Here is a 56,465-nt window from a genome sequence, read left to right as displayed (position 1 = left end):
TCAGGCAGTTCCCCGCTGCACCGCGTAGCGACAGCTCACTGAAGACTTCGGGCTCGGCGCTCCAGGGCGACTCGACCACGTCTTTCAGGATCGGCGCCAGTGGTTGCGCCATGAATGCCTCGAACAGTGGCAGTTGGGCTTGCTGTGATGTGTGTGGGAACTGCATAAAGCCTCCTTTAGCGGCGAATCACGCCAACACTCAAGCCTTCAATCACCAGTTCCTGATCTTTCAGGTTCACTTCGATAGGGGCAAATTCAGGGTTTTCGGCAATCAACCAGACCTTGCTGCCATCACGCTTGAAACGCTTGACCGTCACTTCATCGCCGATACGCGCGACCACGATCTGGCCGTTACGGGCTTCACGCGTGGTGTGTACGGCCAGCAGGTCGCCGTCGAAAATACCGACGTCCTTCATGCTCATGCCATGAACGCGCAGTAAATAGTCGGCGCGCGGATGGAAGAAAGCAGGATTGATGTTGCAGGACTCTTCGATGTGTTGCTGGGCCAGAATGGGAGCGCCGGCAGCCACTCGACCAATGATTGGCAGGGTGGACTCGTCAGTCTTGGCTTCGAAGCCTGGTATGCGAATGCCGCGGGAAGCGCCCGGGGTCATCTCGATGGCGCCTTTGCGGGCCAGCGCCTTAAGGTGTTCTTCCGCTGCGTTGGGTGACTTGAAACCCAGTTCCTGAGCGATCTCCGCGCGGGTCGGTGGGTAGCCGTTGTCTTCGAGGCAGCGTTTGATGAAGGCCAGAATCTCTGCTTGGCGTGGCGTCAGCTTTAGCATTTTGGTCGCTCTGTCTTTTTATACAGTGACTGGGATTATATACAGTGAAAGCGTCTTGGCAATGCCCCTTTTTTTATCGACCGCCGGACGGTCAATCGACCCGCTGATTGAAGCTTCGTCGTTGTATGGTTAAATAGCTGACCGACCATTCCCAAAACGAACGGCCAAGCTTGACAAGACACAGGCTGAAACGTATGTTTCAAACAAGTGTTTGTCAGGCGGAGTAGCCATGGCCCAGTCGGAAACCGTTGAACGCATTCTTGATGCTGCCGAGCAGTTGTTCGCGGAAAAAGGTTTTGCTGAAACCTCATTGCGTCTGATCACCAGCAAGGCCGGTGTCAATCTGGCGGCGGTGAACTATCACTTCGGCTCCAAGAAGGCGCTGATCCAGGCGGTCTTTTCGCGCTTCCTCGGACCGTTCTGCCTGAGCCTTGATAAAGAGCTGGAGCGGCGTCAGGCCAAGCCTGAAAACAAGCCGACCCTCGAAGAGCTGCTGGAAATACTCGTCGAGCAAGCCCTGGTGGTGCAACCACGCAGCGGCAACGATCTCTCTATCTTTATGCGCCTGTTGGGTCTGGCATTCAGTCAGAGCCAAGGCCACTTGCGTCGTTACCTGGAAGATATGTACGGCAAGGTGTTCCGCCGCTACATGATGCTGGTCAACGAAGCCGCACCGCGCATTCCACCGATCGAGCTGTTCTGGCGCGTGCACTTCATGCTCGGCGCTGCGGCGTTCAGCATGTCGGGGATCAAGGCCTTGCGTGCTATTGCCGAGACCGATTTCGGCGTCAACACCTCCATTGAACAAGTGATGCGCCTGATGGTGCCGTTCCTGGCTGCGGGCATGCGTGCCGAAACCGGCGTTACGGACTCGGCCATGGCCACCGCACAACTGCGTCCACGCAGCAAGTCGGCCCCGGCAGCCGCCAAGGTTTAACCGCACACGGGTGGGCGCGGCAGCTGACATCCGCTAAGCTAGCCGCCCATGCCGACTCTCGTTCTGAACCCGCTCCCCATTTGTATCGCCGACCTGCCGGGCATCAACCAGGGCGGCGAATACGTGCGGGCCGGGTTTCTCGTTATCAAGGAATCTCTATGACTGCTGGCCTGCAAGGCTCGTTGATGGTGGACGTCGCCGGTACCTGGCTGACGGCCGAAGATCGCCAATTGTTGCGCCAGCCCGAAGTGGGCGGCCTGATCATTTTTGCCCGCAACATCGAAACCCCGCGCCAGGTGCGCGAGTTGAGCGCCGCGATTCGCGCCATTCGTCCCGATCTACTGCTGGCGGTGGACCAGGAAGGAGGCCGCGTTCAGCGTTTGCGCCAAGGCTTCGTGCGACTGCCAGCCATGCGCGCCATCGCCGACAACCCGAACGCCGAATACCTGGCCGAGCAATGTGGCTGGATCATGGCCACCGAAGTGCTGGCCGTCGGTCTCGACCTGAGTTTTGCCCCGGTGCTGGATCTGGATTACCAGCGCAGCGCCGTCGTCGGTACACGTTCATTCGAAGGTGATCCCGAGCGCGCCGCGTTGCTGGCCGGCGCATTCATCCGCGGCATGAACAGCGCCGGCATGGCGGCCACCGGCAAGCATTTTCCTGGCCATGGCTGGGCCGAAGCTGATTCCCACGTCGCCATTCCGAATGACGAGCGCAGCCTCGACGAGATCCGCGCCAACGATCTGGTGCCGTTCGCCAAACTGAGCAAGCAACTGGCCGCGGTCATGCCGGCTCACGTGATTTACCCACAAGTCGACTCCCAGCCTGCCGGCTTCTCCCGTCGCTGGTTGCAGGACATCCTGCGCGGCGAGTTGCAATTCGATGGCGTAATCTTCAGTGACGACCTGTCGATGGCCGGCGCCCATGTGGTGGGCGATGCCGCCAGTCGTATCGAAGCGGCGTTGACCGCTGGCTGCGACATGGGCCTGGTGTGCAACGACCGCGCCGCTGCGGAATTGGCGCTGAGCGCTGCCCAGCGTCTGAAGGTCAAGCCGTCCGAGCGAATTGCGCGGATGCGCGGCCAGTCCTACGCCAATACCGAATACCGCCAGAACCCGCGCTGGCTGGCGGCTGTCGGTGCGCTCAAAGACGCTCAACTGATTGAATAAGGACTTTACGTTATGACGGTTTACGCGATTATCGGTGGCACCGGCCTGACTCAACTCGAAGGCCTGAGTATTCGTCAGTCATTGGCGGTGGACACTCCTTACGGGCCGCCTTCGGCCGAGGTTCAGATCGGCGAATACGCCGGCAAGGAAGTGCTGTTTCTCGCGCGTCATGGTCATCCGCACCGTTTGCCGCCGCATCAGGTGAACTACCGCGCCAACCTCTGGGCATTGAAGCAGGCGGGCGCCGAAGCGGTCCTCGCGGTCAACGCCGTAGGCGGGATCCACGCAGCGATGGGCACCGGGCACTTTTGCGTGCCGCATCAGCTGATCGATTACACGAGCGGCCGCGAGCACACCTATTTCGCCGATGACCTGGAGCACGTGACCCACATCGACTTCAGTTATCCCTACAGCGAGCCACTGCGTCAGCAGTTGATCGCGGCGCTGGCGGCTGAAGGCGTGGGTTACAGCAGTCATGGCGTGTATGCCTGTACCCAGGGTCCTCGGCTGGAAACCGTTGCTGAAATTGCGCGGCTGGAACGTGATGGCTGCGACATCGTCGGCATGACGGGTATGCCGGAAGCAGCATTGGCGCGTGAGCTGGAACTGGATTACGCGTGCCTGGCGCTGGTGGTGAATCCTGCTGCGGGCAAGTCGACGGCGGTGATCACCATGGCCGAGATCGAGCAGGCGTTGCATGACGGGATGGGGAAGGTGAAGTCGACGCTGACGCGGGTGTTAAGCCGTTGAACTGTGAGCCATCGTCATTAATCCATATTCAAGCGTATTGAATGTATGTCGACAATCATTGAGCAACTTCAAGAGCTGCCGTGGGCGGAGGCGTTCAGCCATCGCGCTCTGGATAAGGCGCGCAGATACGCCCATGAGCATCGGGTAAAAATCCTCGAAGTTGCTAATGTGCTGGTTCGTGCGAGTTGCAAGGGTTCCGAAGGCAACATTTACGAACAGCTCATCGAGCTTGTCGAAGATTTTAATGGTGATTTTGAGCTGGACTGCACCTGCTCCTGCCCCGTGGTGGTCGATTGCAAACACTGCGCGACCGTTATTTATCATCTGCAAGAACTTCCTGTCGTAGTGACTGACAGTTCTGCTCCCATTCATTTGAATCGTGAACTGGAGCGCTGGCTCGACAGCATTCCTTCTGCAAACAACCCTCTCGATGAGTCGGTGCAGGGAGCAGGCACACGCCTGTTTTACAAACTCAGGGCAACGCCCACTGCCGGGAAATGGACGCTGGAGATTTCCAAAGCCCGTCAACTCAAGGACGGTCGTTTGCAAGACATCAAGTCGGTGTATTCGCTGTCGGACACGCTGATACGTCAACCCGGTTACCTGACTGAACTGGATCTTCGGATCGCCAGATTGTTGGTCGCCGTTCACTCCCACCACGCCTACTACGCCGGCTATCCGTTGGAAGGCAGCAGCGGTGCCGAACTCCTCGAGATGCTGTTGCGAACTTCGCGTCTTTTCCTCGATCTCAAACAGCCTCAAGCCCTCACGCCAGGAATGAGTAGAGCAGGCCAGTTTTCCTGGGCCGAACAAGCCAACGGCAGTTTTCGCCCTCAGTGGGGTAGCGACAACGCCCCAGTGGAGACAATCCTGGCCTTGGAGCCCTTGTACTATCTGGATCGAGAACGCCTGCAAGTCGGGCCACTGCTCAGCGAGTTGGATGAAAAACTGGCGTGTCACTTGACGTTGGCCCCGGATATTCCGGCACGACAGGCGATGCAGTTCAGCCATCGGATGAGTTCAGCGACAAAAGTCTCTCCGCCGCACACGCTGACGGAGCGGGTGATCGATGACATTTTGCCCCAGGCCCACCTGACACTCGTCAGCGGCAAGCGTTACACGAACTGGAAGTACGAGCCGGAGCACCGTGCGGCGTTGGCCTTCACCTACAACGGGCATCCGGCGGCGGACAGAAACCCGGAGGTGCTAATCCTCTCGGGTACTGAAACCCAGCGAATCCAGCGCAAACCTGCCGTCGAAAAAGCCCTGCGCCAGTTATTGCAAAAACACGGCTTTAAAAAGGCCACGCGCAAAAGTAGTGTCGATCGCCCGGGCGAGATGTTCGCTCTGCCGGATGATTCGGCCTGGCTCGCCTTCGTTCGGGACGGAATCGGGTCGTTGCGCGAGGCAAACTGGCATGTCGATATCAGCGATGGCTTCCACTTCAACGTGCAGCCCGTAGACGAGTGGTATGCCGAAGTCGAGGAAGAGTCAGGCCATCAGTGGTTCGATCTGCAACTGGGTATCGTCGTCAACGGTACGCGCCACAGTCTTTTGCCGATCCTGTTGCATTTGCTGCGTACCCAGCCACAACTGATGGACCCTGCAAGCCTGGCCCAGCGCGACGATGACGAGCAGTTGTTGATCGAGCTTGGCGCTGGGCGTTTCGGCGCCAAAACCAATGCCAAGGTCGCGCTGCCCTACGGTCGAATCAAGCCGTTGATGGCGACCCTTGGTGAGTTGTATCTGGGCGATCATCCGGGCGATTCATTGCGTTTGAGTGCGCCGGATGCCGCTCGACTGAATGCGCTGGAAGGCATTCCGCTGGTCTGGCAGGGCGGTGAGCGTTTGCGCGGTTTTGCGCAGCGATTACGTGAGTCGACGCATGTTCAGGTCGCGGCGCCCGAGGGCCTGAACGCAACGCTACGGCCCTATCAGCTTGAAGGCCTGAACTGGATGCAAACCCTGCGCGAGTTGGAGGTCGGTGGCATTCTCGGCGACGACATGGGGCTGGGGAAAACCCTGCAAACCCTGGCGCATCTGCTGACAGAAAAACAGGCCGGACGGCTTGATCGTCCGGCACTGGCGGTGATGCCCACCAGTCTGATCCCCAACTGGTTAGACGAAGCGGCGCGCTTCACGCCGCAGCTCAAAGTGTTGGCGCTGCATGGCACCGCACGGCAAAAAGACTTTGTCCGCCTGGCGGAATACGACTTGGTGTTGACCACTTACGCGTTGCTGCCACGGGACTTGGAGGTGTTGCAGGCTCAAGTCTGGAGTGTGCTGATTCTCGATGAGGCACAGAACATCAAGAACCCGCTCAGCAAAGCCGCTCAAGCTGCCCGTGATCTGCAGGCCGGTCAGCGATTGTGTCTGTCTGGTACACCGCTGGAAAACCACCTCGGCGAACTGTGGTCCCAGTTCCACTTCCTGCTGCCGGGTTGGCTGGGCGACAGCAAAACTTTTAATCGCGACTACCGCACGCCGATCGAGAAACATGGCAACGTTCAGCGGATGCAACACCTGACGGCTCGGATAAAACCCTTTCTGCTTCGTCGCAAGAAAGACCAGGTAGCAACCGAATTACCGCCAAAAACCGAGATTGTGCATTGGGTTGATCTCAGCGATGGGCAACGGGATGTGTATGAAACCGTGCGCGTGGCGATGGATAAAAAGGTGCGTGATGAAATTGCCCGCAGCGGCGTTGGGCGCAGTCAAATCATCATCCTCGATGCACTGCTCAAGCTGCGTCAGGTGTGCTGCGATTTGCGTTTGATCAAAATGCCGCTCACCCAAAAAGCCCTTCGTTCCGGCAGCGGGAAATTACTCAGCCTGATGGAAATGCTGGAAGAACTGCTCAGCGAAGGACGCAAAATTCTGCTGTTTTCGCAGTTCACTTCGATGCTCGCCCTGATCGAGGAAGAGTTGCAGCAGCGCGGTCTCGGTTATTCGTTGTTGACCGGTGATACGACGGATCGACGTACGCCGGTCAAGGATTTCCAGGGCGGTAAAGTGCCGCTATTCCTGATCAGTTTGAAGGCTGGCGGCACGGGCCTGAACCTGACGGCGGCAGACACGGTGATCCATTTCGATCCCTGGTGGAACCCGGCGGTGGAAAACCAGGCAACTGACCGTGCCTACAGGATTGGGCAAAACAAACCGGTGTTTGTTTACAAGCTGATTGCCCGCGGCACGGTGGAAGAAAAAATACAGGCACTGCAGAAGGAGAAGGCCGCGTTGGCAGGGGCGGTGCTTGAAGGCGGAGCGACGGGTGGCTGGAAACTTGAGCAGAACGATATAGAGGCACTGTTTGCGCCGCTGCCTAATCTCAAGTCCTGATAGCGGTTTTACTCAGTTAGGGCCACATCGCGAGCAGGCTCACTCCTACATTTGGATGTGTGGTGTTCCCAGTATGATGGGTAAACACAGATCCAAATGTAGGAGTGAGCCTGCTCGCGATGGCAATGTAACTGGCAACGCAAACCTCAGCGCTTTTCGAGCTTGTCCGGCAACGGCGCAAACAACGCTTCAATATCATCACTCTGCAACTTCCAGTCCCCGGTCTTGCGCCCATCCAGTACGCCAGCCGCCAGGTCGGATTTTTCTTTCTGCAGATGCTGAATTTTCTCCTCCACTGTGCCCCGGGCAATCATCTTGTAGACGAACACCGGTTTCTCCTGGCCAATGCGATACGCCCGGTCAGTTGCCTGATTCTCCGTCGCCGGGTTCCACCACGGATCGTAGTGAATCACCGTATCCGCTTCCGTCAGGTTCAAGCCGACACCGCCAGCCTTCAGGCTGATCAGAAAAATCTGACGCTTGCCGCTCTGAAAGTCCTTCACGGGCGCACGTCGGTCGCGGGTTTGTCCCGTCAGTAGCGCATATTCGACGCCACGCTTCTTCAGTTCGACTTCGATCAGCGCCAGCATTGATGTGAACTGCGAGAACAACAGAATCCGTCGCCCTTCTTCAAACAATTCATCAAGCATTTCCATCAGGCTGTCGAGCTTGCCTGATGTGCTGCCACGCGTTGGCAGGACAGCATCGTTGACCAGGCGCAAATCGCAGCACACCTGACGCAGTTTCAGCAGCGCCTCAAGAATGATGATCTGACTGCGCGCCACGCCTTTGCGGGTGATCTCGTCGCGGACTTTCTTGTCCATGGCCAGGCGCATGGTTTCATACACATCGCGCTGGGCTTCGTTGAGCTCGACCCAGTGAATGATCTCGGTCTTCGGCGGTAATTCCGTCGCGACCTGTTCCTTGGTCCTACGCAAAAGGAACGGTTTGATCCGGCCATTGAGGTGCTGAAGCCTGACTTCACTGGCGCGTTTTTCAATCGGCACCCGATAATCGCGGTTGAAGCTTTTCACGTCGCCTAGCCAGCCCGGCAGCAAAAAGTGGAACAGCGACCACAGCTCACCAAGGTGGTTTTCCAGCGGCGTACCGCTCAGGCACAAACGCTGGCGCGCGTTCAGCTCGCGGGCCGCCTGGGCCGCCTTGCTGTTAGGATTCTTGATGTACTGCGCTTCATCCAGCACCAGCACGTGCAATGGCTGCGCGGCGAGTCGCTCGATGTCCTTGGGCAGCAGCGCATAGGTGGTCAGGATCAGGTCGTATTCAGCCAGATTGTCGAAATGTTTTTTGCGACTGGCGCCGTACAGCGCCAGCACTTTGAGTTGCGGCGTGAAGTGCGCTGCTTCGTCGAGCCAGTTCGGAATCAGGCTGGTGGGCATCACCACCATGCACGGCCGGTCGAGGCGCCCAGCCGCTTTTTCAGTGAGCACATGCGCCAGGGTCTGTAGGGTTTTGCCAAGGCCCATGTCGTCCGCGAGAATCCCGCCGACTTCCAGTTGCCGCAACGACTGCATCCAGCTCAGGCCTTCCAGCTGATAAGGACGCAACGTCGCGTTCAAGCCTTCAGGCGCCGTCGCCGTGTAGTCCTTGATGTCGCGCAAACGCTGGGCAAAGGTACGGATCTGTTCGCCGCCTTCCCAGAGTAGTGGCAAGTCTTCCAGCGGATTCAAACGCGTTGCGTCAGCCTTGCTCAGGCGCAGCGTGGTTTCGCCGGGCTCTTGCAGATAGAACTCGCCGAGCGTCGCCAGTACCGGTTTCAAGCGGCCGAAGGGCAGGGCGACTTGCAGCGGACCGTATTCGGAATTCGGCCGATTGGGGATATTCACCAGAATCAGCTCGTCGTCGCGACGTCGTGCAAGGCGTTCCGGGTTGAGGATTTCAGTGTGCGAGCGCATCAGGTTCAACAGGATCGGCAGCAAACTCAGCCGCTCACCGTTAACAATGATCCCCAACTCCAGATCAAACCAGTCGCGCTCCGGTGCTTGCTCGACGGTGGCGTACCAGTCGTCCACGGCAGTCAGGTCGAAACCGAAATCTTCGTCGATCTGCAACTCCCAGCCTTGGGTGCGCAACTTCGGCAGCTCATTCAGGGTGAACGTCAGCCAGGCGCTGTCGTTGACCATTTCGTAGAGCTCGCCGGCGCTTTCCGGCAAGGCCTTGCTTTGCCGGGTGGCGATTTTGAAGCCGAGGATTCGCAACTGTTCCCTGTAGGTTTGTTCCACATCCGGGTGACGTTTTATCCGCAGTGTCTGGGTTTCCTGGCGGATCAGGATATCGGTGTTCTTCTGCCCGGCAACGTATTCATCCAGATAGCTGAAAGACAGTGCGGCGCGATGTTGAATGTAACGCTGCATTTTGCCGTTGCGTGGTTCGAAAGCACTGAACTCGACACTCGCCAGCCACAGGCGAGGCACCGGTTGCACGTTATCCACAAGCACTTGTGGTGGCGCTTTCGGTCCGCGGTTTTCCAGTACGGCTTGCAGTTTTTCCAGCAGTTCGGCGTCTTGGGCTGCCGCAGGGTAGGCCAGTGTTTCCTGGACTTTGAGCAACACCGCCGCGCAATGTTTGCAGTTGCTGTGAACCGGGCAAGTGCAGGTGGCATCGACCATCAACAAGGTGGCTTTGGCTGATTCGCGCAGGCGAATGGTCTGACGGTACACATTGCCGCCAGAGCCTTCGCACGCCGCAGTGATCGTGGCGTCACCGACTTCGACGATCCGCACGCGGTTCTCCAGTGCATAGCGACGGCCGCGCTCCAGGCTCTGTTCTTTGAATCGACTGACCCAGGAGGGTGCCAGGGGTTTGCTCAGGGTCGAAGGCATAGGGACTTCAATCAGTCCGGAATTTCATCGGGGACTGGCCGAGGCGCAGGGGCGGTGAGCGAGGTGATCTTGATCAACAGGCCGAGGTGGCCGTTGTCGAGGAAGTTCAGCTGGCCGTTCTTGGTATGGCTTTCTTGCTTGAGGCTTTCGCTGGCGGTAACCATGCCGTTGCCGTCGATCTGGTTGACCCAGAAGTCGGCGTCGACGTCGGTGAAGCGCCCCAGTTTCAGGTTCAACGTGCCCTCGATCGGGAACTGACCATATTGTTCCTTGCCGTCGCTGATCGCCACTTTGCTGGCTTGTTCGCCGAGCGTTTGTTGCCAGGTTTTGTGCAGCAACACGGTGTAGTCCGCGCTGGCCGTGAGTTTTTCCACTTCGCCATTCAGGCTCGGCGTGCGCAGGCTGTCCTTGCTGATGGGCTGCGCGCCGGCGGCCCAGTCTTCCGGTGCGGCGCGGCTGACGATAGCGGGTACGGCGTTTTGCCGGACCAGGATCATTTCAATCTGATACAGATCATCGGCAAACGCCGTGGGTGCGACCAGGGTTGTCAGCAAGGTCAGTAAACGAAACAGGCGCATGCGGCGTCCTTCAAGCAGTTTTCGGGATAAGGAGCTCAAGCAGCGCCTCTACAGTATTAAAGCGTTCTTCCGAGCGCTCCATCGGCACCATGAATTTAAACATCGTGGCGCCTTCGAATTTGTAGCGTTTGGGCTGGCCCTGAATCAGTTTGATCAGCGTCAGCGGATCGACCGGTGTCTGCGCCGCGAACTCGATTCGGCCACCTTGAGGGCCGCCGTCGACTTTTTTGATGCCCAGCAATTCGGCCTGCAACTTCAGCGCTGTGATACGCATCAGGTTCTTGGTCGGCTCCGGCAACAGGCCGAATCGATCGATCATCTCGACTTGCAAGTCCTTGAGGCCTTCTTCGTCGGTGGCCGAAGCGATGCGTTTGTAGAGAATCAATCGGGCGTGAACGTCCGGCAGATAGTCTTCGGGAATCAATGCCGGTACGCGCAGATTGACTTCCGGACCACCGCCCAACGGCTGATCCAGGTTTGGTTGCTCGCCCTTGCGGATCGACTTCACCGCGCGTTCGAGCATTTCCATGTACAGCGTAAAGCCAACCGCCTGGATCTGCCCGCTCTGACCATCGCCCAACAGCTCGCCGGCGCCACGGATTTCCAGGTCGTTGGTCGCCAGCACGAAGCCTGCGCCAAGGTCCTGGGTGTTGGCGATCGCCTCCAAACGCTTTTCCGCATCCGGGGTGATCTGCTGGCGCGGCGGCGTCAGCAGGTAAGCGTAAGCCTGGTGGTGACTGCGCCCGACGCGGCCGCGCAATTGGTGCAGCTGCGCCAAGCCGAACTTGTCGGCACGCTCGATGATGATGGTGTTGGCACTCGGCACGTCGATGCCGGTCTCGATGATGGTCGAGGCAATCAGCACGTTGAAGCGCTTGTGGTAGAAGTCGCTCATCACTTGTTCGAGATCGCGTTCGCGCATCTGCCCGTGGCCGATGCCGATTCGTGCTTCCGGCACCAGCTCGGCGAGGTCGGCGGCGCATTTCTCGATGGTCTTCACGTCGTTGTGCAGGTAGTAAACCTGGCCGCCACGCAGCAACTCACGGAGCAGGGCCTCTTTGACCGTGCTCTTGTTCTGCTCCATGACGAAGGTCCGCACCGACAGGCGACGCGCGGGTGGCGTGGCAATGATCGACAGATCGCGCATGCCCGACACGGCCATGTTCAGCGTGCGCGGAATCGGCGTGGCGGTCAGGGTCAGGATATCGACTTCGCTGCGCAGTGCCTTGAGCTGTTCCTTCTGGCGCACACCAAAGCGGTGTTCTTCATCGATGATGACCAGCCCGAGGTTTTTGATCTTCACGTCGTCCTGCAGCAGCTTGTGCGTGCCGATCACGATGTCGATCTTGCCTTCGGCCAGGTCCGCGACGGCGGCGTTCACTTCCTTGGTCGACTTGAAGCGGCTCATCACTTCCACAGTCACCGGCCAATCGGCGAAGCGGTCGCGGAAGCTGTTGTAATGCTGTTGGGCGAGCAGGGTGGTCGGCACCAGAATTGCCACCTGACGACCGCCGTGCACCGCGATGAAAGCGGCGCGCATGGCCACTTCAGTCTTGCCGAAACCCACGTCGCCGCAGACCAGACGATCCATCGGCTTGGGCGCGAGCATGTCGGCACGCACCGCGTCGATGGTGGTTTGCTGGTCGGGTGTTTCTTCGAACGGGAAGCCAGCACTGAACGTTGCGTAATCGGCTTTCGGGTCTTCGAACGCATAACCTTCGCGAGCGGCGCGACGGGCATAAATGTCCAGCAACTCGGCGGCAACATCGCGTACCTGTTCGGCCGCTTTGCGCTTGGCTTTCTGCCAGGTTTCCGAGCCGAGACGGTGCAGCGGGGCCAAGGCATCATCGCTGCCGGTGTAGCGAGCGATCAGGTGCAGGTTGGCCACCGGCACGTACAGCTTGGCGCCTTCGGCATATTGCAGCGTGAGGAATTCGGCGGCCTGATCGTCGATTTCCAGCGTGGCCAGCCCGAGGTAGCGGCCGACGCCGTGATCGATATGCACCACCGGCGCGCCTTCGCGCAGTTCGGTGAGGTTCTTGATGACCGCATCGTTATTGGCGTCGGCGCGTTTTTCGCGGCGACGGCGCTGCATCACGCGCTGACCGAACAACGGACTTTCGGCCACCAGAGCCAGGGCCGGGTTGTCGAGCACAAGGCCTTCGTCGAGCGGGGCGATGGTGATTGCCAAACGCTCTTTGCTCGCGACGAAGTCCGGCCAGCTGTCGACGGTTTTCGGTCGCAGCTTCAGGCGCTCTAGCAATTCCAGCAGCACTTCACGACGGCCCGCCGATTCGGCGGTGAACAGCACGCGTCCGGGGAATTCGTCAAGGAAACCCGCCAGCGCCGCCAATGGCTGAGTGGCTTTGGCTTCGATGGCCAGGTTCGGCAGTTCGCGCGCCGGGAAGCGCTCGCGACCGACACCGGTTTCCACGTCCTGTTGACTGGCCACCACACGGGGCCAGCTCTTCAGGCGGGCAAAACAATCTTCCACCGGCAGGAACAGCTCGGCCGGTGGTAATAAAGGACGGGACGGATCGACGCGGCGCTCTTCATAGCGGTTGCGCACGTCGTTCCAGAAATTCTCCGCCGCTTGCTCGATGCCGGGTAGGGAAAACACTTGCGTGTCCTGTGGCAAGTAATCGAACAAGGTGGAGGTTTCGTCGAAGAACAGCGGCAGGTAGTACTCGATACCCGCCGGTGTAATCCCGCTGCTCAGGTCCTGGAAGATCGGGCAGCGGCGGAAGTCGACATCAAAGCGCTCGCGGAAGCGTGCTTTGAAGCGAGTGACCGCATCTTTTTGCAGCGGAAATTCACGCGCAGGCAGCAGACGGACGGTGTCGACTTTATCGATGGAGCGCTGGTTTTCCGGATCGAACGTGCGCAGCGTCTCGATTTCGTCATCGAACAGGTCGATTCGGAAGGGCAGTTTGCTGCCCATCGGAAACAGGTCGATCAGCGAGCCGCGCACCGTGAACTCGCCATGCTCGTACACCGTGTCGACGTAGCGATAGCCGCTGGCTTCAAGCCGCGTACGCATTTGTTCGACATCGAGCTTCTGGCCGACGTCCAGCACCAGGCTGCTGCCGAGCAGGAACTTGGTCGGCGCCAGGCGATGCAGGGCGGTGGTGATCGGCACCACCAGCACGCCATGGCTCAGCTCCGGCAGCCTGTAAAGGGCGGCGATGCGCTGGGAAATAATGTCCTGGTGCGGCGAAAACAGATCGTAGGGCAGGGTTTCCCAGTCCGGGAAATGCAGTACGGGCAAATCCGGGGCGAAGAAACTCAGCTCCTGCTCCAGCCGTTCGGCACTTTGGCTGTCGGCGGTCAGCAGCAGGGTAAAGCGCTTGGCAGCGCTGGCAGCCTCGGCGATGGCCAGGCTGAGGGCGGCACCGGGCAGGTTGCCCCAGTGCTGTTTACCTGCCGCGGCAGGGAGAAGCGGTAGACGCAGAACGGGCACGGAAGGTTGAGCTCCAAGCGTTGCGACAAAGTCGGTAATTGTAGCGGCCCCGGGTGCCGCCTGTCAGTTGCAGACTGTGTCTATTACGCAGGTTTGGCGAAATGTAGTGGTAAAGACAAAATCTGCCGGTTTTTTACTGATATTTGCTGATTATGTAGTGGCAAAACCAACCAGTGTTACGGAGGGTTACGGACAAGGTAGCGTTGTCTCCAAAAATTTGACTGCGCTGGAAGCCCCGGTTTTATTGGGCTTCGGCGCGGCGTGATTTTTTTGAACAGGAAAATGTTACTGATCGCACGACAAGCACGCATTGCTACGGGAGGGAGTCGGCGGCATAATGTAGCCCCTTTTTTCTGCCCCTACATGTGGAAGGTTCCCGTGACTCAGAAGCCCGACCAGTGTCTTGGTGAATGGATCGACCGTGAAGCACTCGCAGAAGCGATGATTCCGCTTATCGGTCAGCTCTACCGCAATAACAACGTGGTGAGCTCGATCTATGGCCGCAGCCTGATCAACCGTTCAGTCATTGCGATTCTCAAAGCTCACCGCTTTGCCCGTCATCGTCAGTCCGATGACAGCGAATTGTCCGTCCACGAAACATTCCCGCTGCTGAAGGCGATGAGCGAGCTCAAGCTCGGCGCCGCTTCGGTAGACCTGGGCAAGCTTGCGGTCAAGTTCAAGGCCGAAGGTAAAGGTCGCACTGCCGAGCAGTTCGTCCGTGAAGAACTGGCTGACGTTGTTGGGCAGCAGAACGTTGCCGCTCGCAAAGGCACCGACGTTGTCCTGTACGGCTTCGGTCGTATCGGTCGTCTGCTGGCGCGTATCCTGATCGAGAAAACCGGTGGTGGCGACGGCCTGCGTCTGCGCGCCATCGTTGTCCGCAAGGGCGCCGAGAACGATCTGGTCAAGCGTGCAAGCCTGCTGCGTCGCGATTCGGTTCATGGTCCGTTCGACGGCACCATTACCATCGATGAAGCCAACAGCACCATCACCGCCAACGGCAACCTGATCCAGGTTATCTACGCGAAGAATCCGACTGAAGTGGATTACACCCAGTACGGCATCAAAGACGCGCTGCTGGTGGACAACACCGGTGTATGGCGTGACGCCGAGGGCCTGGGTCAACACCTGGCGTGCCCGGGTATCGACCGCGTTGTTCTGACCGCGCCGGGTAAAGGCAAGCTGAAGAACATCGTTCACGGCATCAACCACGGTGAAATCACCGCTGACGACAAGATCGTTTCCGCCGCTTCCTGCACCACCAACGCCATCGTGCCGGTGCTGAAAGCTGTTAACGACAAGTTCGGCATCGTGAATGGTCACGTTGAAACGGTTCACTCGTACACCAACGACCAGAACCTGATCGACAACTTCCACAAGGGCGATCGCCGTGGCCGTAGCGCCGCGCTGAACATGGTGATCACCGAGACCGGCGCTGCCACTGCTGCTGCCAAGGCACTGCCTGAGCTGGCCGGCAAGCTGACCGGTAACGCGATCCGCGTTCCGACGCCAAACGTGTCGATGGCCATTCTCAACCTGAACCTTGAGAAAGCCGCCACCCGCGAAGAGATGAACGAGTACCTGCGCTACATGGCGCTGCACTCCGATCTGCATAAGCAAATCGATTACGTCAACTCGCAGGAAGTGGTGTCCACCGACTTCGTTGGCTCGCGCCACGCAGGCGTTGTGGACGCTGAAGCAACCATCACCCAAGACAACCGCGTTGTTCTGTACGTTTGGTACGACAACGAATTCGGTTACAGCTGCCAGGTAGTACGCGTGATGGAAGACATGGCCGGTGTAAACCCGCCTGCGTTCCCGCGCTAAGCTTAGCTACACATGAAAACGCCCCGGCCTAGGTCGGGGCGTTTTTGTTTGTGTGGTTTGGTCCGTTGGGTGTGTTGTCGGTGCCGGCCTCTTCGCGAGCAAGCCCGCTCCCACATTTGACCGTGTCCGCCTGGACAACTCGGTCAAATGTGGGAGCGGGCTTGCTCGCGAAGGCGATGGATCAGGCGCCGCCGACTACTGCTGCCTGCGCCGTCCGCAGTTCATGCTTGTTCCCCCGGAACAACACCAGCGTCGCGATCAACCCCAGCACCGCCGCACCACTGAGCCAGATCCCCGGCGCAGCCTTGTTGTCCAGCACATGAATCAGATACGTACACGCCGCCGGTGTAAACCCACCGAACGTCGCGGTCGCCAGGCTGTAGGCCAAAGAGAACCCCGTCGTACGAACCTCAACCGGCATGATCTCGGTCAGCGCCACGACCATGGCGCCGTTGTACGAGCCATACAGGAACGACAGCCACAACTCGACAATCAGCAAATGGCTGAAGCTCGGGTTCGCCACCAGCCACGACAGGGCCGGGTAAGCAGTGAGGATTGCCAGAATCGTCGCCGCCAGCAGTAGGGGTTTGCGCCCGATCTTGTCAGACACGGTACCCATCACCGGCAGCCAGAAGAAGTTCGACAGGCCGATACACACCGTTACCAGCAACGCATCCAGGTCGGACAAGTGCAACTCGGCTTTGCCGAAAGTCGGGGTATAAGCGGTGATCAGGTAGAACGACACGGTGGTCATCACCACCAGCGCCATACCAGCGATAACAATGCCGAAGTTCTGGCCGATGGATCGGACGATTTCGCGCAGGGTAGGGCGGTGTATACGCGCCTGAAACTCCGGTGTTTCTTCCAGCGAACGGCGAATCACGAAAATCACCGGCACGATCATGCAGCCAATCAGGAACGGCACGCGCCAGCCCCAGTCACCCATTTGTTCCGGGCTGAGCCAGTGGTTCAAACCGACGCCCAGCAGGCCAGCGAACACCACCGCGGCTTGTTGGCTGGCGGACTGCCAACTGACGAAAAAGCCCTTGCGACCCGGCGTCGAAATCTCGGCGAGATACACCGACACGCCGCCCAATTCCACACCGGCCGAGAAGCCTTGCAACAGGCGACCGAACAAAACAATCAGCGGCGCCGCGACGCCCAGCGTGGCGTAACCCGGCACGCAGGCAATCAGCACTGTGCCGGCGGCCATCATGGCCAGGGTGATGATCAAACCTTTGCGACGACCATGACGGTCGATATAGGCACCGAGGAAAATCGCCCCCAGTGGACGCATCAGGAAGCCGGCACCGAAAGTGGCCAGGGACAACATCAGGGAAGCGAAAGCGCTGTCGGCAGGGAAGAAGGTTTTAGCGATGGCCGTGGCGTAAAAGCCGTAGACCATAAAGTCGAACATCTCCAGGAAGTTTCCACTGACGACGCGAAAAATTGCTTTGCCGTTGCTCGTATTGGAAGACATTTTTAGGTACTCACGCTGGATCTTGTTTGAAAACGCTGCACCTGTGTGTGGCGGTCGTAAGTCCGGTCACCGCTATCGCGTTCAGGCTCGCTCCCACAGGTTTTACGTTTGACTGACGGGCGCAGGCAGACCTCGCGCTCATGCGCTCTGATGCCCATAATGGCGGGCGCGGTTTTGAGGGGAGATGAAGATTTGTTAACTGGACGATGGGGTGGGCTTGTGGTGCTGGCCGGCGTTTTGTGCGGTTGTGGCAACGGCGACAACCTGGAAAGCTTCGGCGGCCCGACCATGGGCAGCACGTATTCGATCAAGTACCTGCGCCATCCCGGGCTTCCCGCCCCGTCAGAGGTTCGTGTTCAGGTCGAAAAAATCCTCGCTGAAGTCGATCAACAAATGTCGACCTACCGCAGCGACTCCGACATCGAACGCTTCAATGATCTCCCGGCCAATCGCTGTCAGAAAATGCCGGCGTCGATCCTCAAATTGATTCGCGTCGGTGAACAACTGTCGGAGCAAAGCGAAGGCTCCTACGACCTGACCGTAGAACCACTACTCAATCTCTGGGGATTTGGCCCGCAGGCCCGTGAGGAAAAAGTCCCGAGCGCTCAGGCGCTGGCCGAAGTGAGGCAACGAGTCGGTTACCAGCACCTGCGCATCGACCGCGATCAGTTGTGCAAGGATGCCGCTGTCGAAGTCGACTTCAATAGCATCGCCGCCGGTTATGCCGTCGACACCATTGCCGCAAGGCTCGAAGCCATGGGGATCCACGATTACCTCGCCGAAGCCACGGGCGAGCTCAAGGCCGCGGGCAAGAAACTCGACGGTTCACCCTGGCGAATAGCCCTCGAAGAGCCCCGGGATGATCAGCAGGTGGCGCAAAAAGTGATCGCGGTGGATGGCTTTGGCGTTTCAACCTCTGGCGATTACCGCCACTATTTTCAACAGGACGGAAGGCGTTATTCCCACACCTTCGATGCACGCACCGGTGCACCGATCCTACACACCCTGGCGTCAGTCACTGTGATTCATCCTTCAGCGTTGATGGCCGATGGACTATCGACGCTGTTGCTGATTCTCGGCCCTGAACGGGGTTGGGACTATGCCCAGGCACATGACATTGGTGCATTCTTTGTGATTCGTGCCGATACAGGATTCGTCACACGCACCAATCAGGCTTTTGAACGCCTCAGTGGCGGCAAAACCGAGTGATGGCAATGATTCAAGCAGTGAAGACTGGCGTTGTAGTGCAGGCAAAACTAGCCTACGACGCGACCAAGGGTTAATGTGCGCGGCGTTGACGCTTCTATAGACTGTGTCCGGGTTCTGCACTGGCCCCAAATTGTTCCTTCACGCCGCAGATCGGCGTGATTTAGCCGCAGGGTGCCGATGGCGCCGCGGCCTGTTCTGAGGAGTACGCATGGCTGTCTACAACTACGACGTGGTGGTGCTGGGTTCCGGCCCTGCGGGAGAAGGCGCGGCAATGAACGCCGCCAAAGCAGGGCGCAAGGTGGCGATGGTCGATAGCCGTCGCCAGGTCGGCGGCAACTGCACCCACCTGGGTACCATCCCGTCCAAGGCACTGCGTCACTCGGTCCGGCAGATCATGCAGTTCAACACCAACCCGATGTTCCGGGCCATTGGTGAACCGCGCTGGTTCTCGTTTCCGGACGTGCTGAAAAGCGCCGAGAAAGTCATTTCCAAACAAGTCGCTTCGCGCACCGGCTACTACGCCCGTAACCGCGTCGACGTGTTCTTCGGCACCGGCAGCTTCGCCGACGAACAAACCATCGAAGTGGTTTGCGCCAACGGCGTGGTCGAAAAACTGGTGGCCAAGCACATCATCATCGCCACCGGCTCGCGTCCTTATCGCCCGGCGGACATCGATTTCCACCACCCGCGTATCTACGATAGCGACACCATCCTCAGCCTCGGTCACACCCCGCGCAAACTCATCGTTTACGGCGCTGGCGTAATCGGTTGCGAATACGCGTCGATCTTCAGCGGTCTGGGTGTACTGGTTGAGCTGGTGGATAACCGCGGTCAGTTGCTGAGCTTCCTCGACTCGGAAATTTCCCAGGCGTTGAGCTACCACTTCAGCAACAACAACATCACGGTTCGCCACAACGAAGACTACGACCGCGTCGAAGGCGTGGACAACGGTGTGATCCTGCACCTCAAGTCCGGCAAGAAGATCAAGGCCGATGCCTTGCTCTGGTGCAACGGCCGTACCGGCAACACCGACCAGTTGGGTCTGGAAAACATCGGCGTGAAGGTCAACAGCCGTGGTCAGATCGAAGTCGACGAAGCCTACCGCACCTGCGTGCCGAACATTTACGGTGCCGGTGACGTGATCGGCTGGCCGAGCCTGGCGAGTGCTGCCCACGACCAAGGCCGTTCGGCCGCTGGGAGCATCGTCGATAACAACAGCTGGCGCTTCGTTAATGACGTGCCGACCGGCATCTACACCATTCCGGAGATCAGCTCGATCGGCAAGAACGAGCAGGAGCTGACCCAGGCCAAGGTGCCGTACGAAGTGGGCAAGGCGTTCTTCAAGAGCATGGCGCGTGCACAGATCGCGGGCGAGCCTCAGGGCATGTTGAAGATCCTGTTCCACCGCGAAACCCTGGAAGTGCTGGGCGTTCACTGCTTCGGTTATCAGGCGTCGGAGATCGTGCACATCGGTCAGGCGATCATGAGCCAGCCGGGCGAACTGAACACCCTGAAGTATTTCGTCAACACGACGTTCAACTACCCGACCATGGCTGAAGCCTATCGGGTAGCGGCGTACGATGGCCTCAACCGGCTTTTTTGAGTGGCTCCGGCCGGTGGCCTGAGCCGGCCGGGGAGACCGATTTCAGCAATTCTCGAGCGTGGCGCTGGCCAAACCGGGAAAGTCTGTAATCAGGCTGTCAACGCCGAAGTCGGCGAGTCTGCGCATCAGCGCGGGCTCGTTGACTGTCCAAACCGACACATGCAGCCCTTGACGCTGCGCCTTCTGCAGGCGTTCCGGCGTACACAGGGTCCAGTTCAACGCCAGAATTTCACAGCCGTAGCTTTGCGCGACCTTGAGCGGGTCGAGCCAGGCGTATTCGGCCACCAAACCGCGAGACACGTCCGGCACCAGATCCAGCGCAGCTTTCAACACTTCGCGTGAACTCGAGGTGATCGTGACCTTTTCGAGCAAGCCGAAACGCTGAGCCATTTCGCGAATCGCCAGCACCGTAGTCGCTGCGCGGGTGCGTGAAGCGCTTTTGACTTCCAGCTGCCAGTGATCGAAGTCGCACTTTTCGAACAATTCTTCCAGCGTCGGAATCGGGCAGGGTTTGATCCAGCCCGGGCCACCTTTGCGTGCGTCGTAAGTCACCAGTTCGGCCGCCGTGTGTTCGACGACTTTGCCGCGACGGTCAGTGGTGCGCTTGAGTGTCGGGTCGTGGATGACCATCAACTCGTTGTCCATGGACAGGTGCAGGTCCAGTTCGCAACGGCGCACGCCGTGTTTGAGGCATTCCTGAAAGCTGGTCAGGGTGTTTTCCGGTGCTTCGCCCTTGGCGCCGCGATGGCCGTAGATGAGGGTCACGGTTCTTCCTTAAATTAAATGCCTGATTCGTTTTCGCGGGCCAGTCGTCGTTCCTGGGCCTGCTTCTGCAAGATGTAGCGGGCCAGCAACTGCCGCTGGGCATCGGTCGGGCGTTCGAACTCGGTGCCGACGTCAAAGGCTCCCGCCTTGCGGTCGCAATGGGTGACGCGGGCTCGCAGCAACAGGCCGAGGGCTTGCGGCATCAGCACCAGTTTGACCGACAGGTGCGCGCCCACGGCGATAGGTGTCGGAAACTGAAAGTCGATGCCACCTTCGGAAATGATCACCGGCTGCGGCTCGCCAATCTGCCCGAGCACGGTGATTGCGATCACCTGGCTGAGTAAATCGATGCGTTTGTTCTGGGATTTCAGGAACGCCGCGAGGTTGCGGTCACGTTCACTGATCTGGCGTAGCAGGTGTTGCGACTCGAATTCGCTCAGGTGCAGTTCGCTGAGCAAGTTGAACAGTGGGGAAGCATCCTGCAACACTTCCAGGCCTGCGGCCTCGGGAGCGGACAGGGTCCGAATTTCCAGTGCGATCGTGTCCTCGATACGGTAGTATTCGCGGCGATCTTCTTCATCTAATGTCGACATGGCGAACCCATGGTAGCGGCGGTGGTCTGAGTGTAAAGCTGGTTATCGACCCCCGCCACAAGGACGTTCCTTTTCCCTCCGAACAAGCCCCGACATGTTCAGACCTCTCTTCGTATTTATTGGCACGCGTTATACCCGTGCAAAGCGTCGCAATCATTTTGTGTCGTTCATTTCCCTGACTTCAATGATCGGTCTCGCCCTCGGCGTGGTGGTGATGATTGTGGTGCTGTCGGTCATGAACGGCTTCGATCATGAGATGCGCACCCGCGTGCTGGGCATGGTGCCCCACGCGACCATCGAGTCCGGTGAGCCAATCAGCGACTGGCAAAGCCTGGCCGCCAAGGTCAAGCAGAACCCGCAGGTGACGGCCGTGGCGCCGTTTACCCAGATGCAGGGGTTGCTGACCAACAACGGCAAAGTCTCCAAAGTCCTGCTCAATGCCATCGATCCTGCGCTAGAGCGCAATGTCTCGATCATTGATAACTTCATGCAGCAGGGCAAACTCGACGATCTCGTGCCGGGTGAATTCGGCATCGTCATCGGCGACAAGGCCGCGGCCAAGCTCGGTGCGGCCCTCGGCGACAAGCTGACGTTTGTCGCGCCGGAAGTCACCGTGACCCCGGCCGGCATGTTCCCGCGCATGAAGCGCTTTACCGTGGTCGGCATCTTCCATGTCGGCGCCGGTGAGCTGGACGGTTACCTGGGCATCACCAGCTTGCAGGATCTGGCCCGGCTGCACCGCTGGAAGCCGGATCAGGTGCAGGGCATCCGCCTGAAGTTCGACGACCTGTTCCAGGCGCCGCGCACCGCGTGGAGCATCGCTCAACAACTGGGCGAAGACCGTTATTACGCCCGCGACTGGACCCGTACCCACGGCAACCTGTATCAGGCGATCCGCATGGAAAAAGCCATGATCGGCCTGCTGTTGTTGCTGATCGTCGCCGTTGCCGCGTTCAACATCATTTCCACGCTGGTGATGGTGGTAAATGACAAGAAGGGCGACATCGCGATTCTGCGCACCCTGGGCGCCACGCCGCGCACGATCATGGCGATCTTCATGGTGCAGGGCACCGTCATTGGTGTAGTCGGTACGCTGATCGGCGCCGTGGTCGGGATCTTCGCCGCGCTGAACGTCAGCGCCGCGATCTCGGCTCTCGAAGGCGTGATCGGCCATAAATTCCTCAACGCCGACGTGTACTTCATCGATTACCTGCCGTCGCAAGTGCAGAGCCAGGACGTCTTGATGGTCTGCGGCGCCGCGTTGGTCCTGAGTTTCCTCGCCACCCTGTATCCAGCCTGGCGTGCCGCGCGCACCCAGCCTGCGGAGGCGCTACGTTATGAGTGAGTCGGGCATGAGTGATAAAGCAATCTTGAGCTGCCGTAACCTGGGCAAATCCTACGAGGAAGGCCCGGAGTCGGTGCAAGTGCTGGCCGGTCTGCAACTGGAGTTGCACCCGGGCGAGCGTGTGGCGATTGTCGGCACCTCGGGTTCGGGCAAAAGTACCTTGCTCAACCTGTTGGGTGGTCTTGATACGCCGACCAAGGGCAGCGTCTGGCTCGATGGTGAAGAACTGTCGGCACTGAGCGAGAAGAATCGCGGCCTGCTGCGTAACCGCTCCCTCGGCTTCGTGTACCAGTTCCACCATTTGCTGCCGGAATTCACCGCGCTGGAAAACGTCTGCATGCCGTTGCTGATCGGCAAGACTGCGATCCCGGAGGCACGCCAGCGCGCCACGGCATTGCTGGAGCGGGTTGGGCTCGGCCATCGCCTTGAGCACAAACCGTCCGAATTGTCCGGCGGCGAACGTCAGCGCGTGGCCATCGCCCGCGCCTTGGTGAACAAGCCAGGCCTGGTGATGCTCGACGAGCCGACCGGCAACCTCGACTCCCACACCGCCCAGGGCATTCAGGATTTGATGCTGGAACTCAGCACCTCGATGCGCACCGCGTTCCTGGTGGTGACTCATGACATGAACCTGGCTCGCCAGATGGATCGCGTCCTGCATTTGCAGGAAGGTTGCCTGACGCCCATCTGATTGACCGAAACCCGGCGTCTTGAAAGACGTCGGGTCTTTTATTTTTATACGGTGCCCAGCGAATGTTCAGACCGTTATCGATCTTCATCGGCGCGCGCTATACCCGCGCCAAGCGCCGCAATCGCTTTGTTTCCTTCATCTCGATGACCTCGATGATCGGCCTCGCCCTGGGCGTGTTGGCGATGATTGTGGTGTTGTCGGTGATGAACGGCTTCCAGCGCGAAATGAGCTCGCGGATCCTCGGCATGGTGCCGCACGCGACCATCGTCGGCGTGAACCCGATTGACGATTGGCAGCCGGTTGCAGCGGCCGCGATGAAAAATCCGGAAGTCACGGCCGCCGTGCCGTTCACCGAGATGGAAGGCATGCTGTCCTACAAGGGCTCAATGCAGCCGATCCAGGTCAGCGGCGTCGATCCGGCCCAGGAAGGCAAGGTGTCGATCGTTGCCCAGCACATTGTTCAGGGGCGTCTGGATGCCCTGAAGCCGGGTGAGTTCGGCGTGGTGATTGGCGAGATCACGGCGCGGCGTTTCCGTTTGAACGTCGGCGACAAGATCACCCTGATCGTGCCTGAAGTCAGCACCGCCCCGGGCGGGATTACCCCACGCATGCAGCGCCTGAACGTGGTTGGCGTGTTCAAGGTTGGGGCCGAACTGGACGGTTCGATGGCGCTGATCCATGTCGCCGATGCCGCGCAGATGCAACATTGGGAGCCGAATCAGGTGCAGAGCGTGCGCCTGGCGGTGAAGGATCTGTACGCCGCGCCGCAAGTGTCGAGCGACATCGCCAGCGGTTTGGGTGCTGCCTACAAGGCTGACGACTGGACCCACACCCAGGGCAGTCTGTTCAGCGCGATGAAAATGGAAAAAACCATGATCGGCCTGCTGTTGCTGATGATTGTCGCGGTGGCGGCGTTCAACATCATCGCGACCCTGATCATGGTGGTGAACGACAAGGGCGCGGACATTGCGATCCTGCGCACCATCGGCGCCACGCCGGGGCAGATCATGGCGATCTTCATGGTCCAGGGCACCGTGATCGGGATTGTCGGGACCTTGATCGGCGGCGTGTTGGGCGTGATAGCGGCGTTGAACGTCAGTGAACTGGTGGGCTGGATCGAGCGGGTGAGTGGGCAGCACATTTTCAGTTCTGATGTGTATTTCGTCAGTAACCTGCCTTCGGAACTGCAGGGCGGGGATGTGCTGTTGATTTGCTCGGCGGGTTTCATCTTGAGCTTCCTGGCCACCGTTTACCCAGCGTGGCGTGCGGCGAAGATCGAGCCGGCTCACGCGCTAAGGTATTCGTAAGCCGTAACATCCCTTCGCGAGCAAGCCCGCTCCCACTTTAGATCTGAGTTGACTCGGTCAAATGTGGGAGCGGGCTTGCTCGCGAAGGGGCCAGACCTGCTGGCCTCAATCCCCCTTCGGCAACTCAATCACAAACCGCGTCCATCCATTCCCCGATTCGCATCGAATCTGCCCGCCATGGGCGCGAATGATCGACTGCGTAATCGCCAAACCCAACCCAGCATGTTCACTGCTGCCTTCCTGGCGCGCCGGATCGGCCCGATAAAACCGGTCAAACAATCGCGCAAGCAACGCCCCATCAATCCCATCGCCACTGTTCTCAACCGTCAGGCTCAACCCTTTAGCCTGCTCGACAATCCGCACCCGAACCTCACCCTCGGCCGGTGTGAACCGCGGCGCATTGTCCAGTAAATTGGACAGCGCCCGCCGCAACATGCTGCGGTCACCCTCCATGTGAGCGTTGCCTTCCCGCGTGAGCGCTACCCGAGCGTCTTCCGCCAGCGGCGCAAAAAACTCCAGCAACAGATCCACTTCCTGCGCCAGCTCCAGCGGTTCGCGCTTGGGCGTCAGCAATCCGTGATCCGCCTTGGCCAGGTACAACATGTCGTTGACCAGTTGCGCCATCCATTGCAGTTCTTCGAGGTTGCTGTGCAGCGCTTCGCGGTAATCCTCGATGGGCCGGGGGCGGGTGAGGGTCACCTGTGTGTGGGTCAGAAGGTTCGAAAGCGGCGTGCGCAGTTCATGCGCAATGTCAGCGGAGAACGCCGAGAGCCGTTGAAAAGAGTCATCAAGACGTCCGAGCATGGCGTTGAAGCTGTGGGCCAATTCCGCGAGTTCTGGCGGCATATTCGCTTCTGGCAGGCGCGCGTTCAGTGATTGCGCCGAAACGCCACGGGCAACCGCACTCATACGCCGCAACGGGCGCAACCCGCTGCGCGCCGCCCAGGCACCGAGCAGGGCGGTGGCCAGGGCTGACAACCCCACGGTCAGCCAGATCAGATGCTGCATGCGTTGCAGAAAGTGCTGGTGATGGGTGATGTCCAGCAACAAGGTCAGTTGTGGAGAGTGAGGTTTATCGACAAACAACGGCGCATTCAGCACGCGGTAGTCGGTGCCGCCGTCGTTCAGCGTCGACAAACCGGGTGTTTGCGGCAGCTTGTCCGGCAGCGTCGAGCTGTCATACCAGCGCTGGCCTTCGCTGCCAGTGATACGCAGCGACAAATCGGCCTGGCGGCTCAATTCATCCGCGAGTCTGATTTCGCTCTCGCTGGATTGAATGTCGTGAAGCGCCCGGCGCAATCCAATCAGCTTGCCGTCCAGCAATTGCTGATCAAGCTCGACGAAGTGCGCCTCGCTGGCGCGGCTGAACAACACCCCGGCGAACAGCGAAACCACCGCCGTGCAGGCCGCAAACAGCAACGCCAGACGGCTGCTCAACGAAAGACGCCGCATCAGGCAATACGCTCTTCAAGGACGTAACCCATGCCGCGCACGGTGTGGATCAGCTTGTTGGGGAATTCATCGTCGATCTTCAGGCGCAAACGACGGATCGCGACTTCGATCACATTGGTGTCGCTGTCGAAATTCATGTCCCAGACCTGAGAGGCAATCAGCGATTTGGGCAGGACTTCGCCTTGACGGCGCAGGAGCATTTCCAGCAAGGCGAACTCTTTGGCCGTGAGGTCGATGCGCTGGCCGCTGCGCTCAACGCGACGGCGGATCAAGTCCAGGCGCAAATCGGCCAGTTGCAAGCTGGTTTCCTGTGGCGAGGTGCCGCCGCGACGCAACAGGCTGCGGACCCGGGCCAGCAGTTCGGAGAAGGCGAATGGTTTGACCAGGTAATCGTCGGCACCCAGTTCAAGTCCGTGGACTCTGTCTTCCACCGCGTCACGCGCCGTCAGAAAAAGCACGGGTGTGTCGAGGCCGGCACCGCGTACCGCTTGCAGAATCTGCCAGCCATCGCGACCAGGCAACATCACGTCGAGAATCAACAGTGCGTAGTCGCCGCTCAGCGCCAGTTGTTGCCCGGTGCTGCCATCGGCCACCAGTTCCGCATTGAAACCGGCCTCGGTCAGGCCCTGGCGCAGGTAGTGGCCGGTTTTCGGTTGGTCTTCGACGATCAGCAATTTCATGGGCGACTCTGGGCAAATGGAACGAACGCTTTATACCGTGGGCAGCGTTATGACAGGTCAACCTGACAAAGTTGTAATCTGGCTGTCAGGTTGCGGGCAGTGTGGGCAGTTTAGAGTTTTCCACAGGCAGAACCTTATCTTGTTGGAGTACGACGATGTTTTTGCGCAAATCTTTGCTGCGGGTGGCGTGTTTGTTGGCGTTGAGTTCGCCGGTGTGGGCTGGCCCGGCGCAGTCCTACGACTTCGGCCAGCCCGCTGCGGCGGCCCAGGCGTCTCGCAGTGTTGAAGTGGTGATGGGCGACATGTCGTTCACCCCCAAGGCGATCGATATCAAGGCCGGTGAGACCATTCGTTTTGTGTTGGTGAATAAAGGCCAGTTGCTGCACGAATTCAACCTCGGTGACGCGGCGATGCATGCCAAACACCAGCAGGAAATGTTGCAGATGCAGCAGAGCGGCATGTTGACGCCTACAAGCATGAAGGAAATGGACCACGGTTCGATGGCGGGCATGGATCATGGAATGATGAAGCACGACGACCCGAACAGCGTCCTCGTCGAGCCGGGTAAAACCGCCGAGCTGACCTGGACCTTCACCAAGGCCACCAGCCTGGAATTTGCCTGCAACATTCCAGGCCATTACCAGGCGGGCATGGTCGGCAAGTTGACTGTCAGTCAGTAAGCACTCAATGGCGGGCGCAAAGGCTGGTAGAATCCGCTGATTCTTCAGTCAGGTTTCCGCCATGCATCCCGCAGCCGAACACTCGCCGCTGGGCAAATCCAGCGAATACATCGCCACTTACACGCCGTCCCTGCTGTTCCCGATCCCGCGTACCGCGAAATGGGCCGAGCTGGGCCTGACGGCTGAAACCCTGCCATATAAAGGCGTGGATTTCTGGAACTGCTTTGAGCTGTCGTGGCTGTTGCCGTCCGGCAAGCCCGTGGTGGCGATTGGCGAGTTCAGCATCCCGGCGGATTCGCCGAACATCATCGAATCGAAGTCGTTCAAGCTGTACCTGAACTCGCTGAACCAGACGCCGTTTGCCGACACGGCGAGCCTCGAAGCGACGCTGGCGAAAGACTTGTCGGCGGCTGCCGGCAAACCGGTTGGCGTGCGCATTCGCAGCCTCAAGGACGTTGAAGCCGAAGGCGTCGTCGCCTTGCCCGGTGTGTGCATTGATGACTTGGACATCAGCGTCAGCAACTACGAGCATCCGCGTCCGGAACTGCTGCGTTGCGATGAGTCGCGCATCGTAGAGGAGAGCGTGCACAGCCATTTGCTCAAATCCAACTGCCCGGTCACCAGTCAGCCGGATTGGGGTAGCGTGGCGGTGGAGTACCGTGGCGCGGCGCTGGACCACGCGAGCTTGCTGGAATACATCGTGAGCTTCCGTCAGCACTCGGACTTTCATGAGCAGTGCGTGGAGCGGATTTTCCTCGACCTGCAGCGCTTGCTGAAACCGGAGAAATTGACGGTGTATGCACGGTATGTGCGCCGTGGCGGGCTGGATATCAACCCGTACCGCAGCACCGAAACCGTTCAACTGCCGAACCACCGCCTGGTCCGCCAGTGAAGATCTAATGTGGGAGCGGGCTTGCTCGCGAATGCGGTGAATCATTCAATATAGATGTCGACTGGCACGCCGCCTTCGCGAGCAAGCCCGCTCCCACAGGGGATTGCATTGCAAATCCTGGATATTAAAAAGCCCCGCTATCGCTAGCGGGGCTTTTTTGTATCCGGCGGGTTCAGATCCCGATGCTGACCAGGGTTTGCGCGATGTTGCGCAAGGTGCCGGCAATCAGCGGGTGTTCAAGTTCAAATCGATCGACGGCCAGGTTGACGCCATCGGCGAGGCTGGTGTCTTGAGTTGAGCTTTCCAGTTTGATCTCGGCTTCAATCTGGGCCATTAACTCATGGAGATTTTTGCGCTCATCTTCGTTGAGCGGTGGATTCTGGTCCAATTGCTCGCGCAGAGTATTGAGTTGTTCTTGCAGTTCGCGGGCAGGCATGGCGTTCTTCCTTTTATCGATAGGCACTGGCATAGACCGCAGCCTCGCGCCAAAGGTCTATGGCTGACCTTTAGATTAATCCACTTGCGCACAACCTGCATGATCTCGGTCAGGGCTTTTCGCCCTTGAGCCGGCGCAGGCTGATATCGGCCAGGCAGGTGTCGAGGTCGCCGAGATGATCGATCACCGAATGCACACCCAGCCCGAATAGCTGCATCGTCGCCTTGCCGCGCAAGTGCTCGCGTTCCTTTTGGGTCAATGCGTGCCATTCGCCGGGTGCGAGGCCGCAGAGTGATCCGCAGGACGCCAGGCCAATCGTCCACAGCCCGGCATTCAAGCCCGATTGCAGCAACCGTGGTTCGCCACTGACCAGCACGCAGCCATCCAGGCGTTCGACATTCAGCGCCATCAGGGCTTGCCAGCAAGCGTTCGGAGCGGGCCATGGGTTGATTGTTGCGGGATGTTGCGACGAGGTGATCCAAGAGGGCAGGCTGACGGCCAGGGAATGGCTGAGGGCGGGGGGTAATTCATCAAGCCAGGCGCAGGGGATTTGCTGGCGCTGCAAACTGCGCAGGCTGTCCAGCGCGCCGGGAGTGGCCTCGGCGTGCTCGGCAGAATAAGCTCCGTGTTGGCGCGTGCGGGCGCCGAAATCCACCAGGCAACCACTGAGGCCGAACAGAACGGCGGTCAAGCTGGGTGCTGCAACGGGCAAGGTTTCGGCGTGCGGCATAGGAACGTCCCTGAAATAGTGACAAGGCTATGCGGCGTCGGTGACAGTTGAGTGACATTGATGTGAGGCGCTCTCCATCAGGACGATTCATCTGTAGGTGAATGCGCACGATGCTGCCTAAATCGGCTTTTCCGTCTTATACTTGCCAGCTTAACGCCCGGGACAAGTGCCCGCGCCAGTAAAAATCCAAGGAGTTTTTCTATGCGCTGGAGCAATCATCTCGCTCAGCTTTTTGTGTGTGCCAGTGTGTTGCTGGTTCCGTTTGGGGCTCAGGCTGCTACGGAAGACGATCCTTGGGAAAGCGTTAACCGTCCGATCTACAAGTTCAACGATGTGATCGACACGTATGCACTCAAGCCTGTGGCCCAGGGCTATGAGTTCATAACGCCGCAGTTTCTGGAAGACGGCATCCACAACATGTTCCGCAACGTCGGTGACGTCACCAACCTGGTGAACAACATTCTGCAGGCCAAACCGGCCGCCGCAGGTGTCGATACCGCACGTATCATCTTCAACACCACGTTCGGCTTGCTGGGCTTTTTCGATGTGGGCACCAAGATGGGCCTGAATCGCAACGACGAAGACTTCGGTCAAACCCTCGGCTACTGGGGTATGGGCAGCGGCCCCTACGTGATGTTGCCGCTGTTGGGCCCAAGCACTTTGCGTGATGCGCCATCCAAGTTCGTCGACAGCTACACCGGACCGTATCCGTACATCAACGACGTGCCGGTGCGTAACTCGGTCTTCGGCCTGAACATCGTCGACACGCGCGCCAGCTTGCTGTCGAGCGAGAAGCTGATCACCGGCGACAAGTACACCTTCATCCGTAATGCGTACTTGCAGAACCGCGAATTCAAAGTCAAAGACGGCAAGGTTGAAGACGATTTTTAACCTCGACCGGTAAAACGAAGAAGGCGGCCCATGGGACGCCTTCTTTCGTTTGGATCCGGCTTATTTCATCTTCAAGATTGTAAGCCCGAGTTTCTGACCTTCACCGTCCAAAGACTTCACCCATACCACTTCGGTGTCGGCCTCAAGTCCTTTTAGTGCGGCGTGATCGGAATCAATGCGCACGTTGAGTCGGTCGCCCACTTTGAATTCACGTCTCGCTTCAACCTGCATACCACTGCTGGAAAGGTCGATGCAGACGGCTGGCACCTCATCACCTTCATGAATCAACGACACATCGGCATCGACTCGCATGCGGATGAAATCGCGCTTTTCGCTGTAGTCCCGACCGGTTTGACTCATGGGCTCGATCCTTCCATTGGGTTACGGATTTGCCTGTTCTTATAACTCCCGGTGATTTGACAAGTAAAGACGCCAAGCGACCATCGGCGTGAGCTTGAAACGCCTCTCGGATGGGAGTACCGTCTGCGCCTTAGAAGGGCACCTCTGGTGTACAGGTGAGTAGGGCAAACGCTCGAAAACGGTGCAATAGAGAGGCTAGATAGCGAATCCAGTAGTGTGAGCCGGGCTAAAACCCGTGCCTGCTACGCCAACCTAATTCTGGCGCCGTTTGCCCACATGCCAAAAACCAGTGCCACGCTGCTGATAATCGATGATGACGAAGTAGTGCGCGCGAGTCTCGCGGCCTATTTGGAAGACAGTGGTTTCAGTGTCCTGCAGGCCAGCAATGGCCAGCAGGGTCTTCAGGTATTCGAGCAAGACAAGCCCGACTTGGTCATCTGCGATCTGCGCATGCCGCAGATGGGCGGACTCGAACTCATTCGCCAGGTCACCGAACGGTCCCCGCAAACGCCGGTGATTGTTGTTTCGGGTGCCGGCGTGATGAACGACGCGGTCGAGGCACTGCGCTTGGGCGCGGCGGATTACCTGATCAAGCCTCTCGAAGATCTGGCCGTGCTCGAGCACTCTGTGCGCCGGGCCCTGGATCGTGCGCGCCTGCTGCTGGAAAACCAGCGCTACCGCGAGAAGCTGGAAAAGGCCAACCGTGAGCTCGCCGCCAGCCTGAACCTGCTCCAGGAAGACCAGAACGCCGGTCGCCAGGTGCAGATGAACATGCTGCCGGTCAGCCCTTGGACCATCAACGAGTTCCAGTTTGCGCACCAGATCATCCCGTCGCTGTACCTGTCGGGTGATTTCGTTGACTACTTTCGGGTCGATGAGCGTAGGGTAGCCTTCTACCTGGCAGACGTTTCCGGGCATGGTGCTTCTTCAGCGTTCGTTACCGTGCTGCTGAAGTTCATGACCACGCGCTTGCTGTTCGAATCCAAGCGCAGCGGTACATTGCCGGAATTCAAGCCTTCAGAGGTCCTTGGTCATATCAACCGAGGCCTGATCAGTTGTAAGCTGGGAAAACACGTCACAATGGTCGGTGGAGTCATCGACGAGGAGACAGGTTTGTTGACCTATAGCATCGGTGGTCATTTGCCGTTGCCTGTGTTGTACACGCCAGACAGTGTTCGTTATCTGGAAGGGCGCGGTCTGCCGGTGGGCCTCTTTAATGAAGCCACCTACGAAGACCACGTGCTGGAACTGCCGCCGACGTTCAGCCTGACGCTGATGTCTGATGGCATTCTGGACCTTTTGCCAGAACCCACACTTAAAGAAAAAGAAGCGGCGTTGCCCCAACGGGTCAAGGCTGCGGGCGGCACCCTGGATGGGCTGCGGCAGGTTTTTGGATTGGCCACGCTTGGGGAGATGCCGGATGATATCGCCCTGTTGGTGTTGAGCAGGAATCTTTAATGAGTACCGGTAGAATCCAGTTCGCCGAGCAGGACGGCACCTTCGTCCTGAAATTCGTCGGTGAAGTTCGCCTGACCCTGTGTTCGGCGTTGGATGCGACTATTGATCGGATCTTCACCGCGTTGAATTTCAACGCGATCGTGATCGACCTGACCGAAACCCGCAGCATCGACAGCACCACCCTTGGCCTGCTGGCCAAATTGTCGATCCTGTCGCGGCAGAAAGTCGGCCTGCTGCCGACTGTCGTCACCACCCACGAAGACATCACCCGATTGCTGGAGTCCATGGGCTTCGAGCAAGTGTTCAACATTGTTGACCAGCCTGTGCCGTGCCCGGAATGCCTGGACGACCTGCCAGACCAGGACCAGTCCGAGGAAGTGGTGAGGATCAAGGTTCTTGAAGCCCACAAAATCCTCATGGGGCTCAATGACCATAATCGCGAAGCGTTCCATGACCTGGTGAATGCGCTAGAGCGTCACTGATCACTTAACGTAATTGGCACAAAAAAGGGCGAACCCACCAAGGTTCGCCCTTTTTGCATCGCGCTAACTCAAATCACAGCTTGGCTTGCAGCAGAGCTTCAAGCTTCTCCTGATCCCGAGCAAACTGACGAATGCCCTCGGCCAGTTTCTCAGTCGCCATCGCATCCTCGTTGGACAACCAACGGAACTGCGCTTCATTCAAGCTCAGACGCGCCTCACCGGCATGCCCAGGCGCCAACTTGCGCTCAAGCTTGCCAGTGTCCGCTGCCAACTTCTCCAGCAGGTCCGGGCTGATGGTCAGACGATCACAACCGGCCAATTGCTCAATCTGGCTCAGGTTGCGGAAGCTCGCGCCCATCACCACAGTCTTGTAGTCATTGGCTTTGTAGTAGTTGTAGATGCGGGTCACCGACTGCACGCCCGGATCATCCGCGCCGGTGTAGTCGTTGCCGTTGGCTTTCTTGTACCAGTCGTAAATCCGGCCCACGAACGGCGAGATCAGGAACACACCTGCATCGGCACACGCGGCCGCCTGAGCAAACGAGAACAACAGTGTCAGGTTAGTCTGAATGCCTTCTTTTTCCAGTGTCTCTGCAGCGCGAATGCCTTCCCAGGTGGAGGCAATTTTGATCAGCACGCGGTCACGGCCAATGCCGGCCTTGTCGTACAGTTCGATCAGACGGTGCGCGCGCTTTAATACGGCGTCAGTGTCGAACGACAGGCGTGCATCCACTTCGGTGGAAATGCGGCCCGGGACAACCTTCAGAATCTCTTGCCCGACAGCAACGCCAAAACGGTCGCTGGCCAGGCCCACATCGCCTTTGCAGTCGTGAACGCAGGCGTTCAGCAATTCGGCATAGGCAGGAATCGCCGCGGCTTTGAGCAGCAGGGAAGGGTTAGTGGTGGCGTCCACCGGTTTAACGCGAGCGATAGCTTCGAAGTCACCAGTGTCGGCAACCACGGTGGTCATTTGTTTCAGTTGTTCCAGCTTGGAAGTCATGGGCGTGCTCTGTCCTGTGGGTCTAATGACATTACCCGAGCGCTGACAGCCACTCAAGGGCGCATGTACGTATCAATGGCCCGAGCGGCAACAACCTGAAAACGGCTGTTTGAATGGCGGGGCACGGTATCGGTTAATACGATGCCAAAACCGGGCACAGGTTCAAGGTAACTGACCGCTGACGCCTTATCTTGAGAAGGGGCGCCGTTAAAAAGAGTCGGGGCCCGCCGTTATAATATGTCAAATAGTGAGGCCCGGATGCCGTGTAACGTGCTGCTGATAAATGGATGTGTCGGACGGGAAGATGACCTTACAGGGGAAGCAGGTGTCTGGAAATGTGGAGGCCTTCGATGACCTTATCCTGGGTTATGTCCTGAAGAAACTCACCGAAGTATTTGAAGAGTTGTTGACGGTTTCAAAAGATAACCACCCGGATAATTTGCAGGGCGTGGTTGAAATGGGCAGGGTTAAAGCCGCAAAAAATATCCCCGGCTGGCTGCAGCGAGTGAAACACAGCACGCCCTCTCAGGTCACCCGCGTAATGATGGAGCAAATGAACGACGCGCAACAGCGTCAGCAAGCCCTGCGCATTGAAGCGCAAGTCGTATTGTTGGAAGTGCTGGTGGAAGCCTCACTGGCGGTTGACGCGACGAGTTTTTCCGAATGTACGAACAAGAGCCCCCATTAACCGCGGAGGCCGTTATTCGCTATTGTGCCTTTAATAGCGTCTTGACAGCCGCTTCCGCTGGTTTTGAGTTGCCATCAGAAGACTTTAATCCAAAACTACGTTCACGATCATTGCTGCCCGAGTCACTGTTTTTCCATTCATAAAGAGAGGTCAGCGGTATGTTCAGTTGTTTGACGTCTGTAATGAACTTGGTGATGCGTGTGGCTTGTCCGGTTGTTCCTCCGATGGAGCTGAGCGATGGCACTCCCCATTCGGTAATCACCCCGGGTACATGAAAGTTGTTGAGAATAAATGCCTGAGCATTGCTGATCTCAGTATCCGACATACCATACGGATGATAGGAGACAGCACTCAGGCATTTTGGATGCTCAGTAATGATTTTAGCCAGTGCTACGCTCGACTTGGTACCTGTAGTGGGTGCCCGTGCGAATCCAAACCCGATCAGCGGTGTCGAATGCTCGCGCTTTTGTAACCCGTTGCACACCGCGCTCATAAACGGCACAAAGGTTACTTCAAAATTCTGTGTGGGCCAGTATTTTGGCAAGTCCGGTTCATTCCAGATTTCAATGGCCACGAGCTGCGTGCTGTATGTGTTTTCCAGGCCAATGACTGAATTTGCGAATGCCGCACCTGCGCTGGCGAGTTCATCGCCGCTGCTTTTAGTTTTGCCGGTTAACGCTTTGGTTGAGCGAACGGTCATCAATACCGGCAGGTTGGCGGAGTTGGCGGCAGCGAAAGCTTCATTGATCTGATTCTGGTACGCCGGGCTGTTCAAGCTGTTGGTCCATACGCCAAAGCGCACGAATCCGAAGCCTGAATCCTTGATCTGCCGGGCATCGGTGGCAGAGAAGTTTTGAATCTTTACCTGAACGCCTATGGTCTTGTTGTCCTCTGCCAGTGCTGGAAAAGCCTGGTTGGCGTTAACGTGATTGAATGCGCCGAATATCAATAATGTTGAAGCGGTAATACATCGAAAACACGTTAAGGTCATGTCTGATTCCTGAGAGATGAGTAACACAGCCATATCATCAATTCGCTATTGCCGCTGTACCATTGTTATTTTTAGTCGGAAAAATAATACGCATGTTGCCGTCGTTATTTTTGGTCCGGCTATTCTGGTTGGGCGTTTTTTATGTGTCGTGGTATTTAATATACTTGTATTTCCATGATTGATCCCTCTCTGAATGCGGGACCGATCTTATCGGTTCACTCATATCCCTGCTACACATTGGCCGATTCGACAACTACACGGGAAGAGTAGCCTTGTTCAGAAAAATTCTTATCGTATGCGTGGGCAATATTTGCCGAAGTCCAACAGCTGAAATGTTGCTGCGCAACGCGCTGGGGCCTTCAGATATCTCGGTAACCTCCGCGGGGCTGGACGCGCGTGTGGGCGAGTCTATGGAGCCCAACGCACTTTCCGTTCTCGAAGAAAAGGGGCGCGCTGCCCAAGGGTTTAAAGCGCGGCAAATTACCCCTGCGATTGTTAATGAATCAGACCTGATTCTGGTCATGGAAAAAGAGCATGTAAATGGCGTGCTGAATATTGCCCCGCACGCGAGGGGCAAAGTGTTTCTTCTGGGCAAGTGGCAGAGTGAGCGCGAAATAAAGGACCCGTATCGTCAAGGAAAAGCTGCTTTTGTCCATGCTCATGCATTGATTGAAGATGCTGTTTGCTCATGGGCACAGCGCCTCGGACGTTGATGGATGATTTTCAGATTAGTATTAAAGGTAAAAGAATAGACCTTATGCAGTTACCGTCAGTAGTCAGCACCCGGGATAAAGAGGGAGACGAGATTGATCTTCTCGGCTTACTGGGCACATTGATTGATCATAAGTGGTTGATAGGTGCCATCACCGGTGCGTTCATGGTGACCGGCGCCGCCTATTCGATACTATCGCCACCTGTGTATCTGGCAAACGCGTTGGTACAGGTCGAACCGAAAAAGAACGACATGTTGGGGTTTTCGGATATCAGCAGCATGCTGGGTGGCCAATCCCCGGCGGCGACCGAAATCGGAATTATCAAGTCCCGCGCGGTCATCGGTAAAACCGTCGATGACCTGCGCCTGGATATCGTAATTACGCCCAATACCTTTCCCGTTGTGGGCGGTTTTATTGCGCGGCGATATAAAAGTACCCCCACGGAACGTGTTTCGCCTGCGCGCTTGGGCATGAGCAGTAATGCCTGGGGTGGCGAGCGCCTTGATATTGAAAAGCTCAAGCTACCTGATGATCTGCTGGGCAAAAAACTGACCCTGGTGGCCGAAGAGCAGAACCGCTTCAAGCTCTACGATGACAATGGCGGTTTATTGGCCGCCGGCACCACGGGTACCGCAGTTGTAGAAAATGGAGTCGAGGTGTTTGTCGCGCGCATAGCGGCGAATCCGGGCACTAAATTCGAAGTCGTGCGCAATCCGCGGATTGTCACCATTCAGAATTACCAGGACGCTCTTGATGTCTCCGAGCAAGGTAAAGAGTCGGGCATTATAAGCCTGGCCCTTGCCAGCACCGACTACACCCTGGCGGTGAAGATCCTCAACAAGATCTCGGCACTCTATGTACAGCAGAATGTGCAACGCACCTCTGCCGAGGCGGCCCAGAGCCTGGACTTCCTGCAGGCGCAACTTCCTCAAGTCAAAGAGGATCTGGTCAAAGCCAGCAACGCGCTGAACAGCTATCAAACCCGCGGCAATACGGTAAATATCTCGCTTGAAACCAAGTCTGTTCTGGAACAAATGGTGGTGCTGGATACGCGCATTTCCGATCTGAAACTCCAGCAAGCGGACCTGGATCGAAAGTTCACCCGAGAACACCCGGCCTACCGCGCCTTGATGGCTCAAATCGGGGATTTGAGCAAACAACGCCATGGCTTGGAGAAGAAGGTTCAGGATCTCCCGGCAACGCAGCAGGAGCTTTTGAACCTCACTCGTGATGTGGAAGTTGCGACACAGATTTATACCCAGTTGCTGAATAAATCCCAGGAGCTGGACATCATAAGGGCAGGGGCGGTCGGCAATGCGCGGTTGATCGATACCGCCGACGTCGATACCACAACGCCGGTCAAACCGCGCAAGGCATTGATCGTTCTGATTGCAACTTTCCTTGGCGGGTTTGTCGGTGTTGCCTTGGTGTTGGTGCGTAAATCCCTGAGCCGAGGACTCGAGGGGCCGGAAGCCATCGAACAGCTGGGGTTGCCGGTTTATGCCTCCATTCCGTACAGCGACCTGCAACGGGAAGAAGACAGCAAAAAGCTTCGGCTGGGCGACGCCGTCAACACCCCGTCTTTTCTGTTGGCCCTGCGTAATCCTACTGACCTGTCGATCGAGTCGATACGCAGCCTGCGAACCTGTTTGCATTTTGCGGGGCTGGATGCGACCAACAACCGGATCATGATTTCCGGGCCGAGTCCGCAGGTGGGCAAAACATTTGTGTCCTCGAACCTGGCCGCGGTCATTGCTCAAAGCGGGCAGCGGGTCGTACTGATCGATGCCGATATGCGCAAAGGTCATCTGCACAAGACTCTGGCAACGCCGATTACCAATGGTTTATCCGATCTATTAACCAAACGCTGCAGTATCGATCAGGCGATCAATAGAGTTGAAACGGAGAACTTGCATTTCATTAGTCGCGGGCAGGTACCGCCTAATCCATCAGAGCTGTTGATGCATGCCAACTTCAGAGAGCTCCTGGCGGAACTGAGTGAGCTTTACGATGTGGTGATCATTGATACACCACCTCTTCTGGCAGTGACAGATGCTGCCATCGTAGGACGTGAAGCCGCTATCAATCTGATTGTGACTCGCTTTGGTGTGAATCCTGCCAAAGAGATCGAATTGACAATACGTCGATTTGCGCAAAACGGTATCGAGTTGAAGGGCGCCATTTTTAACGGCATCGAGAAGCGCGCGTCCAGCTATTACAGTAATAGCAGTTATGGCTATTACAACTATGAGTACGCCTCTGACAAGTCCTGATGCGAGTTCTTTCTACCAAGTAATCGAGTTGAGAGTGGTTTAACGATTGTTATCCACTTTCAACGCTGCTTGCCTGCGACTAAGTTCATGGAGATAGATGGATTATGAAAAAAATACTGCACGTGGCGGAAACAATCAAAGGGGGCGTTGCGACGGTCATCCGTACGATATCGATCCCTCCTCAGGACCACGCACTGAAGTATGAACTGGTTTATCTGGTTCCGTTCGATCAGAAGAAAGAGCTGCACGGTATTGATGAGAAAAACATAAGGACCTTTTCCCGGAATAAGCGCGACGTCATGTCCCTGTTGCGGTTTGCCTGGAAACTGGCCTGTGTGATGTTCAAGGAAAAACCGGATGTCGTACACTTGCACAGCACGTTCTCCGGGGTGATCGGCCGGTGTGTCTGTCTGGTCATGTACCCTTGGCGGTCACCTAAAATTGTTTATTGCCCGCACGCATTTTCCTTTTTGATGGAAAGTTCTCCTGTCAAACAGAAAGTGTATTCGCTGATTGAGCGGGTTTTGCAGAAAGTGACCGATGTCATTATCTGTGTCAGTCAGTATGAAATGGATAAAGCCGCATCGTTTGGTATCGATCGTCACCGTATGAAGCTGATCTACAACGGCATTCATTATAAAAGTGATGAGAACAAAACCAGCGACAGTACGGACATTCACCTACTGTTTGTCGGTCGACTGGACTACCAGAAAGGCTTCGATCTTTTGCTCAAGGCGTTCGCTGAAGTCGAGCGAACTGACTTGAGACTCACTGTCGTTGGCAGTGCGGTCAACGAAGACGCCGTCGACTGCCCCGATATTGATGCCGTGGAGTACCTGCCTTGGGTGACGCCCGCTGAAGTAAACGAACTGTATAAAACGGCAGATGCCCTGATTGTGCCAAGTCGCTGGGAGGGCTTTGCCATGGTGCCTCTCGAAGGGATGGCGATGGGCGTGCCGGTGATTGCCAGTGACTGTACATCGCTCCCTGAACTGGTGGCGGACAACTTCACGGGTTACCTGTTTTCGACCGGCGACTACCAGGCGCTTGCCCGCATTTTGCTGAATATCAAGAAGCAGAAGCTGCTGGAACTCGGCGCTGAAAGCCGCAGGAAAGTGCGCGAACAGTTCAGCGCAACGTTGATGATCCAGCAAACCTATGACGTGTATTCCGCTAAAACTTATTAAGTAGAAATCAAGATCATGAACGTAACTATTTTGCATGGCTACAGTGCGTCAAACTCGGGTGATGGGCTTCTCGTGGATTTGGCAATCGCTATGGTGCTGCGCAACTTTGGTGCAGATACTTTAATCAACGTAGTTGCGTCAGACCCGCAGTCGTTCAGTTATCTTCCGTATAAGCGGTATGACGCACCGGTCATGGCGGCCAAAGGGTTCGGAAGGGTGAAGGAGGCGGTTTTTCTTAACCAGTCTTACGCCCCCCTGGCCGATCTCTTGAGCACCACCGATTTGATCGTCGGGGTAGGTGGTGGGTACATGCGCTCAAAAAGCACCTTCGAACATATCAAGCTGAAACTGGGTCATGCCAAACAGCTTGAAACGGCGATCTTGAGCAAGGTGCCGTCGGTTTATCTCCCGCAAAGTATCGGTCCGTTCCATGGCGAGAGCAGCAAAATCGTGGAACATTACGCCAGTGCCGATGCGGTATTTGTCAGGGACAACAGATCGTCAGCTATTTTTCAATCCCACGAAAATGTCTACCGGGCGCCAGACCTGGCGGTTCAAGCATTAGCGAAAAAGATTCTGGTGCAGCCCAAGTTCACCCGCTGTGCGCCATCTCCTGCTGTGGTCTGCGTTGTTTTACGCAAACCGCCGGAATGGAACAGAGAGAAGAAAGTTGCCTACGTCGCCAACCTGAAGCTTCTATTGCAGAGACTAAGGGCGAAAAGCAAAGTGGTCTGCGCTGTGCAAAGCGCTGTGCGCGGCAACGACGATGGCGCGTTCTACCGGGAACTCGGCATTACCGAAGACCTGCTACCCTTGAAGGCGACACTGGCGAAGTATCAGCCAGACTTGGTTATTTCCGTCAGGTTGCACGGGGCGATTGAGTCACTCCTCGCCGGTGTACCCGCGTTCCATATCAGTTATGAACGCAAAGGCTTCGGTGCGTATCAGGACATGGGCGTGGAAGACTGGGTGATCAACGGAGGCGACATCAATGTCGACACTATCATCGACACGGTTTACGCCCCCAACGCGCTCACTCGATTCGGCAAGAAACTCACGGACACCTGTAAAGAAATCGAAGCCAAAACGGTGCAGATGGACAATATCATCAAAGGGATTGTTCGATGATATTTCGGTTGTTGCTACGGGGAGGCGCATTAGGCGCAAAGTTTTTGCTGGTGTTGGCCATCACTCATTACCTGGGTTATGACGCATTGGGCTTTTACGGCGTCGTGGTGGCTGCCTCTTTGATAGCCTCGAAGTTTTACAGTGTCGGGTTCAGTTCTGAAATCAATCGGCTGATCAGCGTCGGGGGCAGTTCGCGGTTCGTCGTCGATAGGGTACTGGTCCTGTACCTGGCCGTTGGTTTGTTGTTGTCGGTGGTCACGGTTGCCCTGTACTCGCTCTTCAGCGATGTTGAGGCCAGTGTCGCATTGATCGCTTGCGTCACGCTTCTGCTGCTCACCGAACATCTCTCCTTCGAAATAAACTCGTTTGTTTTTTCGGCGCAAAAAGCCAACTGGGGAGCGCTGCTGTTTTTCATAAAAACCGGGCTCTGGGCGTTGCTTGCTGTCGCAGGATTGATGACGGGCGTGGTGTCCAGCATCGCCAGTGTTCTCTGGTTATGGGTGGTCACCAATCTCCTGGTGATCGTGGCCGGTTACTTGATTGTGGTTAACGTTCACAAGGGGCGGGAAGTCGGTGCCGTCACCACCGTTTCAGTCTGGCGAGCAGGGCTGCCCTTTTATATGGGCGGCGGCCTGATCGCATTAAGTCAGTACGCCGAGCGTTTTCTTATTCTGGACATTGAACCGTACGCAAGTCTTGGGAAGTACGTGTATTCCTGGTCTGCGGCCAACACCTTGCAAGCGCTGTCCTATGCAGTTGTTGCCGTCGTCGGCATTCCGGTACTTGCCAAGCGCTACAAGAATAATCAGCAAGCGCTGACAGTCCGGCAACTGTTCCTGAATCAATGGGTGTTGCGCTCTCTCGTGGTTTCCTGTGCGGTGGCTGTGCTGATTTATGCCTTCTTCAACGTCCTGCTGGATTACGTGGACGTTGCAGTCCCGCGTCCGGATAACCGGATTTTATCCATTCTGATTGTCTCCTTTGCCCTTCGGGCCGTCGGCGACATCGTATGGGGCGGCCTTATTGCGTCGAAGAACAGTCGGGTGTCGCTGGCCAGTGCGGCGATCTGCCTGATGGTTTCACTGCCTGTCAGCTATGTACTCATTAAACATTATTCAATTTATGGCGCGGCGTGGGGGAATGTCTTCTCGATTACGGTGCAGCTGGTCGTTATCGCTTTGCTAACCAGGTTTACCCGGGCGAAGGGGGCGTTGTAATGGCTTTGTCTTTGCCTTCCATTGAGTTTCGTGGACGAAAACTCGACTCGTCGATCTCGTTCCTGATTGTGTTCTGTGGCCTGTTCCTGTCCATTGCGATGCCGCTGTTGATGCACCGCGAGCCAGGCCCGGATGCGATGACGTTGTGGTCGTCTTACGTTCGTTCAGACAACTGCAACTTCTGGAATCCCTTTTCGCCAGACCGGTCTTCTTACGAATGCTCCGCTTACTTGCTGCGTCCCACCGGCATAAACCTGACCAATGCCTGGGCCTACGGGATGCTGTGCAATCTGTTTCTGACGTCGATACCGATCTTTATCTTCAGAAGAATACCGATAACGATTTTCCTGACCTTGTGTTTGTGGGGCGTGGTCAGGTCGTTCTTCCTCGATAACCTGACCAAGGAAATCATTGTCTCGGTGGCGGTGATTGCCATTCTGGTTTTTTCATTTTCGAAGCGATACCGAGCGGGCTTTTTTCTGTCTGCGCTGTTTTACGGCGTGCTGATTCGGCCCTACTGGATTTTGTTTTCGCTGGTCTGGGTCGGCGTGTGCGTCATGAAAAAGCATGTGTCGCGTGTCAGTTTTTTCCTGATGTTGTTCGCGTTTTATCTAGCGATCGCAACGGCGATTCAGGTGCTGGTCGGCTATTCGGTTTCGTCCATTCGAGCCAGTAACAATGAACAGCGCACGCTGGGTGAGGAGGGCTCAAAGTCATTGATCGTGTCGTGGATCAACGGCGGTGACTTCGTTTCGCAGGCGGTGGATTCGATGAGCATCTTTTTCAGGTTGTCGTTCCCGGTGGAGTTAATACTTTTATCGGGCCTGGGGCAGATCATCTTTGTCGTCCTGATGATGATGACCTCATTGCTGATGTTCAAAATGATGACGTCGAGTCACTACAAGGGCTCGCTCATCGAACCGAAAGTCAAAGAGCTTATTGCTATCCCACTGTCCTTTTTATTGGTGCAGGGCCTGTTCGAGCCTGACTTCGGCTCGTTTGCCCGACATTTCTCGATGGTGGTGCCGGTTCTGTTTCTGGGGCTGGGGTTGCAGTTGCGCTCAAAAAAACCTGAGTCGGTTGATTCAAGCGTCTTGAACTGAGGTTTGTGGTTATGCAAAGCAAGAAAAAGTCGTTGGAAATAGAAACGCTCCGAGGCCTGGCGTGCCTGCTGCTGGTGCTCTATCACGTGATAGGGCCATTGGGCGGCGGACTGAAAATAGACCTGGGATCACCTTTCCGAATCCTCGCCGACTCGATGGTGTACGTCCGGATGCCGTTGTTCACCTTTATATCGGGCTATATCTATTCCATTTACAAAATCAGAGGCAATGACTTCTCTGCTTATTTTGTGGGCAAGGTCAGAAGGTTGATCGTGCCGTTGTTCTTTGTCGGTGTTCCATTTTCGGTGTTGCAGGCTGTGGCGCCGGGGGTGAATAAGGACGTCGGGTTGATGGACGCTTTGTTGTCGTTTTACTTGCCGGTTAACCATTTCTGGTTTTTGCAGGCGGTTTTTATCATCTTCATGTTTGTCGGGTTTCTTCAGTGGCGCGGTCTGCTACAGACGCCGACTCGCCTGTACCTGTTGTTTTTGTTTTCCGCAGCAGTGTTCCTGATGCCGCTTGTTCCGGTCGATGCGATTGGCATCAACGGTGCTATTTATCTGCTTCCGTTCTTCGTGACGGGGATGATTTGCCACGAGAATGTCGACGCTTTAAAGCGTTCGCTGAAAGTGATCGGGCCTGTGGTGTTCGTCTTGATATCGGTCGCACTGCTTTACGTTGCCGCTGTGGATCGCGAACTCATCGTCGATCGTAGAAGCCTGGTCGGATTGCTCGTTGGCTGTACTTCCTGCGTCGCGCTGCTGTCGAGTGACATGCGCTCGAAAGCGCTGATCTGGCTCGGTGGATATTCCTACGCAATATTCCTTTTTCACGTGCTATTTGCCGCCAGTTCACGGTTCGCGTTGGGTCGCTTGGGCGTCACGGACGAAAGCGTCCTGGTCTTTGGCGGTGTGCTGTGCGGATTGTTGGGGCCGGTGGTTTTGTCGAACGTGTTCAGCCGTTTCACCCTGACTTCTGTGCTGTTTTTGGGCGAGCGGGCGAGCCGCAAAAAAGGGGCTGAAGATGTCTTACTCCTGACCGCCAAATAGAGGAATGAGGCAAATGGTTTATATCGATCATGTACCTCCCGTTTCGATGCCGGTTATTGAGGCAAGAAGTTCAAGCGAACGTCTTTCCGGACTGGGCAAGGGTAAGTCGGGGGAGGTGCTGAATATTTCGGTGATTGGCGATAGCTACAGCGCCGGACAGGACTTTTATCTGAATGACCTCACTCAGCGCCTGGCGAAAGTCTTCGGTTTCGCCGGGCCTGGTTATGTCGGGTTTAACCACGGCACCGCGCTCGGCGGTACGAACTTCAAGTACACCCGAAGCAACAAACAATACTTCGGTGGTGATTGGGATGTTTCCAGTCTTGGGCAGGCGAGCCCGGACAGTCGTACGGTGACCGGGCAGGCGGGTGCTTATATTGAGGTCGACGCTAAGCAGACGGCCGTGATCAATACGTCCATTGGCCAAGCTAAACTGCTCTACCTGGGCAACGGTAAAACCAGTGAGATGAGGTACCGGTGGGCATCTTCCGACACGTGGCAGTCTTTGACGATGGCGGGTTCCGGGGTTCAGGAAGTGCAATTAATTGTCCCTACCCGTGATGATTGGGCGTTGAGGCTCGAAGTGGTGAAGGGTGCTCCGACTTTGTTTGGCCTGTGGATGGCGAATGACCGTGGCGGTGTCCGGGTCTCAAAACTTGCTGCGTCGGGCGCCGCTTCCGCTGACTTCTATAAAAACGACAGCCAATGGCAAACCCAGTGGAAGGCCGTCGTTTCAAAGATACCGGCAGATGTTTACCTGATTATGTTGGGCGGCAATGACCAAGGGTTTGGCGTGAAGCCCAAGGACTATCTGGAGAACATGAAAGGCTTGGTGCGGATGGTTCGCGAGGTTCATCCAGCGGCGAGCGTCAATGTGATTCTGCGCGAGGACACGACACGTTCCAGTGCCTATCCGATGTCGGACTATGCCCAGGTACTAGAACCGTGGGCGCGTTCGCAGAACATTCCCTATTGGAATTTGCAGTGTGCGTTCGGCTCTGACTTCAAGCGCTACGCCAGCAACGGACCGACCCCCATGATCGGCCCGGACAAGATTCACCCCATCCCGGGTTCGGGAGGTCGGCTAATTGCCGATTACTTCTATCGACTACTTGTCGGTGAGCCACCGTGTGGTGCCGCTTCAAAGTAATCCTTCACCGCTCGAAGTGTTCCAGTTGACTCAGCAGCTCTGCAGTTTTCCGAGGCATGAGTTCGGGGTCACACCGCGTTTCAACATTGATGACGATCGCCGGGTCGCTGTATCGGACGCGAACCCGGAATCGCCAATCGTTGAAAATCACTTTAAGCCCGTCGCGTTCATCGATATCCAGGGCCTGCTCGGCATACAGACTTTTCAGGTGAGCCAAGAGGGAGAGAGGATCCCTGATCGGGCGATGGATATCGCCCGAAGAGGGGAATACCCCGATCCGCTCAACCAGCAGGGTTGTGCCCAGCCATGCAGCCGTGTCAAAGGATAACGATGGCGCTTTTGACAGCCAGGCCATCATTCCGTAGTTGCTCGCTTTCAGTTCGGTGTCTACCGAGCGTTTTGCAGTGGTCATAGTGGCCTGTCTGGATGAAAGAGTGTGACGAGTGCTCCGCAAGGTGAGCGGTGATTGGGCTGGGTCGTTTGGTTAAAGGCCCTTGAGATACAACTGCTCATAACAAAAGTTGGTGGCGTCGATATAGCCTTCTGCGCCACCACAATCGAAGCGCAAGCCTTCGAACTTGTAGGCCAGCACGCAACCATTTTGCGCCTGCTTCATGAGCGCATCGGTGATCTGGATTTCGCCGCCCTTGCCAGGTTGGGTATCGGCGATCAAATCAAAAATATCGGGGGTCAGAATATACCGGCCAATGATTGCCAGATTGGACGGTGCATCCTCAGGGGCTGGCTTTTCAACCATGCTGTTGACGCGGTATATCCCATCGGAAATCAGCTCGCCGGCGATCACCCCGTACTTGTGAGTCTGATCCCGCGGGACTTCCTGAATGGCCACGATCGAGCAGCGGAATTTTTTGTAGAGTTTGATCATCTGTGCCAGTACGCCGTCACCTTGCAGGTTCAGGCACAAGTCATCCGCCAGTACCACGGCAAAGGGTTCGTCACCGATCAAGGGACGACCGCTGAGAATCGCGTGGCCCAGGCCTTTCATTTCGACCTGGCGGGTGTAGGCGAAGGTGCAGGTTTCGATCAGTTCGCGCGTGCCGGCCAGAAACTTTTCTTTCTCGGTGCCGCGAATCTGGTGTTCCAGTTCATAGCTGATGTCGAAATGGTCTTCCAGTGCGCGTTTGCCCCGACCGGTCACGATAGCCATGTGCTGCAAACCGGCGTCCCGTGCTTCTTCAACGGCGTATTGGATTAAAGGCTTGTTGACGATCGGCAGCATTTCCTTCGGCATTGCTTTTGTTGCAGGCAAGAAGCGCGTGCCATAGCCGGCGGCGGGGAACAAGCATTTACGAATCATAGATATATCCTGGAAAGACATTGTTCACAGTCACACAGAAGACGGTGGCCGTGAGTTTGGATGTTTTACGGTGGTTGTACTTTAATACCTCAGACATGGTTTGATGGCAATTAATGGCATGCGCAGAATGGGGTAAATGTTATTAGTTGTCGGGGCTGTCGGTATTTAGTTAGTTTTAGTCGGTATCTATTAATAGTGTCGGTTCCTGTGAAGTGCTAATAAGTCATTGGCGTCAATGATTGCGTGCGCCAAAAGTTTTAATCATGGCGCGCAGTTGAATACTTCAATACCCCACTATGGACCGCTCTATGAAGATTCTGGTAACGGGTGGAACCGGTTATATCGGTTCACACACCTCACTTGCGCTGCTTGAAGCGGGCTTCGAAGTGGTTGTGCTGGACAACCTCTGCAATAGCTCTGATGCAGCTCTGCATGCCGTTGAGGCCATCTGCGGAAAATCCGCGTTGATGATTCACGGGGACGTGTGCGACAGAGCCTTGCTCGACCGGATTTTTCAGGCACATTCCATTGATGCGGTCCTGCATTTCGCCGGCCTCAAAGCCGTAGGCGAGAGCGTGCGCAAGCCGCTTGAGTATTACGAATCCAATGTGTGCGGAAGCATTACGCTCTGTCAGGCCATGGCCGCGGCCGGGGTATTCCGGTTGGTGTTCAGTTCATCGGCCACGGTGTACGGCGCGCCTGAGCAGATGCCGATTCGTGAAGACTTTCCGACGGGCACGCCCACCAACCCCTACGGGCAATCCAAGCTGATCATCGAAAATGTACTGCATGACCTGTGCGCGGCGGAGTCACGCTGGAGCATCGCATTGTTGCGGTATTTCAATCCGATCGGCGCTCACGCCAGTGGGCTTATGGGTGAAGACCCCAACGGGATTCCCAATAATCTGGTGCCTTACATCAGTCAGGTTGCCGTCGGCGGTCTGCAGGAGTTGTCGATATTTGGTGACGACTATCCCACCGTCGATGGCACCGGCGTGCGCGACTACATCCACGTCGTGGACTTGGCGGACGGGCATCTCAAGGCGTTGCAGACGATATCGACGCGCACCGGGATCAATATCTGGAACCTGGGCACCGGCGACGGTTACAGCGTTTTGGAAGTACTGCGGGCATTCGAGCAGGCTTCGGGACGGGCGGTGCCTTATCGCGTGATGCCACGACGTTCGGGCGATGTTGCCGAGTGCTGGGCCGATCCCTCCAAGGCAGCGAGAGAACTGGGTTGGAAGGCCACTCGGAATTTGCAGGAGATGATGACGGATACCTGGCGCTGGCAATCGAATCATCCCCGCGGATATGCCGGTCAAGACTGATGGGCGGGCGTTCAACGCCCTGTTTTTCTGCTGAACTGTTATATCAGGACGCGATGTTAATTATGGTCGGGAAAATTGACTGGCAACCCAGTCGGCAAGTCCGTAGATATAAAGAACTCGCAGGAAGGAGTTTGATATGAAAAAGATGATGGTAATAGCCTTGTTGTCCATGATGAGCAGCTGGGCACTCGCAGCCGAAGAAGAGGCGCTCACGCTGGATACCGAAGTTGTCGGTGATGTGACGGCTGGACAAGCAATATTGGCGGGCACCGCACTGGTTGCAGGTGCGGTGGCCGCGTCCAACAGCGGTGGAAGTTCCAATGGCGGGACCACCGGCACCACGGGTACTACCGGGACGACCGGCACCCATAACTAAGAAATTTTTCGCACGTGTAATACAAGATTGCCCGGCTAACACTGGGCGATCTTGTTTTGGGTTTGCCCTTGAATAGCGTAGTGCCATTATGATTCGTAGTGTTCCTTTTTTAATGCTGGCAAGTATTGCTTTGCAAGGTTGTATGTTTTCGCCGGGGCAACATATGAGCACCAGTGATATCACTCGCGAAGGTGCCAGCGAAAGCAGTCGGGTCGAGCTGATTCCGATCACCCCCAAGCTCATCGCCATGGACAGGGCAACACAGGTCCATGAGTCAATCCCTCCGGAGTTGTTGACCCCACCCGCCGAGTACCGCATTGGTAACAACGATGTCTTGTACATCACGGTATGGGATCACCCCGAGCTGACGGCGCCTTCCGGCGCGCAGCAGCAGATCGATGCAAACGGCCGTCTTGTTCGCTCCGATGGCACGCTCTACTACCCATACATCAAAGAAGTCCAGGCTGCCGGCAAGACCATCCAGCAACTGCGATCCGATATGGCCGAGAAGTTGTCGACCTTCATTTCGGACCCGCAAGTGGATGTCGCGGTGTTGCGTTTTGCCAGTCAGAAAGTGGTGGTGTCGGGCGCCGTGTTGAAAGCCGGTCCGCAAGCGATTTCCACCAATCCGCTCAACGTTGTTGAAGCCTTGGGTTCCGCCGGCATTGACCCTCTTAATGCGGACTTGTCCGGGTTGCTGTTGACGCGAAACGGGCGGGTATATCCGCTGAATCTTGATGCGCTCAATCAACAGAACGCCGAGTTGCAAAAGGTCTACCTCAGAGGCGGCGATCAGTTGTACTTGCCGTACAACGACAGCAAGAAAATTTACGTCATGGGTGAGGTCAATCAGCCACGCGCGTTGACCTTCAAGACCCGCACGATGAATCTTTCCGATGTTATTGGCTCGGTAGGCGGGTTGAATCAGACCACCTCTAACGGCAACGCCGTGTACGTCATCCGCGGTGTAGAAAACCTCGATATAGAACCTGCCAAAATTTATCAGCTGCAAGCCGAGTCGCCTTCCGCCATGGCGCTCGCCACCCACTTCGATGTTCGCCCCCAGGACATTGTTTATGTGGGCCCTGCCAACGTCACCCGCTGGAACCGCTTCATCAGTCAATTGGTGCCATCGGCCTCGATTCTGGGCATGGGCGCTGCCGCACAAAACAACTTAAGCGAAGCTAACTCCCGATAAGGTCTGGTCCAACTGTGAGAACGTTGAAAGTTAGCGTCTGCTTGATGGCGGCCTTGCTGTTGTGTGGATGTAACCCGCTGATGAAGGCCACGCTGGCGAACTTCAAAGCCGTGGCCGGCGGGCCCGATGACCTGGAATTGACCCCGGCGCAAGTCGCCGAAGTTCGCTACCCCCAACTCAAACTGACCACCCCTTCCGGCGTAGGTGTGTTGGCGATGGTGCGTGAACGAGGCGACTTGCAGTACTGGGTCGCGTCCGGCAAGCAAGTGCTGTTACTGCGCGATGGCCTGGCTGTTCGCAGTGTCGGACTGGGCTTCGGTGGCGATCTGGACGGGACCCGTTTTGCGGCGGTTTCGCCGTTCAAGCAAGGGCTGCATTCGCTGCCCGATGGCTACACCAGCCAGCGCTGGATCGATCTCTATCACGGCTACGAAGTAGGTGTTGCCGTGAACAGTCGCTTCACGCGACACCCCATGGAAACCATCAGGATTCTGGACAAGGAATACGCTGTGATGCGTGTCGATGAGCGTATTGATGCACCGGCTATTGGCCTGCACGCAACCAATCATTACTGGGTCAATCCGCAAAACGGTTTCATCCTGCAGAGCGAGCAGCAACTGACTGCGCAACTCAGGGTAACGATCGTTCAGCTGACCTCAGAACGCAGGACTGTCCGTTGAAGTTTCCCAAGGTGTTATGGACGTGCCTGTGGTTGATCTCCAGCGGCGTGAGCGCGGCCGTTTCGGTTAGCGGCGACGTGCGAAATCCGGGGCTGGTCGAACTGCAACCCGGTGCTCGCCTGCTGGACGTAATGCGCGTCGCGCAACCCAATCCTGAAGGCTACTGGCTGGCGGCGGCCTGGCTGCGACAGCCCTTGCTCGAAGAGCAGACTCGGTTTAAAGCCGGCGTCTTGTTCGATTTGAAAGTGTTGCAGCGCACCGCGTTGCTCCTGGATCGGCCCAGTCGGGCGGCGCTGGCGTTGCGGTTGTACGAGCAAGTCAGCCATTGGCCCGTCACCGGGCGCCAGGTGGCCGTGCTGGACCCAATCTCGGTCGAGGTCGGGTTCGCGCTCAACTCCCGCGTGGCTGACGGCGACAGCCTGATCTACCCGATGCGTTCCGATGTGGTTGAAGTGTTGGGCGCTGTTGCCGAACCGTGCCGGCTCGCGTATCGCGCCATGCAGGAGGCGCGGGATTACCTGCAAGGGTGTTCGCCGCTGGCCGATGCTGAAGCCGATTACCTGTGGATCATTCAGCCCGATGGCGTCACCCGCCGAGTCGGCATTGCGCCGTGGAATCGCGAAAGCGGGCAGGTGCCTGCGGCTGGCAGCAAAATCCTGGTCCCTGTCAAAAACGATGATCTTAGTCCGCCTATACCTGAACTGAATCAGCAGTTGGCCGAATTTCTTGCCACGCAACTGGCTGGGGTGGTTCCTTGAATTTACGTTTTGCTGCAGTACTGTTGTTGCCTTGTGGTCTGGCTCATGGAGAGCCGCGATTTACCCAGAATGATTTCGGCGGCGTGGGCTTGATGCAGACGCCGACGGCCCGAATGGCGCCGGCTGGCGAGTTGAGCGTGAATGCCAGCCGAACCAGCCCCTATAGCCGCTACAGCGTGTCCTTGCAGCCCTTTGAATGGCTGGAAGGCTCGTTTCGCTATACCGCGATCACCAACCGCAAATACGGCCCCGAGTCGTTGAGTGGTGACCAGAGCTATAAAGACAAGGCCGTGGACCTCAAGCTGCGCCTGTGGCAAGAAAGCCACTGGGCGCCCGAGTTGGCTGTGGGTTTTCGCGACGTCGGTGGTACCGGTCTGTTCTCCAGCGAGTTCTTGGTCGCCAACAAGCGCTATGACGACATCGATTTCAGCGCGGGGGTTGCCTGGGGTTACCTGGGCAATCGCGGCGATTTCGATAACCCGTTGGGCTGGGTGGATGATCGCTTCAAGACCCGGCCATCCAGCGAGGGTACCGGCGACGTCAATACCAATGCCTACTTCCGTGGACGGCCTGCGTTGTTCGGCGGCGTGACCTACCAGACACCCTGGGAGCCGCTCAGCCTGAAACTGGAATACGAAGGCAACGACTATAAGAACGAGCCGAAGGACAACCAGATCAAGCAGGACTCGCCGGTGAATATCGGCGCGGTGTTCAAGCTGACCGATTCGGTTGATCTCAGCGCTGGCTGGGAACGCGGCAATACCGCCATGTTCGGCATCACCTTGCACACCAACTTCGTCAGCCGCAAGGCACCGGCCAAGACCTACGATCCGCCGGCTGAGCGTCTGCCGGCGTACGCGCCGGCCACCGCGCCGGATCAGGTCAACTGGGCCAACGTGTCCCAACGACTGCAGAAAAATGCGGGCTATCAAGTCGAGCGCATTGCCCAGCGTGGCTCTGAGTTGTTGGTGTACGGCGAACAGTCAACCTATTTCTATTCGGCAAAAGCTGTCGGCCGGGCCAGCCGGATTCTGGACAACAGCGTCAACGACGATATCGACTGGTTCACCTTGGTGAACAAGCGCTACGACATGCCGCTGGACGAAACCAGTGTGCCTCGCGAGACCTTTCGCGAGGTGGTCAACAATGAGGAGCCGTTGCAAAGCTTGCGCCGTACGACCGAGGTCAATGCGCCGATGCCGCACCGGGAAACCACGCTCTATACCGGGACGCTTGAACCCTTCAACTATGGCCTTGGGCTGGGTTACAAACAGAACGTCGGTGGCCCTGATGGTTTGCTTTATCAGTTGACTGCCGATGTGGACGCCGAGTACCGCTTCACGCGCAATACCTGGTGGAGCGGCCTGCTCAGTGCCAATCTGGCGAACAACTACGACCACTTCACCTACGATGCACCGAGTGGCTTGCCCCGGGTGCGGACGGACCTGCGCAAGTACCTGACGACCTCAGATGTCACTATGCCGATGTTCCAGCTCAGTCATGCCAAGCAGTTGGATAAAGACCTGTATGGCATGGTCTACGGTGGCTACCTGGAATCGATGTTTGCCGGTGTTGGCGGTGAAGTGCTGTTCCGGCCAATGGGGCAGGGCTGGTCTGTCGGCGCGGACCTGAACTTCGTGCGTCAGCGTGAGTTTGACCAAGGTTTTGGCCTGCGGGATTACTCGACCGTTACCGGCCACATCACCGGTTATACCGACCTGCCTTTCGAAGCCCAGGCGGCTGTCAGCGTCGGCCGTTATCTGGCGCGGGATTGGGGCGCCACACTCGACTTGTCACGGCAGTTCAACAATGGTGTGAAATTCGGCGCCTGGGCCACGTTGACCACTGCAACCAGCGCGGAATATGGCGAAGGCAGTTTCGACAAGGGCATTTACATCTCCATTCCATTCGACGAAATGATGAGTATGTCGACGATGCGTCGCGCCAATATCGTCTGGTCACCGCTGACCCGGGACGGTGGTGCACGGCTCAATCGCAGCTACTCGCTGCACGCCATGACCGAGAGCCGTGACAGCGACTTGTTCTATCGCAACTTCGACAAGATCACCGAGTGAAAGGCGGGCGATCTACAGCGCAACTGACGCTGTAGATCGCACCGTATCAACTGCAAGACCTGGCGCCGTGTTCTCTGCGCTATCCCACTCTTGAATTAGCACTGCGGCCTAATAGACGCCCATGAAAAAGGGGACTTGCGTCCCCTTGAGGTGTTGCTTGTGTCCGACGTTTAAGCCATCAATAAATGTCTTTGGACAGCAAGGTGAAGGGCGTCTTCACCAGGATCTTCAGGTCCAGCCACAACGACCAGTTATTGATGTACTTAAGGTCGATCTCCACGCGTTTCTGCATCTTGTCGAGGGTGTCGGTCTCGCCGCGGCACCCGTTAATTTGAGCCAGCCCGGTAATCCCCGGTTTGATTCGGTGGCGGGCCATGTAGGCGAGGATTTTCCCGGAGTAGTAGTTGTTGTGTGCAACGGCGTGCGGACGTGGCCCAACCAATGCCATGTGGCCTTGCAGCACATTGATCAGCTGCGGCAATTCATCGAGCGAAGTGCGGCGGATAAAACGCCCAACCGGGGTAATCCGCGAATCGTTACGACTGGCTTGCTTGACCTCGTGATCATCGTGCACGCGCATCGAGCGAAACTTCCAGACCTGGATCACTTTGCCATTCCAGCCGTGGCGATCCTGCTTGAAGAACACCGGGCCTGGCGAGTTGAGTTTCACGGCCAGGGCAATGAGCAACAACAGTGGGCTTAGAAGGACAATGGCCAACAGCGCCACGCTCTTTTCCAGCAGGCTTTTACTCAGTGCAGCGGTGGGCTGGCTGGTCAGCGGGCTTTCATTCAGGTAGATCGCCGGCAAGCCGTCTACGACTCTTACTGAGTGATTGAGCAGCGTCAGACTGTTCAAGTCCGGCACCCAGACCACGTCTACGTTGGCGCCCAGCAAATCGATATACATGGCCTCGATTTTTGCCGCTTCACTCAGGGGCAGCGTAATGTACAAACGTCGGATGTCGTAGGCTTCGATCAACTCCAGCAGTTGCTCCTGTGGGCCCACGATGCGCGGTGAACCCGGCGCCGGCGGGAGCGTGGTGTCCGTGCTGACCAGACCCACCAACGGGAAGTGCTCCAGGCTGCGGAGTTTGCGGGCCAGTCCCAATGCCAGTTCGCCAGTCCCCACGATCAGGGTCTTGTGCTCGCGTTGAAGCGACCGTTGATAGTATTGCGAGAAACCGTGCAATGGAACGTACAACAGGGCTTGCCCGATGTAGCCGCAGGCGGCCCATACCAAGATAAGTTGACGAGAAAACAGTTCGTCAGCCTTACAGATAAACGCCACACAGGCTAACGCAGCCAATGTCATTGACCACCCCATGAATAAACGTCCCAAGCCCGTCAGATAGTTATCTTTCTTTGCATAGACGCCGCACCATGTATAGGCGGGAACCGAAGCAAGTACAGTCAGAATTGCGCAGACTCGATAATAGAATTCTACCGTTCCGGTGTGGTAATAAACCAATGAAAACAACAGGGCAACTACAAAGCCCTGACCCAGTGCCCATTGTCCCCAGAAGGTCAATCCTTTGAGGTGGCCATTTCGATTGATACGAAGATTGTTAACCATGCGATATCCCCAAAATACGTCCATTCGCGCGTCGACAGACAACAGCTAAAGTTGATGAAGCAAGCGTTATTATTTTTATAAGATGGCAACGCATTAGTGGGTGAAGTGCCACTATGTGGTGCGCTCGCCAGTGAATAGATTAATTTATTGGGAAGAGGGCTGTCTGACGACTTCTAACGGGAGCTTAGTGTCATAGGTTGTTAATGTTGGGCGGTGCGGCGTTAGAAATAGTCGATAAATGTAAGTTGGGATGATATGGCATTTTTGGATGGGTTGTTTGAGTTGCGAGGGGGGAGGCGGGAGGCGGGAGTGTAAAACAGGCTGCTTTCTTATTTTTGTAATGCACTTCCCGCGGCGTATGTTCAGGTAAGGCCTTTCCCTCGTATGATTTTTTGTATCAGGCAGTAGCCACGGTTCCTGACCGCTCGAAACAGGCGTTCGCCGTTATTGGCATTTTTAAACTTTTCCTGTAATCGGCTAAGGCACATCTCGAGACCGCGGTAATGTTCGGGCTCTCTGCCGATGCTCCGGATAAGATCATCTTTACTGACGACGCGATCATCATGGTTGAGCATTTTTTTGACCAACGCGGCCTCCAGGCCAGTCAAGACAATCTCGATGTCATCTTTGATCAGTGCGCCATTGCCGTTGCTCAGTCGCCAGGCTTCTGTATGGGGATTGAGTGGCTTGGTCGCTCTGTACATGGCGTCCGAGGTTTCATCAGTACGAGAGTTGCTGTTATTAAGCTGTGTGTCGGGCTGGGCTGTTCGCCACACGGATTCGAATGATGAAAGCATACGCTGTGTATCACGTCTTATAACAGGCGGGACAATACTGTCCAGGTGAGGGGAAAAATACTCCATGAGTTTAGGGGCTGGCGAGGGCGGGACAACACCTTCGACAAACATTTTTGCTTGTGAGGTTCCAAATGAATTGTATTTCTCGTTAGACAGCAACTCTTCAAGCTCAAGTTGTAATGCCGAGCTGTGAGTAACGACGACAAAATATTTTCTGGGGAGGGTTGTGCTGCTTTCCATGTCTTCTCTCCTGAAGTGCACTTTCGGTATTAATTCAAAAGGGTATCGGCAGGGGAGTAATGGCTCCCTTGGAAGTAATCAAAGGGCAACGCGCGTGCCAGTATATGGCTGGAAGCCTGTTCGACCCTGTCGGCTATAAAGGCGACTTTGGTGGTGTGAGTCAGCATGGTCATGCGTTCATGGAGTCGATTGAATAACTCAGGGTTGCCAGTCTGTTTAAGGTTCAAGTCTAGGGGTGAAAGGGGGATTTTTATATAGTCGAATAAATTCAGGGTGGTAAAGATTTCGATACTTTCGTCGTGAATGTCATAGCCGCCGAAAGCGATCTCTATCCCATGATCTTTCAGCAGATAGATGTTGTTGAGGATTTTCTTTTTGTCGGTGAAAGTCACCGCCGAAAGAGGCAGCTCATTGAGAGCGACAGCCAGTGTCTGGCCAAAATTGCTCAGCGCATCGTTGCACTGGATCAACTCTTCGGTGAGTGCAGAATTGGCGAGATCTGATTGCCCTACGCAAACGAACCGTCGGCTGAGGTATTTATTTTCGCTGGAGACATTGCGATCTTTTAGCGAAAAGGCAATCAGCCGGGTGTGCATCAGTACTTCACTGTAGATGCCACTCATCTGCTGCATCGGTTGCGCACAGGAGGCACGAGCGGATGGAACTTGACTGTCGTCAAAGTGTATTTTTATCTCGCTGCCAAATGGGCAGTCATCGCGAGTGAGGATTAATTGTCGAGACAAATAATGACTCGCACGATAGAACTGAGACACGCTCCCCGTTGCGTTCATACTGCAATAACTCCCTTGCATACTAATCATCAGGCGGTCGAGATCAGACCCCTGATTAAACGATATCCATGACCACGAATACTATGAATG

The 56,465-nt window shown here is 56.8% G+C and carries 52 protein-coding genes and 1 pseudogene (2 of these 53 only partly in view); 30 read left to right on the top strand and 23 right to left on the bottom strand.

All coding sequences use genetic code 11. The features are described 5' to 3' along the window. Together sulA and lexA are read right to left on the bottom strand one after the other, a co-directional pair. Positions 1–166, bottom strand: the beginning of a protein-coding gene (sulA, locus tag EAH78_RS07970) for an SOS-induced cell division inhibitor SulA (RefSeq protein WP_140667089.1). Its footprint begins 308 nt before the window's first position; the window shows 166 of its 474 coding nt (coding positions 1–166); the start codon lies at positions 164–166; its stop codon lies beyond the left edge, outside the window. A 10-nt stretch (positions 167–176) separates the two neighbouring features. Next, on the bottom strand, positions 177–785 hold the full coding sequence (gene lexA / locus EAH78_RS07965; RefSeq protein ID WP_123434311.1) for a transcriptional repressor LexA: 609 nt from the start codon (positions 783–785) through the stop codon (positions 177–179). A 229-nt stretch (positions 786–1,014) separates the two neighbouring features. On the opposite strand from lexA, the gene EAH78_RS07960 reads away from it, so the two are divergent. The 3 genes from EAH78_RS07960 (at position 1,015) to EAH78_RS07950 (ending at position 3,641) form a co-directional block, all read left to right on the top strand. Further along, positions 1,015–1,722 (top strand): TetR/AcrR family transcriptional regulator, encoded by a 708-nt coding sequence (locus EAH78_RS07960; protein ID WP_140667088.1) that lies wholly within the window; start codon positions 1,015–1,017, stop codon positions 1,720–1,722. Between the two features lie 170 nt (positions 1,723–1,892). Next, positions 1,893–2,891: a beta-N-acetylhexosaminidase gene (gene nagZ, locus EAH78_RS07955; RefSeq protein ID WP_172825946.1), complete on the top strand. Its 999-nt coding sequence runs from the start codon at positions 1,893–1,895 to the stop codon at positions 2,889–2,891. Positions 2,892–2,903: 12 nt separating this feature from the next. Further along, positions 2,904–3,641 carry an S-methyl-5'-thioinosine phosphorylase gene (locus EAH78_RS07950; protein WP_140667087.1) on the top strand — a complete coding sequence of 246 codons (738 nt, stop codon included), beginning with the start codon at positions 2,904–2,906 and terminating at the stop codon, positions 3,639–3,641. On the opposite strand, the gene EAH78_RS32605 is transcribed toward EAH78_RS07950, so the two are convergent. Further along, entirely contained in the window at positions 3,630–3,965 is a 336-nt protein-coding gene (locus EAH78_RS32605; protein WP_240051863.1) for a hypothetical protein, read from the bottom strand. The two genes, EAH78_RS07950 and EAH78_RS32605, sit on opposite strands and share 12 nt — an antisense overlap. A gap of 672 nt (positions 3,966–4,637) precedes the next feature. Here EAH78_RS32605 and EAH78_RS07945 point away from each other — a divergent pair. After that, complete coding sequence (locus tag EAH78_RS07945; RefSeq protein ID WP_430539922.1) at positions 4,638–6,980, top strand: DEAD/DEAH box helicase; 2,343 nt, start codon at positions 4,638–4,640, stop codon at positions 6,978–6,980. Positions 6,981–7,126: 146 nt separating this feature from the next. Here the strand turns inward: EAH78_RS07945 and EAH78_RS07940 are convergent, their stop codons facing one another. From EAH78_RS07940 to mfd, 3 genes are read right to left on the bottom strand one after another with little or no spacing between them, the layout of a single operon-like run. After that, the gene (locus EAH78_RS07940; RefSeq protein ID WP_140667085.1) at positions 7,127–9,820 is read right to left on the bottom strand and encodes a DEAD/DEAH box helicase; all 2,694 of its coding nucleotides are present in this window, start codon (positions 9,818–9,820) and stop codon (positions 7,127–7,129) included. Between the two features lie 11 nt (positions 9,821–9,831). Then, positions 9,832–10,398: a CsiV family protein gene (locus tag EAH78_RS07935; protein ID WP_140667084.1), complete on the bottom strand. Its 567-nt coding sequence runs from the start codon at positions 10,396–10,398 to the stop codon at positions 9,832–9,834. Between the two features lie 10 nt (positions 10,399–10,408). Then, entirely contained in the window at positions 10,409–13,858 is a 3,450-nt protein-coding gene (gene mfd / locus EAH78_RS07930) for a transcription-repair coupling factor (RefSeq protein ID WP_140667083.1), read from the bottom strand. Between the two features lie 363 nt (positions 13,859–14,221). Between mfd and EAH78_RS07925 the strand changes: the two genes are divergently transcribed. Next, positions 14,222–15,685, top strand: coding sequence for a glyceraldehyde-3-phosphate dehydrogenase (locus tag EAH78_RS07925; RefSeq protein ID WP_140667082.1), 1,464 nt, complete (start codon positions 14,222–14,224; stop codon positions 15,683–15,685). Between the two features lie 181 nt (positions 15,686–15,866). Here the strand turns inward: EAH78_RS07925 and EAH78_RS07920 are convergent, their stop codons facing one another. Next, the gene (locus EAH78_RS07920; protein ID WP_140667081.1) at positions 15,867–17,165 is read right to left on the bottom strand and encodes an MFS transporter; all 1,299 of its coding nucleotides are present in this window, start codon (positions 17,163–17,165) and stop codon (positions 15,867–15,869) included. A gap of 159 nt (positions 17,166–17,324) precedes the next feature. Between EAH78_RS07920 and EAH78_RS07915 the strand changes: the two genes are divergently transcribed. Next, positions 17,325–18,374 carry an FAD:protein FMN transferase gene (locus EAH78_RS07915; protein WP_140667241.1) on the top strand — a complete coding sequence of 350 codons (1,050 nt, stop codon included), beginning with the start codon at positions 17,325–17,327 and terminating at the stop codon, positions 18,372–18,374. A 208-nt stretch (positions 18,375–18,582) separates the two neighbouring features. Continuing rightward, positions 18,583–19,977 carry a Si-specific NAD(P)(+) transhydrogenase gene (gene sthA / locus EAH78_RS07910; protein ID WP_007907752.1) on the top strand — a complete coding sequence of 465 codons (1,395 nt, stop codon included), beginning with the start codon at positions 18,583–18,585 and terminating at the stop codon, positions 19,975–19,977. Positions 19,978–20,019: 42 nt separating this feature from the next. On the opposite strand, the gene EAH78_RS07905 is transcribed toward sthA, so the two are convergent. Together EAH78_RS07905 and EAH78_RS07900 are read right to left on the bottom strand one after the other, a co-directional pair. Next, positions 20,020–20,742: a glycerophosphodiester phosphodiesterase gene (locus tag EAH78_RS07905; protein WP_140667080.1), complete on the bottom strand. Its 723-nt coding sequence runs from the start codon at positions 20,740–20,742 to the stop codon at positions 20,020–20,022. A gap of 14 nt (positions 20,743–20,756) precedes the next feature. Then, positions 20,757–21,335: a PilZ domain-containing protein gene (locus EAH78_RS07900; protein WP_140667079.1), complete on the bottom strand. Its 579-nt coding sequence runs from the start codon at positions 21,333–21,335 to the stop codon at positions 20,757–20,759. 94 nt (positions 21,336–21,429) lie between these two features. Between EAH78_RS07900 and EAH78_RS07895 the strand changes: the two genes are divergently transcribed. The 3 genes from EAH78_RS07895 to EAH78_RS07885 all read left to right on the top strand — a co-directional run bounded on the left by EAH78_RS07895 (position 21,430) and on the right by EAH78_RS07885 (position 24,678). After that, positions 21,430–22,680 carry a lipoprotein-releasing ABC transporter permease subunit gene (locus EAH78_RS07895; protein WP_140667078.1) on the top strand — a complete coding sequence of 417 codons (1,251 nt, stop codon included), beginning with the start codon at positions 21,430–21,432 and terminating at the stop codon, positions 22,678–22,680. Positions 22,681–22,687: 7 nt separating this feature from the next. Further along, positions 22,688–23,371, top strand: coding sequence for a lipoprotein-releasing ABC transporter ATP-binding protein LolD (gene lolD, locus EAH78_RS07890; RefSeq protein WP_170219105.1), 684 nt, complete (start codon positions 22,688–22,690; stop codon positions 23,369–23,371). A gap of 62 nt (positions 23,372–23,433) precedes the next feature. Next, a complete protein-coding gene (locus tag EAH78_RS07885) occupies positions 23,434–24,678 on the top strand; it encodes a lipoprotein-releasing ABC transporter permease subunit (RefSeq protein ID WP_140667076.1) in 1,245 nt (414 codons plus the stop codon). A 105-nt stretch (positions 24,679–24,783) separates the two neighbouring features. Here EAH78_RS07885 and EAH78_RS07880 read toward each other — a convergent pair whose 3' ends face one another. Both EAH78_RS07880 and EAH78_RS07875 read right to left on the bottom strand, forming a co-directional pair. Beyond that, entirely contained in the window at positions 24,784–26,130 is a 1,347-nt protein-coding gene (locus EAH78_RS07880) for a heavy metal sensor histidine kinase (RefSeq protein WP_140667075.1), read from the bottom strand. Further along, the gene (locus tag EAH78_RS07875; protein ID WP_140667074.1) at positions 26,130–26,810 is read right to left on the bottom strand and encodes a heavy metal response regulator transcription factor; all 681 of its coding nucleotides are present in this window, start codon (positions 26,808–26,810) and stop codon (positions 26,130–26,132) included. Before EAH78_RS07875 ends, EAH78_RS07880 begins: the two co-directional genes overlap by 1 nt. A gap of 155 nt (positions 26,811–26,965) precedes the next feature. Between EAH78_RS07875 and EAH78_RS07870 the strand changes: the two genes are divergently transcribed. Together EAH78_RS07870 and queF are read left to right on the top strand one after the other, a co-directional pair. Further along, positions 26,966–27,490, top strand: a complete 525-nt coding sequence (locus EAH78_RS07870; RefSeq protein ID WP_140667073.1) for a cupredoxin domain-containing protein — start codon at positions 26,966–26,968, stop codon at positions 27,488–27,490. A 61-nt stretch (positions 27,491–27,551) separates the two neighbouring features. After that, a complete protein-coding gene (queF, locus tag EAH78_RS07865) occupies positions 27,552–28,382 on the top strand; it encodes an NADPH-dependent 7-cyano-7-deazaguanine reductase QueF (protein WP_027921667.1) in 831 nt (276 codons plus the stop codon). Positions 28,383–28,392: 10 nt separating this feature from the next. Here queF and EAH78_RS32600 read toward each other — a convergent pair. The 3 genes and pseudogenes from EAH78_RS32600 to EAH78_RS07850 all read right to left on the bottom strand — a co-directional run. After that, positions 28,393–28,491, bottom strand: a pseudogene (locus EAH78_RS32600) (metal ABC transporter ATP-binding protein); the annotation flags it as partial. 63 nt (positions 28,492–28,554) lie between these two features. After that, on the bottom strand, positions 28,555–28,818 hold the full coding sequence (locus tag EAH78_RS07855) for a DUF4404 family protein (protein ID WP_140667072.1): 264 nt from the start codon (positions 28,816–28,818) through the stop codon (positions 28,555–28,557). 109 nt (positions 28,819–28,927) lie between these two features. Beyond that, positions 28,928–29,548 carry an HAD family phosphatase gene (locus EAH78_RS07850; RefSeq protein ID WP_140667071.1) on the bottom strand — a complete coding sequence of 207 codons (621 nt, stop codon included), beginning with the start codon at positions 29,546–29,548 and terminating at the stop codon, positions 28,928–28,930. 201 nt (positions 29,549–29,749) lie between these two features. Between EAH78_RS07850 and EAH78_RS07845 the strand changes: the two genes are divergently transcribed. Further along, on the top strand, positions 29,750–30,439 hold the full coding sequence (locus EAH78_RS07845; protein ID WP_140667070.1) for an MlaA family lipoprotein: 690 nt from the start codon (positions 29,750–29,752) through the stop codon (positions 30,437–30,439). A 60-nt stretch (positions 30,440–30,499) separates the two neighbouring features. Here the strand turns inward: EAH78_RS07845 and EAH78_RS07840 are convergent, their stop codons facing one another. Further along, the gene (locus EAH78_RS07840) at positions 30,500–30,799 is read right to left on the bottom strand and encodes a PilZ domain-containing protein (protein ID WP_140667069.1); all 300 of its coding nucleotides are present in this window, start codon (positions 30,797–30,799) and stop codon (positions 30,500–30,502) included. Positions 30,800–31,075: 276 nt separating this feature from the next. Between EAH78_RS07840 and rssB the strand changes: the two genes are divergently transcribed. Together rssB and rssC are read left to right on the top strand one after the other, a co-directional pair. Beyond that, on the top strand, positions 31,076–32,257 hold the full coding sequence (rssB, locus tag EAH78_RS07835) for a two-component system response regulator RssB (protein ID WP_140667240.1): 1,182 nt from the start codon (positions 31,076–31,078) through the stop codon (positions 32,255–32,257). Continuing rightward, a complete protein-coding gene (rssC, locus tag EAH78_RS07830) occupies positions 32,257–32,739 on the top strand; it encodes an anti-sigma factor antagonist RssC (protein ID WP_007943680.1) in 483 nt (160 codons plus the stop codon). The genes rssB and rssC overlap by 1 nt, the downstream gene beginning before the upstream one ends. 73 nt (positions 32,740–32,812) lie before the next feature. Here rssC and tal read toward each other — a convergent pair whose 3' ends face one another. After that, complete coding sequence (gene tal / locus EAH78_RS07825) at positions 32,813–33,739, bottom strand: transaldolase (protein WP_123434332.1); 927 nt, start codon at positions 33,737–33,739, stop codon at positions 32,813–32,815. A gap of 283 nt (positions 33,740–34,022) precedes the next feature. On the opposite strand from tal, the gene EAH78_RS07820 reads away from it, so the two are divergent. Continuing rightward, positions 34,023–34,427: a hypothetical protein gene (locus EAH78_RS07820; protein WP_240051855.1), complete on the top strand. Its 405-nt coding sequence runs from the start codon at positions 34,023–34,025 to the stop codon at positions 34,425–34,427. 19 nt (positions 34,428–34,446) lie between these two features. On the opposite strand, the gene EAH78_RS07815 is transcribed toward EAH78_RS07820, so the two are convergent. Beyond that, positions 34,447–35,418: a glycosyl hydrolase family 5 gene (locus EAH78_RS07815; protein WP_140667068.1), complete on the bottom strand. Its 972-nt coding sequence runs from the start codon at positions 35,416–35,418 to the stop codon at positions 34,447–34,449. 272 nt (positions 35,419–35,690) lie between these two features. Between EAH78_RS07815 and EAH78_RS07810 the strand changes: the two genes are divergently transcribed. From EAH78_RS07810 to EAH78_RS07775, 8 genes are all read left to right on the top strand, one after another. Beyond that, positions 35,691–36,131 carry a low molecular weight protein-tyrosine-phosphatase gene (locus EAH78_RS07810; protein WP_140667067.1) on the top strand — a complete coding sequence of 147 codons (441 nt, stop codon included), beginning with the start codon at positions 35,691–35,693 and terminating at the stop codon, positions 36,129–36,131. A gap of 44 nt (positions 36,132–36,175) precedes the next feature. Then, positions 36,176–38,404 carry a polysaccharide biosynthesis tyrosine autokinase gene (locus EAH78_RS07805; protein WP_140667238.1) on the top strand — a complete coding sequence of 743 codons (2,229 nt, stop codon included), beginning with the start codon at positions 36,176–36,178 and terminating at the stop codon, positions 38,402–38,404. Positions 38,405–38,508: 104 nt separating this feature from the next. Next, positions 38,509–39,591, top strand: coding sequence for a glycosyltransferase (locus tag EAH78_RS07800; protein WP_140667066.1), 1,083 nt, complete (start codon positions 38,509–38,511; stop codon positions 39,589–39,591). A 15-nt stretch (positions 39,592–39,606) separates the two neighbouring features. Further along, positions 39,607–40,719, top strand: coding sequence for a polysaccharide pyruvyl transferase family protein (locus tag EAH78_RS07795; protein ID WP_140667065.1), 1,113 nt, complete (start codon positions 39,607–39,609; stop codon positions 40,717–40,719). Next, complete coding sequence (locus EAH78_RS07790) at positions 40,716–41,936, top strand: polysaccharide biosynthesis C-terminal domain-containing protein (RefSeq protein ID WP_140667064.1); 1,221 nt, start codon at positions 40,716–40,718, stop codon at positions 41,934–41,936. The genes EAH78_RS07795 and EAH78_RS07790 overlap by 4 nt, the downstream gene beginning before the upstream one ends. After that, positions 41,936–43,039: a hypothetical protein gene (locus tag EAH78_RS07785; RefSeq protein WP_140667237.1), complete on the top strand. Its 1,104-nt coding sequence runs from the start codon at positions 41,936–41,938 to the stop codon at positions 43,037–43,039. Before EAH78_RS07790 ends, EAH78_RS07785 begins: the two co-directional genes overlap by 1 nt. Positions 43,040–43,050: 11 nt before the next feature. Next, complete coding sequence (locus EAH78_RS07780) at positions 43,051–44,088, top strand: acyltransferase family protein (RefSeq protein ID WP_140667063.1); 1,038 nt, start codon at positions 43,051–43,053, stop codon at positions 44,086–44,088. A gap of 13 nt (positions 44,089–44,101) precedes the next feature. Beyond that, a complete protein-coding gene (locus EAH78_RS07775) occupies positions 44,102–45,238 on the top strand; it encodes an SGNH/GDSL hydrolase family protein (protein ID WP_140667062.1) in 1,137 nt (378 codons plus the stop codon). A 4-nt stretch (positions 45,239–45,242) separates the two neighbouring features. Here EAH78_RS07775 and EAH78_RS07770 read toward each other — a convergent pair whose 3' ends face one another. After that, a complete protein-coding gene (locus EAH78_RS07770) occupies positions 45,243–45,650 on the bottom strand; it encodes a mannose-1-phosphate guanylyltransferase (RefSeq protein ID WP_140667061.1) in 408 nt (135 codons plus the stop codon). Positions 45,651–45,722: 72 nt separating this feature from the next. Next, positions 45,723–46,556: a UTP--glucose-1-phosphate uridylyltransferase GalU gene (galU, locus tag EAH78_RS07765; protein WP_140667060.1), complete on the bottom strand. Its 834-nt coding sequence runs from the start codon at positions 46,554–46,556 to the stop codon at positions 45,723–45,725. Between the two features lie 308 nt (positions 46,557–46,864). On the opposite strand from galU, the gene galE reads away from it, so the two are divergent. From galE to EAH78_RS07735, 6 genes are all read left to right on the top strand, one after another. Further along, positions 46,865–47,887 carry a UDP-glucose 4-epimerase GalE gene (galE, locus tag EAH78_RS07760; RefSeq protein WP_140667059.1) on the top strand — a complete coding sequence of 341 codons (1,023 nt, stop codon included), beginning with the start codon at positions 46,865–46,867 and terminating at the stop codon, positions 47,885–47,887. A gap of 136 nt (positions 47,888–48,023) precedes the next feature. Beyond that, positions 48,024–48,263, top strand: a complete 240-nt coding sequence (locus EAH78_RS07755; protein WP_140667058.1) for a hypothetical protein — start codon at positions 48,024–48,026, stop codon at positions 48,261–48,263. A 142-nt stretch (positions 48,264–48,405) separates the two neighbouring features. Beyond that, positions 48,406–49,461, top strand: coding sequence for a polysaccharide biosynthesis/export family protein (locus EAH78_RS07750; protein WP_140667236.1), 1,056 nt, complete (start codon positions 48,406–48,408; stop codon positions 49,459–49,461). 14 nt (positions 49,462–49,475) lie between these two features. Continuing rightward, positions 49,476–50,141: a YjbF family lipoprotein gene (locus tag EAH78_RS07745; RefSeq protein ID WP_140667057.1), complete on the top strand. Its 666-nt coding sequence runs from the start codon at positions 49,476–49,478 to the stop codon at positions 50,139–50,141. Then, positions 50,138–50,899, top strand: a complete 762-nt coding sequence (locus tag EAH78_RS07740) for a capsule biosynthesis GfcC family protein (RefSeq protein ID WP_140667056.1) — start codon at positions 50,138–50,140, stop codon at positions 50,897–50,899. The genes EAH78_RS07745 and EAH78_RS07740 overlap by 4 nt, the downstream gene beginning before the upstream one ends. Continuing rightward, on the top strand, positions 50,896–52,974 hold the full coding sequence (locus EAH78_RS07735) for a YjbH domain-containing protein (RefSeq protein WP_140667055.1): 2,079 nt from the start codon (positions 50,896–50,898) through the stop codon (positions 52,972–52,974). Before EAH78_RS07740 ends, EAH78_RS07735 begins: the two co-directional genes overlap by 4 nt. Positions 52,975–53,152: 178 nt before the next feature. Here EAH78_RS07735 and EAH78_RS07730 read toward each other — a convergent pair whose 3' ends face one another. From EAH78_RS07730 to EAH78_RS07715, 4 genes are all read right to left on the bottom strand, one after another. Then, entirely contained in the window at positions 53,153–54,547 is a 1,395-nt protein-coding gene (locus EAH78_RS07730; protein WP_140667054.1) for an undecaprenyl-phosphate glucose phosphotransferase, read from the bottom strand. A gap of 362 nt (positions 54,548–54,909) precedes the next feature. Continuing rightward, positions 54,910–55,584 carry a winged helix-turn-helix domain-containing protein gene (locus EAH78_RS07725; protein WP_140667053.1) on the bottom strand — a complete coding sequence of 225 codons (675 nt, stop codon included), beginning with the start codon at positions 55,582–55,584 and terminating at the stop codon, positions 54,910–54,912. Between the two features lie 29 nt (positions 55,585–55,613). Continuing rightward, positions 55,614–56,375 (bottom strand): EAL domain-containing protein, encoded by a 762-nt coding sequence (locus tag EAH78_RS07720; protein WP_140667052.1) that lies wholly within the window; start codon positions 56,373–56,375, stop codon positions 55,614–55,616. A 29-nt stretch (positions 56,376–56,404) separates the two neighbouring features. Then, a protein-coding gene (locus EAH78_RS07715; RefSeq protein WP_140667051.1) for a winged helix-turn-helix domain-containing protein crosses the window boundary here: on the bottom strand, positions 56,405–56,465 show its 3' end. Its footprint extends 680 nt past the window's final position; 61 of the gene's 741 nt are visible here — the last part of the coding sequence; its start codon lies off the right edge, out of view; the stop codon is at positions 56,405–56,407.

This window comes from Pseudomonas arsenicoxydans (assembly GCF_006438915.1).
GTDB classification, from domain to species: domain Bacteria; phylum Pseudomonadota; class Gammaproteobacteria; order Pseudomonadales; family Pseudomonadaceae; genus Aquipseudomonas; species Aquipseudomonas arsenicoxydans_A.
This window is presented reverse-complemented; position numbering and strand designations above follow the sequence as displayed.

What these genes read in the sequence shown, in the direction of transcription:
- EAH78_RS07850 (WP_140667071.1), bottom strand. Translation starts at nt 29,548, where the DNA reads ATGCCGCACGCCGAAACCTTGCCCGTTGCAGCACCCAGCTTGACCGCC.
- EAH78_RS07920 (WP_140667081.1), bottom strand. Translation starts at nt 17,165, where the DNA reads ATGTCTTCCAATACGAGCAACGGCAAAGCAATTTTTCGCGTCGTCAGT.
- EAH78_RS07775 (WP_140667062.1), top strand. Translation starts at nt 44,102, where the DNA reads ATGGTTTATATCGATCATGTACCTCCCGTTTCGATGCCGGTTATTGAG.
- EAH78_RS07950 (WP_140667087.1), top strand. Translation starts at nt 2,904, where the DNA reads ATGACGGTTTACGCGATTATCGGTGGCACCGGCCTGACTCAACTCGAA.
- EAH78_RS07885 (WP_140667076.1), top strand. Translation starts at nt 23,434, where the DNA reads ATGTTCAGACCGTTATCGATCTTCATCGGCGCGCGCTATACCCGCGCC.
- EAH78_RS07870 (WP_140667073.1), top strand. Translation starts at nt 26,966, where the DNA reads ATGTTTTTGCGCAAATCTTTGCTGCGGGTGGCGTGTTTGTTGGCGTTG.
- EAH78_RS07780 (WP_140667063.1), top strand. Translation starts at nt 43,051, where the DNA reads ATGCAAAGCAAGAAAAAGTCGTTGGAAATAGAAACGCTCCGAGGCCTG.
- EAH78_RS07720 (WP_140667052.1), bottom strand. Translation starts at nt 56,375, where the DNA reads ATGAACGCAACGGGGAGCGTGTCTCAGTTCTATCGTGCGAGTCATTAT.
- EAH78_RS07725 (WP_140667053.1), bottom strand. Translation starts at nt 55,584, where the DNA reads ATGGAAAGCAGCACAACCCTCCCCAGAAAATATTTTGTCGTCGTTACT.
- EAH78_RS07750 (WP_140667236.1), top strand. Translation starts at nt 48,406, where the DNA reads ATGTTTTCGCCGGGGCAACATATGAGCACCAGTGATATCACTCGCGAA.
- queF (WP_027921667.1), top strand. Translation starts at nt 27,552, where the DNA reads ATGCATCCCGCAGCCGAACACTCGCCGCTGGGCAAATCCAGCGAATAC.
- EAH78_RS07915 (WP_140667241.1), top strand. Translation starts at nt 17,325, where the DNA reads ATGGCGGGCGCGGTTTTGAGGGGAGATGAAGATTTGTTAACTGGACGA.
- sthA (WP_007907752.1), top strand. Translation starts at nt 18,583, where the DNA reads ATGGCTGTCTACAACTACGACGTGGTGGTGCTGGGTTCCGGCCCTGCG.
- rssB (WP_140667240.1), top strand. Translation starts at nt 31,076, where the DNA reads ATGCCAAAAACCAGTGCCACGCTGCTGATAATCGATGATGACGAAGTA.
- EAH78_RS07770 (WP_140667061.1), bottom strand. Translation starts at nt 45,650, where the DNA reads ATGACCACTGCAAAACGCTCGGTAGACACCGAACTGAAAGCGAGCAAC.
- EAH78_RS07940 (WP_140667085.1), bottom strand. Translation starts at nt 9,820, where the DNA reads ATGCCTTCGACCCTGAGCAAACCCCTGGCACCCTCCTGGGTCAGTCGA.
- EAH78_RS07960 (WP_140667088.1), top strand. Translation starts at nt 1,015, where the DNA reads ATGGCCCAGTCGGAAACCGTTGAACGCATTCTTGATGCTGCCGAGCAG.
- EAH78_RS07855 (WP_140667072.1), bottom strand. Translation starts at nt 28,818, where the DNA reads ATGCCTGCCCGCGAACTGCAAGAACAACTCAATACTCTGCGCGAGCAA.
- EAH78_RS07730 (WP_140667054.1), bottom strand. Translation starts at nt 54,547, where the DNA reads ATGGTTAACAATCTTCGTATCAATCGAAATGGCCACCTCAAAGGATTG.
- EAH78_RS07945 (WP_430539922.1), top strand. Translation starts at nt 4,638, where the DNA reads ATGCAGTTCAGCCATCGGATGAGTTCAGCGACAAAAGTCTCTCCGCCG.
- EAH78_RS07795 (WP_140667065.1), top strand. Translation starts at nt 39,607, where the DNA reads ATGAACGTAACTATTTTGCATGGCTACAGTGCGTCAAACTCGGGTGAT.
- EAH78_RS07805 (WP_140667238.1), top strand. Translation starts at nt 36,176, where the DNA reads ATGCAGTTACCGTCAGTAGTCAGCACCCGGGATAAAGAGGGAGACGAG.
- galU (WP_140667060.1), bottom strand. Translation starts at nt 46,556, where the DNA reads ATGATTCGTAAATGCTTGTTCCCCGCCGCCGGCTATGGCACGCGCTTC.
- galE (WP_140667059.1), top strand. Translation starts at nt 46,865, where the DNA reads ATGAAGATTCTGGTAACGGGTGGAACCGGTTATATCGGTTCACACACC.
- EAH78_RS07895 (WP_140667078.1), top strand. Translation starts at nt 21,430, where the DNA reads ATGTTCAGACCTCTCTTCGTATTTATTGGCACGCGTTATACCCGTGCA.
- rssC (WP_007943680.1), top strand. Translation starts at nt 32,257, where the DNA reads ATGAGTACCGGTAGAATCCAGTTCGCCGAGCAGGACGGCACCTTCGTC.
- EAH78_RS07820 (WP_240051855.1), top strand. Translation starts at nt 34,023, where the DNA reads ATGGATGTGTCGGACGGGAAGATGACCTTACAGGGGAAGCAGGTGTCT.
- EAH78_RS07785 (WP_140667237.1), top strand. Translation starts at nt 41,936, where the DNA reads ATGGCTTTGTCTTTGCCTTCCATTGAGTTTCGTGGACGAAAACTCGAC.
- EAH78_RS07815 (WP_140667068.1), bottom strand. Translation starts at nt 35,418, where the DNA reads ATGACCTTAACGTGTTTTCGATGTATTACCGCTTCAACATTATTGATA.
- EAH78_RS07880 (WP_140667075.1), bottom strand. Translation starts at nt 26,130, where the DNA reads ATGCGGCGTCTTTCGTTGAGCAGCCGTCTGGCGTTGCTGTTTGCGGCC.
- lolD (WP_170219105.1), top strand. Translation starts at nt 22,688, where the DNA reads ATGAGTGATAAAGCAATCTTGAGCTGCCGTAACCTGGGCAAATCCTAC.
- EAH78_RS07900 (WP_140667079.1), bottom strand. Translation starts at nt 21,335, where the DNA reads ATGTCGACATTAGATGAAGAAGATCGCCGCGAATACTACCGTATCGAG.
- EAH78_RS07800 (WP_140667066.1), top strand. Translation starts at nt 38,509, where the DNA reads ATGAAAAAAATACTGCACGTGGCGGAAACAATCAAAGGGGGCGTTGCG.
- EAH78_RS07925 (WP_140667082.1), top strand. Translation starts at nt 14,222, where the DNA reads ATGTGGAAGGTTCCCGTGACTCAGAAGCCCGACCAGTGTCTTGGTGAA.
- lexA (WP_123434311.1), bottom strand. Translation starts at nt 785, where the DNA reads ATGCTAAAGCTGACGCCACGCCAAGCAGAGATTCTGGCCTTCATCAAA.
- EAH78_RS07845 (WP_140667070.1), top strand. Translation starts at nt 29,750, where the DNA reads ATGCGCTGGAGCAATCATCTCGCTCAGCTTTTTGTGTGTGCCAGTGTG.
- EAH78_RS07840 (WP_140667069.1), bottom strand. Translation starts at nt 30,799, where the DNA reads ATGAGTCAAACCGGTCGGGACTACAGCGAAAAGCGCGATTTCATCCGC.
- EAH78_RS07935 (WP_140667084.1), bottom strand. Translation starts at nt 10,398, where the DNA reads ATGCGCCTGTTTCGTTTACTGACCTTGCTGACAACCCTGGTCGCACCC.
- EAH78_RS32605 (WP_240051863.1), bottom strand. Translation starts at nt 3,965, where the DNA reads ATGATAAATAACGGTCGCGCAGTGTTTGCAATCGACCACCACGGGGCA.
- EAH78_RS07755 (WP_140667058.1), top strand. Translation starts at nt 48,024, where the DNA reads ATGAAAAAGATGATGGTAATAGCCTTGTTGTCCATGATGAGCAGCTGG.
- EAH78_RS07875 (WP_140667074.1), bottom strand. Translation starts at nt 26,810, where the DNA reads ATGAAATTGCTGATCGTCGAAGACCAACCGAAAACCGGCCACTACCTG.
- EAH78_RS07790 (WP_140667064.1), top strand. Translation starts at nt 40,716, where the DNA reads ATGATATTTCGGTTGTTGCTACGGGGAGGCGCATTAGGCGCAAAGTTT.
- tal (WP_123434332.1), bottom strand. Translation starts at nt 33,739, where the DNA reads ATGACTTCCAAGCTGGAACAACTGAAACAAATGACCACCGTGGTTGCC.